Genomic DNA, 47,612 nt, shown 5'->3' with positions numbered 1-47,612 from the left:
GTTCCGCGGCGCTCCTCCCGACGCTTCGCGTCGGGAGACGGGAGCGAGTCGCTGCGCTCCCCGCCAGGGAGCCGCTGCGCGGCTCGCAGTGGGTCGAGGGCCGTTGCCGTCGATCGAGTCGCTTCGCTCCTCTGAATTCCGAATCTTGTTTCTCACCAATCGAATTCATCGCAACGTCTGAACCGGTACCCGACACCCGAACGAGGCTGGGGAGGAGGGGAAGGGTCACGAAAAACGCCCCGTCTCGCGTCCACTGCCTCGTCATCATCATGCTCCCAATCATACACCCCCGCCCACCAAACCGCAAAACAACCCGAAAACACGAAACACCGAAACACTCACCACCACAACAACATTCGACGTTGACGAAAACACCACCGTGCAAAACCCACGAAACCAACCCAACACCAATCGAATACCGAAACCTACTGACACACAACAACATTCAAAAACAGCCAAAACGAGCCCCCAACACCCCGGTGCCACTCCCCCACACCACCCAATCCGAACACCCCGCCGGCCCCCGCCGGCACCCAAAAACGCCGGCGCCCCACACACCCCCAACAACCACCCCAGGGACATGTCATCACCGCAGGTCAAACCCTAAAACCGCGACACCCAACCCACCCACACCAACCACACACACCCCTCGCCGACATCCACACACCCCACGCGAACCGGGGACGTGTCATCACCGCAGGTCAAAGGCGCAAAAACACCCAGACATGCGCCGAGGAATCACGGCACCGCCGTCAGTTGTCAACAATGAATGTAAAGCCACCCGGCGGCAACTCGTGCACGAGGACTTCATTGCCGACTCCGGTGACAATCGTCAGATAGAACCTGGGGTCACCGTCTACCTGGACGACCGAATTCATCGTCACCCCACGTTGGCGTGGTACTCGCCGGAAAACCACTTCCCCGCCCTGCACCTCCGCACCAGGATGAAGGGACCTTGCGGTGTCGAGGACAGCGGCGCGGACGACATCGAGGTCGACGAGGTCGTCATCAGCAGTGATCAGTGAAGGCTGAAAGTCACTCAGTGGGAACGGAAGGTGCAGCGGCGTCGGATCCGGCTGCGGCGGCAGCGGAGGTCGATCGGAAAAGTCGACATCCCACGCCAACACCCCCTCGGTCACCGACGGCACCAGATACGAGTGCTCGTCCCCGGACTCGACGCTTCGGCGAACCGAATCCACGTACTCGGTCAGGGAGCCGAACAGGGGACCGCCCTCGTCCGCTGCCTCCGCCGCGAAATAGCGGATGCATCCCTGCTGTTCGCCCTCGCGGGTGTCGACATAGAGAAAATCTCCGGCACCGTCCTCAGCGAACGGAATGTAGGCAGGGACAAACATCTCAGCCGTTTCCCCTGCATGCTGCGATCGAACCGTGGCGGGCCAATCCGGCCCGAGATAGTCGATCGGATGCAACATTTCACGACAGAGCTTGTGCCGTGTGACCACCTGTTCCAGTGACAACAGTTCGACCCCCGGCAGAATTTCACCGAGGAATTCATCGTCTTCCGAACGGAAAGCGTGTCCATCGTGCAGAGAGAAGAACTCGCGCAGCTCCTCCGGCCATGAAGCGGTCGCGCCTTCGGCGGCCTCCCGCTCCGCCAGAACCCGAGGCGCACGCACCGCCGCGGCCGTGACCGGTGCGCAGTCTCGAAGGACGTCCATATAGGCCTGCCATGCATCGGTCAGTGTCATGGTCCGAATCTATCGGCGAAGAAGCACCACCGTCATCGCACGCGACGAAAACCCGCCTCTATCCCCGATCGACCGGCATCGACCACGCGGGTTCAGACGGCGGTTGTCGCCGCCTCGAATAAAGCGCGGCACCCATCAACACCCACCCGACGACCGCGATCACCGACGCCGCACCATCGAACACCACCATCACCACGCGCTGGTCGTAGGACGGCGCATAGGTACACGAGGATCCGACAACCGGCAGCCACACCCTCGACGCACCCTCCAACGCCACAACGGAATCGGCTGCGCACAGCTCATACGAAGACCGCCCCACCCCCAGGAACGCGAAGGCACCGAATGCCCCCACCACCAGCACCAAGCCAACACCGAGCAGCACCCACCGACGCCACCGCGTCCCTCCCCCGCATGACATCACCCAGGCACCATAAACCGAGCAGCCACGCATGCCGATCATTCCGTCGAATGGGCCCAGACCCTCCCAGACCTCATCCACCACCAATAACCGCGAACCACCACAGAACCCGAAAAGGCCCCTCACCGGACGGTGAGGGGCCTTTCTGGACCACGCAAACTGGAAAGGTCCGGCCCGGTTGCTGCGGGCCGGACCTTTTCGATCAGACGGTCAAACCGATCGACACAACCCGGTACTCGCTCTTGCTCTCCGGACGGTGCGGCAGGTTCTCACCGGCGTTCTCTGCATTCCATTCAGCGGCTCGCTGCACGGCCCTCCGGATCGCGCGGCGTTCGGCCTGGTCGAAGCCTTCGGGCGCGGCGACGTTCACGGTGAAGACGTCGTCCTTGAACTCGACTCCCGCCGTGGCCTGAACCTCGACCTCGTACGCGTGCGAGTCGTACTCGGAAGGGTTGGGGCGGACCGCGAGAACGCGGTGCGCGCCGCTGTCTTCCAGCTTGCGGAGCGCGCGGCGCACGGCCTGATCGAAGCCTTCCGGCGCGGTGACGGCGACATTGAAGGGGGCGACTGCGGCAGCGGCCTGAATGTCGACAGCGTAGGTGTTCATATTTCCTCCTGGAGGTGATCGGATGGGTTTGGCTCGGCTATGCGTTTGCCCGTCAAGATGATTGGAGCTTCGCGAAGGCGGGTTGCTCTCCGCGGTCCTCATCGCCGAACACTCCGTAACTATACAATCAACTTTTGCATAGTTGCAAATCAGGATCTGCCCCGAGCTTCAGGCGAATGAGGGCGGACGGATCGCCAGACGCGGGACGTGTCGTTTCCGCAGGTCAGAGGTCCTAAAGCTCCGGGCGCCCGAGATGGTGACCGGCCCGGTTGCTGCGGGCCGGTCACCATCTCGAGGTGCTGCGGAGGGTTGCGCGTCAGCTCGGCGCGAAGGTTTCGGCGGTGGAATCGAACGCGTCGAGGACCGTCACCGAGATTTCGTTCCGTTCGACGCCGACGAATCCGTCCAGTGCCGCGAGAGCGTCGGCAAGGTCAGCGCGCTCCGGATCGAAGTCCGGGGTTACGTTCACCGTTGCCTGATGAGTGGATACCTCCACCCATTCGATTGTCACAGTTCGCATTACGCAACTACCCCCGTGCCGTTGGCGGCGTCGCGGGAGGCATCGAGCACAAGCAACCCCCCGAAGTCGGCGGTGTTGACCAGCGCGGCGACCTGATCCTCCGAGAGACTCCCAGTTTCGCCTTCCTGGTCACTGGAGGCGAACACCACCGTTCCCACATAAGGCTGCCAGCGGAGGCCGTAGGACCTGGCAATGCGGGTCGCGACGCGGTTGACCTCCGGGTTGTCCGTGAACAGCCCCTCGTCGTCGATCCACATATCAAGTCCGGGAGCCAATCGCACGACGTCGAAGTTGCGGCAGTCCAGCGCCTCACGGAACGCCTTGCCTACCCCCTGCCCGTCGGCCTGCAACTCGACGATCGTCGCCTGCCCATTCACGTCGATCTTGACTGCTGTCACCGTGTTCGTCATCTGAACCTCTTCTCTTCCACCAGATTCGGCGGGAATTTCCGGTGCGAGTTCACCGTTTCAACACGTCCGACTTTACAAAAGACTTTTGTAAAGTTCAAGCGGTAGTTGCGCTTCCCCTAACCTGCGATCGCGACGCCCAGACGCGGGACGTGTCGTCTTGCCTGGTCAAGGCATAAAAATGGCCCGACTCCGTGGAGACGGAGCCGGGCGGGTGGCGTTTTCGGCGATGGCCGACAATGACCGTGTGGACCGGCCCGGTTGCTGCGGGCCGGTCCACACTTGTTCATCTCGTCGAGTTCACCGCGTGAGCAATCGTCGGGACGTGTCGTCTTGCCTGTTCAGGGCCTGTTTTTACTGGCTCGGCTAGACCCAGGGTTCATGCTCGCGGCCTTCGATGTACTGACCGCCGGGCGGGTCGTCATAGGCCGCGATCAGCGCAGTTCGGACGTTGGGTGATGCGGCAGCCAGGTTCTCGTCGCGAGTGCTCTTCCAGCCGTTCCAATCGGCCCCTGCGCCTGCGTCGAGCGTGTACTCGGTGCCGATGATTGGTTCACCGTCGAGGAATGCATCGACGTCGGTCCCTCCGTCGGGATCGCGGACGACGACGAGTTCGAGCGTGGGAGCCGTGCGGGCGTCGTTCGCATCGGGAAGGCAACCGTCGGTCGTGAGCGCCAACTCTTCGCGGTAATACTTCGCGGCCCGGCGGTCGACTGCACCCCAGTCGACGCCGAGGTGGTCGGCGAGATGCCGCAGGTCACCGACGAGGTCGGAGATCGCAGACTCGAAATTGTCGTCCGGCGCAGCCTCCTCGACATACGGAATGAGGGCAGAAACCACGCTGAGAGCGCGCACAGCGCGCGATTCGATCGGGTCGGTCACATCGACCTCCGGACGCGGCAGATCGTCGCTGTCGGCGTTGACGTACGCGACGAGCTGGGCGGCGGTGCGGATTTCTGCAATCTGGGCAGCGAATGTCTTGGTCATTGGTTTTCCTTCGATCGAGGGTGAGTGGGCGAGCACGTCGGGGCCGTCCAGGTGACGGCCCCGACGTGTGCGGATCAGCTCTTGGTGACCGTGTAGCCGAGTGAGTCCGCGAGCATGTGCATCAGCTCTTCACCGTCCGGGAGATTGGCCATCGCCATACGACCCTTGATCGCTTCACATTCGTCAGACTTGCCGCAAAGGCAGTTGCCGTTCTCCAGATCCTCGTAATCCGAGCACAGCGACTCACCGAAGGATGACGGGTCGACGACCCACGTATCGGTGCCACTGAGGTCGCGCATCAGGTAGACCCGGACACCCTCTTCGATGTAGTGAGTTCCGCGCGCTTCGGCCTGCTCGGAGGGATGTACGAATGCCTGCTCGGTGACTGTCATGAGTGATTCCTTTCGTCGTTCCAACATCACTAACCTTACATACGACTTTTGCATAGTTCAACCCGCGAGACACGCCGGAACGGGAGCAATTCAGGCGCACCCCCGGCAGACGGAACAGCAAAAGGGCCCCACCGCTTGCGGTGGAGCCCTTGCGCTTTCGCCTAGATGTAGGCGATTTCCTCCGCACTCAACTTGCGGCCGGTGGAGCGTTCCACCAGCGCAACCTTGGCGGACACGAACTCGTCGTGATCGCCCTCCGTGACGGCCGTGAAGTAACGCGCCTGAGCTGCTTCGATGGTGTTTTCCATGTCCTTCTCCCTTCGTCGGTGTGACACAACTATACAAAAGACTATTGCAAAGTGTCAACCCGAAAGTAGTTCCCGGATCAGACGGAAGCCGAGAAAGCGCCGGCACTTTGGGCGCGGAGACAATTCCCACCTCAGGGACATGTCGTCTGCCCAGCTCACAGCATGTTTTGACCAAAGAATCCCGGTCCAGCCGTCATTGCGTGACGCAGGCCGGGCCTCTCGCTTTCAACCCCTATGTGCTCTTCGTGCTTTCGCGTGCTCGCGCCTGTACGACCGCCGCCCGGACCACCCAGGTGTCGCCCACGCGGGTAGCCGGGAGCTTGGCCGACTTGATGGATTTCAAGATGCTCTGACGACTCACGCCCAACTCTTCTGCGGCCTCGCTGACGGATACGAGCGGAGGCAGCTCGGCCGCTTCGGTGAGCCGGTCGAAGTCGGCGGCGGTCAGTACGCGCAGCGACAACAGCGTCGACGGGTACTGCTCGAGGATCGCCAACGCGGTCGTGTTGGCCTGGCGGACGGAGTCGGCGGGCAGCGTGAAAACTACTTCGGTGCGGCCGAGTTCAGAACGCCCCACTGCACCGCCGTAGTCGACAATGGGGTCGATCAACTGCTCGACGGTTTCCTCGTCAAACGGTACGTCGAGTTCGGCGACGACGTTGTACGGCTGTGCGGTCACTGGTCTTGATCCTTTCTGTTGCGGTGCGAGGTTTGATTGAATGAGTCCGGGTCGGGGATGCCTCTTACATCCCCGACCCTTTCTCATGCACCCACTAGCGTGGCGGCCACTGGAACCCGGTCTGGCGCTTGATCTGCGCCAGTGCGTTCTTCACGGCCCGACGGTCGCTAGCCGTCTTCGAGAACGTCGTAATCATCTGACCGTCTTTGTAGACCATCGGGTGACCCGCTTTCGTGGCGCGGATCTCGAATCCGGCCTTCTCGAGTGCCTTCAGGATCACCTTCGTGTCCTGGTCGATTCCTCTGAATCTCTGTGGCAATCTTCGCACCTCTCTATTTAATTGACAACCCAATCGTAACCGATGAGTTGTCAATTGACAATCCTTTTGATGTTGCAATCCTCCGAACTGCGGCTTTACGGAGGACCGGCGTCCGTAGATTGGCGCGCCAGCGTGCCCGGAACGCACAGCAGGGCTCCCCGACGAGGGGGGCCCTGCTGATTCGTTTCCGCGTTAGATGCGGTCGAGGACGCTTCGCGCGTACTCGCGCACTGCGGGCAGGTCCATATGGTCGCTGACACCTGCGGTGTATGCCGCCGCGATGGCCTCGGGGTCGGTCGGCTTCCCTGCGGCGGTCAGCTCGTCGACGAGACGGCAGTCGATACGCACGAGCGCATGAACGGCGTCGCCGATGTCGAAGGGCGACGCGAGTCCATTCCCGTCGTCGTCGCGCAGCTCGGCGGCGACAACAGGGAAAAGCTGAGCCGCCCCCGCCTGACCGAGCGGCCCGATCGCAGCAGAGTCGAAGTCCGCTTCCGCTTCGAGCTGTGCGGCCACGAATGCGGGGGTGATCTGCGCGGCGGCACACGTGGCGGGAGCGGCGTGGATCCACGGCGCGAATTCGGCAGGTACACGGGCGAGTACGCCGGAATCAATCGTGTCGGCACTCGCGGTGACGGGCGTTGCGAGAAGAGCAGCAACGCCGGTCACCGCTGCCACGAGCACGGCCCGCTTGGCGGCGTGGGTGAGGGTGAGCATGCAGTTCCTTTCGGGTAACGGACGACGGGACGGGACAGCTTCGCTGAATTCGGCTCTCGAACTCCACCGGGTGGTCTACCGGGGGAAGTTGTAGACCTGAACCCGAGCGGGAACGCCACCGATACCGCCGAAGCCCCATTCGCGTACGGCGTCCTGCACAGACACAGGAAGGTCGGCCTCGGCGGCACTGGCCGAGTAGCTGCGATCGAATTCGAGGGTGCAGAGCCCGAGCGCCGGGTTGTGGACGGCGGGATACAGGTACCAGGTGATGCCCTGCGGGGTGCCGATCCATCCCTTGACGTGCCTGGTCACGGCCGTGCCGTCGCTCTCGATCGTGGTCACCGGGGTTGCCCAGACCACCGAGACGAGGGCGTAGAGCGGTGCTGCGCTCGCTTCCCCCGCCGGAACGTCCGCACCGGCGAACGGCTGAATCAAACTACCCGGGCGCGGGTGCCCGGGCGAGCTGTAGACGTAGCCGACGACGAGCGCGTCGACACCGTCGACGACGGTGGTGAATCCTGTCCGCGTGTCGAGTGCAGTTCCGGTCATGGGTGACCTCCTGTGTGCGAGTGGATGGTTCGGATACGTCGAGTCAGGCTCAGGCTGCGACGGCGACAGGTGCCACCACGCGGGGGAAGACATCGAGCGCATCGACATCGCTCATCCGCCGCCCGCCTTCGAGGATCACGTCGAGGCGCATTCTGCGCTCATCGTCGATCGTGAAGTCGAGAACTTCGACGACGCCCTTTCGGATCGTTTCGCCGGTGATCATGGTGGTAATCAATTCTGCGACAGTTGTTTTAGCCATGTTGCTGCTCCTTGATCAGATGATTTCAACAAACAGAACTATACAAAACTGTATTGCATAGTTGCAAGTCCGGGAATGCCGCACCAACTGCCTCCGCCACCCCAGGGACGTGTCATCGACGCAGGTAGAGACATGTTTTCGAGGAATGCTCGGCGCAACGAAAAAGTCGAGCACCGAGGACTTGCCTCGATACTCGACATCACTGCTCAGCGAGGGCCGGCTACCGCAAGGGACGTGTCATCTGTGGAGTTCAGGGCATGTTTTCGCAACGCGAAGGACCGGTCAAGCGGCACCTGATTCGACGACACGCTGCCCGTCGACGACAGTGACAGGCTCACTCTTGCTGGTGCGCAGACCGCGAATCGCGTTGTACGCCAACCTATCGGTCCAGTCTCCGCCCACGCGGGACATGACGCTGACCGATTTCGCATTGACTCTGACCACCTCGTACCAGCTACCCCCGTGGCGTACGTGGTCACCCTTGACGACAACGTCGCGACTGTACGGAGTGACCTTCCCGTCGGCGATCTGCTGCTCGCGGACCGCCTTCCAATAGGTGATCTCGTCGGCGAGGTGGTCGATCTCGACGAGCAACTGTTCGCGATAGGCGCCGGTAGCGGCCCCGTGGGTCTCGACCTGCTTCTGCCCGGTCTGCTGGTTGGTGAACAGCGTCCTGGTGTAACCGTCGCGGCTGCGTTCGAGCTTGGCCATGTCAGCGACCAGCCGCTCGATCCTGCGGGCGACCGTGATCGGCCCGTAGCGGGCGTCGGTGGTCGTCGAGGCAGCGTCGGCACGGCCACGAGCTGCGGTGGCCTCACGCTCGGCTTCGACCGCCTTGCCGAACTTGTTCCATGCCTTCTCGATCGCGTTGCGGTGTCGCCGCTCGCTGTGGTGACCGATCTTGATCGGCTCCCCGCCCTCGGGGAGCGCCCGGTACGCGGCCCGCTCGGCGTTCCATGCAGTTTCGGCGTCACCGGCTCTGCGATCGGCTTTGGCGTCGAGGGCGGCTACACGGTCGGCCTGACGGGCGATCTTGTCGGCCTCGACCTCCGAAGTGGTCCGGTAGCTGGCGTCGATGTCGAGCTCGACGGTGAACCCGGCAACGCGCAGCGCGGTGGCGGTGGCCCTGATCTGGGCGAGCTTGGGTGCACGGTCGCGAGACTGCGGGACGTACCAGAAGCCGATGTTTCGGGACCAGCGCCAACGCTGGGCCTTCAACACGGCACCGGTGCCGTCACCTTTCGCGGTGCCGTCGATCAGCGTGCCGTCTGCGGGAGTGTGGGTGATGGTCAATACGGACATACGCGGTCCGTCCTTTCGGTCAGAGCTTGGGCAGAGGTGGCCCTGGAGTCAGCGCAGGAACCGCAGCGCCGAGCGGGCGATACGGGCACCTGGGACGGTGCGGGTGGCGACAGTGGCCGCGAGCTTGGCGGCGCGCTTGCCGTAGACGACACCGCGCGAGGGCCGTGCAGATCGCGCGCGTGCCGTGGGCCTGTTTGCGGGGCGGCGAGGCTGGACCGGGGCGGGGGCAGAGTCGGAGTCCAGTTCGCGTTCCCACTCGGCGAAGTGGTCGACCCGAGGTCGCCGCGCCTCGTCGCTGGGCTCGCGTTCCGGCTCAGCGGCCTCGCTGCGGGCCTCACGTCGATTCTGGCGGCACTCCCCGCCGTTAACCGGGTCGATGTACCGCAGCGGGGTGTGGACGACGAGGTTCTCCGCCAGGCGTGAACGCCAGCACCGCGCCTTGTAGGCGGCAAGGAAGTGACCGGCCAGCCAGAGCGCGACACCGGCGACGAGCACGACCAACCGGGGTCCGATCGGATCTCCGGCGACGATGAACACCAACGAGCTGACCACCATGAGTGCGCCACCGAAACGGGCAATCGGTGCGCCGATCTTCCAGACGAGGAGTACCGCTAGTGCAGCGATAGCAAAGAACATCAACATTCGATTCCCTTTCCAGTAACGCAACTTCCGAACACAACATTACAATAGCCATTTGCATTGTTGCAACTCCGTGAGCTGTCGAGCGATCCCGCCAATGGTTTCTACAAAGCAATGCAGGTATGTAAAGTCTCTGACATCAGAGAACAGGCACACCGACGACGGCAGTGCCCCGAGAACCGAAAGGCGAGAACATGGCAAACCCGAACCGCCTCACTGCCCAACAGTCCGTTGACCTACTCAAAGAACTCACCGGCGACGAGATCAAACCCATGACGTTCCACTCCTACGTCGCCCGTGGCCACGCACCGAAACCTGTGGAAAAGATCGGCAACACGCCGCTGTGGAAGCGCACCGAAATCGAGAAGTGGGCCGAGAACCGGCCAGGTCGCGGCGCGCGCACCGATCTGCGTAAAACTCGGCGACGCACGAAAGATGCCGACACCGAATGAATTTTTCCGGGTGACCGTGATGGAAATGACCTCTGACACCTCCGCTTGTCTTCGTGTCGAGGATCTTCCGCAGGTGAATTGGCCGGCGCCTTCCCCCTCCTACCCCATCTAGGAACTTACCTGCCGGGGACGTGTCATCTCCCCTGGTAATAGGGCTTTTTATAGTGCAACGCCCCCGCTCCGTAGTTCGGAGCGGGGGCGCTTTCGTTCGATCCCTGCGAGTGCTTGAGCCGGTCAGGTCAGTAGGCGCGGGGACGTGTCATTTTCGCTGGTCAGCGGCAGTCGACATGCACTGACAGATACACGCGTCCGCTGTGGGTGGCCTTCCAGTCGGCAGGTGCATCGGTGGTCGCTGCGATGTCGAGCTGGTCGGTCTCGGTCCAGTCGACGGATTGGAGGACGTCAAGGAACTTGTTGGTGGTGTCGATGTCCTCGCTGGGGAGATTCTGGTCGGTGTTCTCGATGGTGAGTGTCTGGGATCCGTGTTTTGCGTGGATCTTCCATCCATGAGGTGCTGTGATGTCGACGGCCAGGTCGTCGCCGCGTCCGGTGCAGCGTGCGGTGACGTCCTCGGGCTTGGGTGTGGTGATCTCGGTGTCGGAATGTTGCTCGCCCCAACCGATCACGATGCTGCCGAGGTCTGTGCTGGTGTCGGTGACGATGGTGCCGCTGGTCGAGGTGCTCACCGATGCGGCCTCGCGGGAATCGTCGCTTCCGCACGCGACCAGGACCACGGCGGCGGTGAGAGCGGCAGCTACGGCAGCGGTCTTGGTGAAGGTGTTGTGTGAGAGAGACATTCGGGGTTCCTTAGCGAGTCCGGTCATTTGAAGACGTCGACGAACCACTTGCCGTCGATCTTTTTGGTGGTGACGGTTTGGGTGATGCGCTCTGCGCCCTCTGGTCGTAGCTCGGACAGATCCACGAGGTAGACGTCTTCGGACAGGGCCTTGGCGCGCATGCAGTAGTTGGTGCCGACGGGTACGGAGTCGATGAACCCCTGAAGTTGGTCGGCCGGTACGACGGAGGAATTCGGTGTGGCCAGTGCGCGGGCAGCGCCTGCGTTGCGCTGGATGTAGTAGGCGTGGTTCCACGCTGCGATCACGCCCGCTCCGCTGTTCTGATCCCCACGGTCAGCGCGGCATTCGTCATCGACCTCGGAAGATACGGGAGTGGGCGTGGTGCTCGTCTCGGGCAGGTCCAGGATCGGCAGGGTGTCCGATTCCGACTCTGTGGTGGTGGACGCGGCTGCGGTGTTCTCGGGTTGGTCTCCGCCGCCGTTCAACATGGTTCCGGCGATCACTGCCACGACCGCGAGTCCGGCTACACCACCGATAACGGCTTTCTTGTTCCACCGTCGCGGGTCCTGCGGGCTTTCCGCCCCTGGAGCGATCTGGGGCGCAGCCAGGGGCTTCGGGGCCACCGAGCCGCCGGGCGAAGCTGCGTTTGCAGCTCCGCCCGGCCGAGCGGTGGTGGGCGTGCCACCGAGAAGGTCGACGACAGCGGGGTGCCGTTGGGGTCGCTTACTGAGCTTCATGGTGTGCGCCCACCTTTCAGGGGTCAGACAGCGGCCGGGGCTCCAGCGCCCTGGCCGAATGCGGTCGAGATCAGCTGTGCAGCGGTGCCTGCCGAACCGTCGAAGAACGTTTCGAGGGTGTTGTCGATCGCCTCGACGACCTGCTGGCCACCCGGCTGCTCGGCAGCCCAGTCACGGGCCTGCTGGTCGATGGACGGAGCGACCTCGACGACGTCACGAACTGCGGCGGCAGCACCCTGACCGACAGGGCCTGACTGCTCCCAGCTGGAGAGCGTGTCTTCGGTCGAGGTGGTGATCACGGGCTGGTCGACGTCGGGGAGGTGAACCTCGATCGGCTGGCCTTCGTCGTCACCGGCACCGAAGGCGGTGCCTGCGGCGAATCCGATGACGCCGCCGCCGATCGCGCCGGGCACGGCCGTCACGAGCCCGCCGATACCGGCGCCGATCGCGGTTCCGGCGACGCCTGTGGTGACCTCCGGCAGGATCGGGATCGGGAGCGGAATCACGCCGCCGAGTGCGGCACCCTGCAAGCCACCGATCGTTCCGCCGAGCAATGCGCCGGGCACACCGAGCGCAAGGGCGCCGGCACCTGCTCCCGCCACCGTGCCGGTGATCTGACCCGCAGCGACTCGGTCAGCGCGGGACGGCTCGACACCGACGGAGCGGTAGATCGTCGAGACACCGGAGCGGATCAGCTCGGAGGTGTTGTTGGTGCGCTCGAGGTCCTCGTCGGTGAGCCAGTTCGGCTGGTTGAAGTGGAAGTCACCGATCATCAGGGTCTTGGGAGGCGCGATGTACATCGGGGCCGGTTCGACCCACACCGGTGCGTGCAAGGTCGAAGGATCAATCGGGGGCACGTAGTTCTGCTGCGGGACGGACTGACCGTTGCCGTAGTCGTAACCCGGCTTGGGTACGTACGTGGGCTGCTGGACCGGCGGGGCCGTCCAGTAGATCGGTTCTGCCGGGGCCTCGGGGACCGTCTGAACGGGGGCCGGCGGCGGAGCCTGGGTCGACGTTCCGCCCTGAGTGCCGCCGCCTGTCGTGCCGCCCTGCGTCGGAGCTGCATTCGCCATCGGTGCGAACACAATCCCGGCTGACAGGGCTGCGGCGACAACCAACGCGCTCGTCGCCTGGCGCTGAACTTTGCGGTGTCGACCACCCGAATTCCGGCGGGCAGCTCGGTTACCGGTAGTGATGTCGTTGCTCATCGAGCATCGCCTTTCATCTGGGTTCGGCCTCAGAGGGCCGGGGATCTTCGTCGAACGGATCGAAGTAGGACGGGCACGCCCGGTGTGGGCGGTGCCAGCGCATCAGCCCACGGCACCCGCCATCAGGTCGACGGCCTTGGCCGCGAGCACGGTCAACGCGTCCCGTGTCTCGCGTCGCAACTGGCTCAGCGCGATGCGCTCGCCGGATGCGAACAACGGCTCGAACGGCATCCGGCACACCGCGACACCGAGCGCGGAGAACGCGTCGACGGCTTCCGTTTCGACCATCGGTGCGTCTCCCGGACCGTCAGTGATGACGACGATCGTGTGGGAGAGAACGTCCGGACGAACCGCCGCGATCGCCGAGAGCGTGCGCTGCGCCGCCACTGCCGCGTCGCGCCGCAGCGGGACGGGAACGACGACCACGTGCGATGCCCGGATCGCCCATTGCCAGCTCGCCGAGAGGCTGGAATTGCCGGTGTCGGCGACGAGCACATCGCGGTGCCGACCGAGAATCGAGCCGAGCGCTTCCGATTCCTCGTAGGTCAACGCTGCGTCGACGCCCGCCCTCCCGGCGATGATGTCCGACCCGCCGGGCTGGCGAGTCAGAAACCGCTTCACACGGGACGGCGGGACATCGGATGCGGCGGCATCGACAGCGCCCAGCAGGCTGACCACGTCCTGGTCCACGGACGGCGGGACAGCCACGCGATCAGCGAAGCTGCCACCGACCTCACCCAGGTCCAGGCAGGTGACAGTTGCGGGTCCGCGGTGCTCGGCCAACGCCTCCGCCAAACTGATCGACATCGGGGTCTTTCCGACGCCTCCCTTGAGGTTGGCGAAGGTGATCATCGCGCCCTCGGGGAGTGCGCGAGCGATCGTCGACTGGGCACCGCGCAACCGCATCTCGGGTGAGTCCGACTTCGGTACGAGCTTGAGTCCGAGAACGGCATTGAGACGACCCCGGACACCGAGCCGTGCGGGTTCACTTTCCGCCGCGTTGGTGCGCGGCGCGGACAGTTGCGACAGCGTCGGCAGAGGACCGGTCAGCGGTCCTGTAATCGGTTCTGCCGAACGCGCAGGCGCAGGGGCAGGGATCGGTCGCGGTTTCGGCTGAGCGGGCGCTGAGACGGGATGAGGGGCCGTCTCGTATGCGATCTGCTCAGCGGCTACGACGACCGGACCGACCGGCGGTGCAGAGTGGGTCTCCACCGCCGGTTCAATCGGGCTCTCAACGATCGGCAAGGGTGCGCTCGGCGCACGCTCTACCGCTTTGCCGTCCGGGCCCACCGTCAGGAACCTGGTGTCCTTACCGGTTTGGTAGACGACCTCGACGGCCGAGTTCTGTTCCTTCGCGATGTTGGACAGAAACTCGTGCACCACCGCAGAGAGCGTCTTGGCCTCGGTCGCTTCCAGCACCATCGGGTCGACATTGACGTCCGGAAGAGTTGCGCGGGCGGTGGACTTGGAGGTGATCTCGACATTTACGGTCAGCGTCGTCATCGTTAGCTGACTCCGAAGGCACTGGCGCCGGCCAATGCGTTGTCCATGTCCGTAACGACGGCGTCTGTCGCGTCCAGCTCGGCGAGCGCTTTGTCGCGGGCGCTGCCTTCGGGCAGAGCTTCGATGACGATGCGCTTCTTGGTCGAGGCTTCGCGGATCTCTGCGAGTCGTTCGCTGGTCAGCTCCTGCTCTTCGGTGAGCTTGGGAAGCCATGCCGGGGCCGAATCCTTGAAGTAGTCCCTCAGCATCTTGATGATCGGGTCGTTTGCGCCCTTGGCGACGAACGGTCCGCGCAATGCGGCGACGTCCTCGGAGGTCGGGGTGATCGACTGGGAGATACGGCGGGTCATTGGTGTTCCTTTCGGTGGGGTTGAAGCGGACAACTAGGGGGTCATACCGGCGCTGTTGCGGCGTCGGGTTCGGGGAGGACGACGACTCCTGTCGGGTCGAAGGTGATGCGGGTCTTCACGCGTCCGCTACCGACGGTCAGGACCGTCTTGGTGACGTCGCCCTTCGTGTTGCGGGAGACATCGACCGAGTCGACAGTGACGGGCACGAGTTCGCCGTTTTCGTCGTCGATGAGCACGGTCATTCCGGCTTCGACAGCAGATGCGGGAATGACGTCCGCGAAGTCGTCGTCCATCGGCTGTTCGGGTTTGGCGGCTGCGACGAACTCTGCGGCCGAATCCGGAGCTGGTGCAGCGCTGTTCTCGTCGTCGCCGGTACCGATCACGATCGGTTCGGGTGCGTTGCCGTGTTTGCGGGCTCGCTTGGCCAGCGCGCGTTCGGATTCGATGAACGCAGCCAACTCCGACGAGTAGCAGGTGAACTGTGGAGCTTCAGCGGGAGCGAGGCCCTCGATGATGTCCTTCTCGCTCGCGGCGAGCTGGTTCCATTTGTTGGGGTGACGGTCCACGTTCGGGGTCCACCACATCTGGGCATCGACGGGGTTGCCGTCGTCGCCGAGTGCGATGCCGCGACCCTTGACGGAGGCGTCCACTTCGCGGCCGACTGTGGAGTCTCCCCACATCATCAGTGCACCGTCTTGGGAGAGGTTGCCGAGGCTGATGCGGGTGCCGAAGTTGTCGCGGGCGTTACCGGACGCGCCGCCGAACAATGACGCGTCGGGGCGCTGCACGCCGAGCAGTAGGCGGATACCGGCGGAGCGGGCGAGGACGGCGAGGTCTGCCCATGCGCCGAGAGGGTCGAGGGTCTTGAGCTGTTCTTTGGTCTCGTCGTCGCCGGTCTTCATCAGTCGCTGCCACTTGCCGGAGAGGATGAAGAACTCGTCCAGGACCGCGATCATCAGCGGTAGTTGTGAGCCCTCGATCTTCATCTGGTGGATGTAGGCGTTGCGGGCCATCATCTCGGTGTGCAAGGCACGTACGAACATCGCTGCGCGGAGCGCGTCGTAGATGATCGCGCCGCAGCCGGGGTAACCCTCGAGCCCGTCGAGTTCGATCATCTTCGGATCGACACCGACGAAAGGGATGCCGCGCCGCGCCGCTTCGGTGAGCAGGGTGCGGATCACCGACGTCTTACCGCCACCGGTCGGGCCGACGATCAAGCAGTGCGGCTTGTTGGAGCTGGTGGATACGTCCCAGTACATGGTCCGATCGGCGATGCCGGTCGCATAGGGCAGGTGCCGCAGGTTCTCGTCGACCAGATCGAGCGGGTGATCGACGCGTGAGGGCATCGGTGCAACGAGCCGCATGGTCAGGTATCCCTTGTCCGGGTACCAATCGGTGGTCCAGTTGCGGCCCGACTCGTGCTGACCCGCGAGTGAGGCGAGAGCTTCCTCGACCTTGATCTGAAAGCCCTTGGCGCCAGCGTTCATCGACTTCTCGTAGGAGATGCGGTATCCGGTCTCTACGCCTTCCTGATCGCGTGCCGAAACGGTCACCTTCGGGTCCTTGAAGATCGAGGCGCTTTCGAGCGCCGACTGGAGAACCTTCTGGCGGTCCGAGCGTGTGTCCGGGGTGATCGTTTCCCGCCGGACGACGATGCGGTCCTGGTGCGCCTCGTGACGGACCTTGACCTCCCACTTCGCACTGCCGGGGAACGCCGCTTCGATCGCGCGGGACAGCTCCTCGAATTGCTTCGGCCGAATCACGGTGCCGCGATGCATTTTGATCGTTGCGCGGCGGATCACTCGTGTCCCCGGAGGGAAGCTGACGGTGGTCTTCTTCGGGAGGTTGCCGGTGCCCTGCCGCACGACCGATTCGAGCATCTGAGTCCACTTGTGTGTGCGGTATCTCAGAACATCGCAGACAACGAGTACAGCGGCGGCGACGACGAGCAGAACACGGTAGCCGTGAACCTTGCCCAGCACGTCGACGACCGTCTCGTTGCCGACTGCCGACATGATGCGCGGAGCGTAGAGAGCTACGCCCGCGACAACGGCGACGAACGGCGAGAACGGAGTGAAACGGCCGATGCGCGTCAGCTTGCCGTCTTCACCTACTTGATTGCCGTTGTTCGGATCACCAAAGACGTCACGGTATGTCGATACCAGCCAGTCCTTGAGGGGGTCCTGATTTCCGTTCACCGCCTGCGCCTTTCGCTCGTGTCGACGTTCTCGCAACGCCGTCCGGGTGGCGTCTGCGTGCACAGTGACAGAAACCCCCAACTTTTCTCAACGGGGTGTCCCCCCTTTCCTCCGCGCTTTCCGATCACACTCAGTTGCCGCCGCTACCAACGCGTTCGATGGCACGCCACGATGAGCGCTCGGCAGACCGCACGTGCGGCGCTGTCGTCGACGGTTGAACACGGTGGTCGCGCGGCGCTCCATCGGAGAGCGGTGGGCCGTGTTCGCGAGCGCTCGGAAGAGCGTTTACCTCGAAGCGTCTCGAACGCTTTGTTGAGCGGTGTTTTCCCACGCTCTTTCGACCGCTCATTTCAGCGCTCCAACGAGCGTGGCGAGCGCCTGAAATGTTCGGCGCTCCCAGCGGTACGGTGAGCGTCACCGAACCCGTATCGACCGATGAACGGTGAACGGTCCTCGGTGCGCGAGGTCGAGCGGTGCATATAGCGTTCGACATGGGCGTTGCGAAATGCGTTGGCGCTGAGCGTAATTCTGAAGTACACTCCCCCCCAAGGAACGCCGGGGGGGAGTGGCCCCGGAGGGGATGGGTCCGAGGAGCGCTTTTCCGAGCGCTCGAAATCGCCGCCGAATATCGGTTCTGAATCCGACGCTGTTTTCACCGCGCATCTGAGCGCGTTCCCGGCGTACCCCTTTCCCCCAGATGTCGACCACCTTCTTCTCACCGCCTTCGGCCACTGCCCCGACAACGCGATCACGAGACGCGCTGTCAGCGCGTCATATCGACCGCTTCGCTTCGGATTCCATCGGACCTGTGTGCGACGTCTCCCAACATCGGATAACAAACGCAAGCCCCGCACGACTGTGCGGGGCTTTTTCGCGTGCCTGAACACCGACCTGAATCTCTTTCGCGCACAGCGCGGTTGCTGAATCCCTAGTGAGATGCTGCACAGTCCCCGGTCAACCGCTACGCGTGCAACCCCACGGAGGACCGTTTCTGACCGCCGCAGCGCCGGAGAACGTCGTCGAATCGCCCCTCCAGTGGCAGACACCCCGTTGAGATCAAAACCGCAATCGACTTACGGTCGCGCGCATCCACATTCAGATGCACAGAACGAACTCAACAATGGAGTGTGCTCATGTCCCTCACGTTCACTGTTCTCGAACTGGCGACCAGTTCGCCCGGAACCGTCGATGTGCTCGCGCAACAAACCGATGTCAACACAAAAGGTGTGCGTTCGTGGATCGGCGACAACATCGTCTTCACGATCCTCGCGTTGATCGCCTGCGTCGTCCTGATGGGCGGTCTGCGAGGCAACCTCTCGAAGGTTTTCACCGTCGGTGGCCTCTCCCTCGTGGGCCTGGCGTTTCTCGGTATCGCCCAAAGCGAGAACGCCGCGACCGGCATCGGAAACTGGATCCTCGGCCTGTTCGGCATCGACGTCGTCTGACCCACCCACCCAACGAGCGAAGGAACGCCGACCGTGATCGACAACGACGATTTGCTTCACCGCGTAGATCAGCACTACCTCGGTCCGACCGGGCTCACCCTGCCGTTCCGAATTCGCTATGCAGCGCTCGGACTCGGAGCGGCCCTCATGGTGATCGTCTTCGTCATCGCGCGCGGCATCGTGCACATTCCGCTCGGCTTCAAATCCCTCGTGGTGGTGATCGGAATCGTCGTGGTGCTGACCGCGAAAGTGACCAAGGTCGTCAACGCGGATCGCCCGGTCCGATCCGTGGTTCGAGCGGCGTGGAACGACCTGAACGCACCGCGCCCACCGAAGGCCGGCCAAACCGTCACGCTTCGCCTCCCCGCCATCTCCAGCGCCTCTGGACGCAAGCACGCCGCTACACCAATCGAAGGTGAGTCCTCCCGATGACTTTGCAACCCGACAACGAAATCGCCGCACTGTTCGATCCGAACTTCGACGAGCCCGAACCGGCCATCGTCCCGCCGGGTGCTTTGCCTCCCTCGTGGGCGGCAGCAATGGCGGCAAATCGCACACCCAACGCGACTGCCGCGAACTCCGACACCTCGGCCATTGCACCGCCCCGGGAGTTGGCCTGGTCGCAGGCTCCCGACATTGGAATCACAACGCCCGCGCCCGTCTTTTCCCCCACACCGCCAGCAGAGCCGGCACCCGCTGGAAAGGGCAAACGACGCGGGAAGAAACGCACCAAGAAGACCGCAACCGACGGGGAATTCAGCCGGCAAACCGCTGCGGCGAAGAAGCGCGCCGACAAGGACCGCAAAACGGTGCGCCTGGAGCTGGTTGGGGTGGAAGGCAACGTCACCCGGACGCGCCGTCAATCGACTGCATGGTTCGTCCAGCCGCCCGGCCCGTGGAACATGCGTCCGGTCGGTAGGCAGAAGCGCTACATCCAGAACGAGGGCATGGTGTTGGCCAACCTCGCCGAGTCCGGCGTGACGGGGATGCATCGACGCCTCGTGCGCACGCCCTGGCCGGTGCGCCAGTGGGCGCAGAAGCATGATGCATGGGCCGAACCGATTCCGGACGTCCCCGGCGCGCTGTCGTGGGCGGACTACTTGCGTGGGCAGCAGCACGCGATGCTGTGGGGAAACCCCACGCAGAAGGGCCGCTACTGGGGCATCGAGTTGCCTCCGCGTTCTGCGATGGCGCAAGGGCTCGATTGGCTCGGCCACTGGCTTGTTCCGGTGATCGACGTGCCGCTTCTGGGGAAGATCGCTCAGCTCGTAGGTAAGTGGGCGCGTGATGCGTTCCTCAACGAGCAGAAAGCGATCGCCGATCACCTCGCGACCATCGAACGGCATCTATCCGGCCAAGGCGTCAACGCCAAGCCCGCGACACCGGCTGAGATGGACTACCTGCTGTTGCGATCGGCATCGCTCGGCCTGCCACTGGACGCGGACGGAATCATCGCCGGTGCGGGCAACTGGGAAGAATCCGACGTCGCGACGCTCGAAGACCTCACCAACCTCGCTCTCACTCCCGGTGACGGTTACACGACGGTGCGCGGTCAGGTCGGCGGTCGGGACTACACCGGATACGCGATCGTTCTCACCGTCGGGCGTATGGCACCGCTCCCCATCCCGGAAAAGATGCTGCCGTGGCAGGTGCTCGGCGACCCATCGGGTGAACCGCTGGAGTGGTCGGAGCGGATCAAGCTCAAGACCAAGAGCCAAACGGTGCGGGGACTTCGGCGGTTGACGTCGAAGATCGAAGCACAGTTCGACCACTACACAATCGAGCACGATCAGGTCCCGCCGCAGGAACTGGCCGAGCAGCACGCACGCGCGCAGCAGGTCATCTCCGACATCGAGGAAGATCACTCGGGCTTGTCGGTGCGCACCGAGGGTTGGTACCGGGTTCTCGTGGTCGGTTCGACACCGCAAGAGGCCAAGGAAAAGGTCTCGATGTTGCAGGAGATGTACGCGCCGCGTATCCGCCTCGAACAAGAGCACGGCCAGTACCAGCTCCTACGCGAGTTCATTCCGGGTGAGCCGCTGGCCAACATCGCCCACTGCCGGCGGATGAGCGTCGAAGCTCTCTCTGCCGGAATGGCCGCAGTCGGTGACCGCATCGGCGACCGTACTGGTGTCGTGGTCGGTCAGACTGCGTCGATCGCACCGCGGCCGGCGGTGTGGGATCTGTTCGCCGCGCACGAGAAGAAGCACAAGTCGGGCCTGACCCCGATCGTCGCAGTGCCCGGATCGGGTAAGACGTTCCTCGCAGGTGTCCTCGTCTACCAAGCGGTGCGCGCCGGTGCTTACGGCGTCGTGCTCGACCCTTCGGGCCCGCTCAAAAAGCTCGCCCAGTTGCCCGAGTTTCGAGGCATCGCGGAGGTCCAGGCACTCACCGGCCGCACCTCACGTCCTGGCTCGCTCAACCCGTACCGGGTGATCCTCGATCCGCGGCGCGATGACCCGGAGTACGACCCGCACAGCGTCGACTACCAAGACGACCCTGATCCGGTGGCCGCAGCCCAGGGGCAGTACGACGCCGATGTGCGGGCCGCGGCTGCCGAGCGAATTTCGGTGGCGGTATCGGTCCTGAAGATGATGCTCACCCCCGCCAGACTCGAACACGAGTGGACCGAAACGGTGCTCCAGACGGCAGCGAACATGGTCGGCGGCGAGCGGCACCACAACCTGCGCGAGGTTCTCGCTGCTATCGACCTCATCGGCCGCAATGACGACAACGTCGATCTGCGTTCGTGCGCGAAGAGCGTGCACCAGGACCTGGCCATGATGTCCGACCTGTCAGAGGCCCGCGTGTTGTTCCCGGAGGAGGGAACGGTCGGCGACGTGGACGATTTCGTCAACGACAAGATTCGCCTCACGGTGCTGACGATGCCTGGTCTGCAACTTCCGCCGCTGGGCTCGGATGCCTCGCAGTGGACTCCGCAACAGCGGATGGCTGGGCCGTTGATGCACATGGCTGCATGGCTTGCGAACCGTCTCGTCTACGAGCTGCCGCGTTACGAGCGCAAGGTGCTCTTCCTCGACGAGAACAAATATCTCGAACAGACCGGTGCCGGCCGCACGCTGAACCTGCGGATTGCGCGTGACAGCCGAAAGTTCAAGGTTCGTGCGCTGGTGTGCTCGCAGCTTCCCGACGACTACCTCGGAGTCGATGGCAGCGACGACAAATCAGCGCTGACCTACGAAGTCATCATCGGCGACCTCGGGGGCAACGCTCACGCCATCGAGGGCGCGCTGAAACTGCTGAACCTTCCGGCCGGAGAGGGCTACGAGGCGCTCTTGGCTGATCTCGGCGGCGGCGGCGAGGACACCCTCGACGAGGACACCAACACCGAGCACTTGGACCAGGCGCGCCGCTTCATCGTGAAGATGGCCGACGACATCGAACTGATCCGCTCGGACTGGACGCATTTCGTGCATATGTCGCACGTCTTCGAGGCCCTCGATTCTCGCGCCACTCGCACAGCGATGGGGACGGCGGTATGAGCCCGCTGAAGCGCCGGAGCGTGCAGTCCGGGAGGTCTACGGCATCGCGCCGTTCCGGGTGGCGTACGGGGCTTGTGGGGCGTGTTCTGGTGGTGTTGATACTCGCGTCCGTCTCCCTGATCGGATTCGGTGGTGGCATCGCGTCCGCCGGCGGTTTCGACTGCAAGGACGTTCCGTCACCGGAGTTTCCGAACGAGGTCCTCGAGACCACGTTCGATTCGACCAGCGCTGAACGTTCGTCCTCGGGTGGGACGGGTTACGAAACGTATGGGTGGGCTGGGCTCAAGTGGCACACCTACGACCTCGGTTGCGGTGAAGACCTGGTCCGCGCTCCCGGCGCTGTCGGCGACACCACGTTGGGCAACACCTTCCTGACGATCGGCAAGTCGATGGCAGCCGCCGCGTTCTGGCTCGACGACCAGACCAAGACCGGGCAGGCCGCTGAGGACGCCGGCGTCGAATCGGCATTGGGCAAGTTCGATCAGATCGTTTTCGCGATCACCGAAGGCATGCGGGGCATTTACGGGGAGTGGCTGGGAATCGCTCTGATTCTGGTTACCGCCATGATCCTGTGGAAGGCACTGCGCGCCGATGCTGCCGGCGTCACCAAAACTGTGGGTATCGCGGCTGCGGGGTTGGCTCTCGGCGCTCTGATGGTCGGCGCTCCCCAGAAGGCACTCGAGGTGGCAGACGACACCTTCGGTTCCTTGATCACCGAGACCCAGGATCAGATTTTCTCGGTGCAGTTCGGTGACTCGTCGGATGGCGGCACGCTGGCCGGAGGTAGCACCGATCCGCGAAACGTACTGATCGACAAGATTTTCCTCCCGGACTGGCGCAAGGGCTGGTTTGGCACGAACTACGACCCGGAAGACACCGCCAAGCTCGGGCCAGATCTACGAGACGCTCTGGCGTTCACCTACGAGCAGCAGCAAGAAGTGAAGGACGATCCGAAGGCACAGGAAAAACTCGCCGAGGAGAAAGCCGACAAGTTCGAGAACATCGTCGAGAAACTGGACTCGGACTATCAGCTTTCCTATCGCCAGTTCCAAGGTAAGGATTCCGGCCGCACGTCCACTGGCTTCATGGCCATGATCAAGATGAGCATGCCGGCGCTGCTGTGGATCGGCGCATCTCTCCTGAAACTAGTAGCGCTGCTGTCGATCCGGTTTGCAGTGTTGTTCTCCCCCGTGTGGATTCCCTTTGCGATCGCTGCCGCCGGATGGCTTGCCCGCATCCTGCGCATGCTCGGCACGGCCTACATGTGGGGCGTCGCCGGGTCCGTCATCGTCGCCCTGTACTTGATGGCTCTGGTCCAGCTGTACGTCAACGCCAACGGCTCGGTCGACGGGTCCTGGCGGTTGTGGTTCATGGTGATACTCACCGTCGTCTGCTGGGCAATCATGCGTCCGTTCAAACGCATGAGTCAGACGTTCTCGCAGAACAGCGCGAGCATGGTCAACCGCAAGGCCCGCAACGCGAAGAAGTCCCTCAAACACAAGGCATTCAACGCTGCGAGTTTCGCGGTCGGAGGGCCGACACAGGCCATCGCAGAGAAAGCCGCCGAACGCTTCGCCCGCCGCGGAGGACGTGGCGCCGAGGACGACTCGGGAGATGCAACGTCGACATCAGTGGCTCGACCGGAAGGCCGCGCGCTCAACAACCGTCGACAACAGGCACTGACGCAGTCCCGTGCAGACGCCCGGAAGGCGCAGGGCCTGGGCCGGGCAGGTCGTCTGGGTCAGGCGGCCAACACCGCAACAGAACGCGATGCACGAATCGCCGGGATTGCGGCTGTCGCCAGCCGCGACCTGGCGCGAGGCAACGGCGCCAAGGGAGGCGTGGACAGCAAAGACGCCGACCGCGCAGTCAGGGCCGGCGCGAGTGCGTGGCGAATCCTCGACCAGGACGAGGTCAACAGCCAGCTCCAAGAACGCAAGGCGCGCAAGGATCTTCTGACCGCCAGCGTCGGACAACGCTGGGACGGTGGTGACCGCTCAGCCATCGCACCGATGAAGGTCTACACACCGCCCGCCCGCGACAAGCATTCGACGAGCCAGACCGCCCCCTCAGCCCCCCGCAATCGGTCGACGAGTTCGGCACCGAGCGCGCGGGTCTGGAACGCTGCTGCGCCCGGCACGACCACACGAGAGACACCTACGAGAGACCGGTACATCTGATGTCTCAGTCGGGAACCAATCCTGTCCTCGCGCCGATCCGCCGGTGGGTGCTCTACTCCCGCACCAATCTGGCAATCGCCGTGATCGCCGCTATGGCGTTTCTGTTCGCCTTGGGCGCGGTGTTCGGAGAGAACCCACAACCTGCCACGGCAGCGCAGGAATCAAAGACCTCCACTGAACCTGTCGCGCAGGCGGATTCGATCAGCTACGACCTCTTTGAGGTGAGCGAATCTCTGGTGGCCGCCAAAAGCGCAACCTGGGTGGCAGCCAACGCGCCGGCAACCGCGATGGCGTACGCACGAGAGTTCGTCAACATCACCGCCTCGGATGCGAAGTGGACCAGCGCGATCGGGCGCTACACATCCACCAAGCCTGGTGAGTACGTCGTGGCTGCGCGGCCACGAACACCCGTTGTCATCACCGGCCCGACGGTCAGCACTCTCTCGGACGGTCCGGACGGTGCGCGTACCGCTGAGGTGACCGTTCCGACGCAAGCCGGAGATATGCGGATCTCACTCGCTGTCGACGAGACCAGCGGAGGCAAGCGGTGGGTGGTCGGATCCCCTCTTCCGACGCTGGACTTGTCCAAGGTCGAGAGAATCACCCCGGCGACGTCCACGGCCACGCCGAGCACATCGCCGTCGACGACACGACAGACCGAAACGACAGCGCCGCAACCGTCCTCGTCGTCGGTTCCTGCCACGTCCACGCCGACACCGACTCGCGATCTCGACGAGCCGGCGCCCACCACTGCCGATGCGCCGACCCCGGTGCCCGGTCCGATTCCGATCCCGGACCTCGACACCCCGATTCCGGGTGGACTGTGAAGACGAGCAGCCTTCAGCGGGCGATTCTGTTGGTCGGCGCTGCGTCCGTCGTCGTCGGTACCTCTGCATGTTCTGCGGGAGCGCCGGTCATTCCGCGCGATGCCTGCCGCAGCGCCACCTCGACGAGCAGTGACAGCGGTTCCCGATCGAGCAATGGCGACGGTGCGCCGGCCGTTGGCGGTGCAGAGTTGGCGGTGGCCGGGCCGATTCAGATGCCGGTCAAGCCCGGCACCGCTACCTTCACCTCGGGTTTCGGTGAGCGCTGGAACGCGCAGCACCGCGGGGTGGACTTGGCCGGCCCCGTCGGCACGCCGATCCTCGCTGCCCTCGATGGCAATGTCGTTGCAGCGGGATCGTCCGGGGAGGGGCCGGGCGTCGGGTTCGAGAACTGGGTGGTCATCGACTCGAATGTCGGCGGCAAGCCTGTGAGCACGGTCTATGGCCACATGTTCGCCGACGGTGTCCTCGTCAAGACGGGCCAGCACGTCAAGGCCGGCGATCACATCGCCAATATCGGAAACGCGGGCTCGTCGACAGGGCCTCACCTGCATTTCGAGTATTGGGAAGGCGGAAAGATGCAGGGCGGGACCGCCCTCGACCCCGTCAGTGTCCTTCCTGACATCGCTCGTCAGAGCAGCGACGGCGGTGCCCCGGTCGCCGATGTCGCGAGCAGCAGCAATGTGCAGATCATTTCGGCGCGATCCTCGGCCGATTGCGCTGGCTTCGGTGTGGCCGGCGGCGGCGAATTGGCGTTCAACATCGTGCCGGCCGAGTTCGAGCCCTGGCTTCGCAAGGCCGGGAGTGTGTGCGCGGAGATCGACTCTCCTCTGTTGGCTGCACAGCTCCAGCAGGAGAACGGATTCCGCCACGGAGCGAGCGCCCCTGTATCGCCCAGCGGGGCGATGGGGCCCGCTCAGTTCATGCCCGGTACGTGGGCGACGTGGGGCAAGGATCACGACGGAGACGGGAAGATCGACCCCAACTCGATCGGCGATGCGGTCATGTCGCAGGCAGAGTTCATGTGCGCACTTCACCAGGACGTGTCCGGGATCCCGGGCGACCCGATCGAGTTGACGCTCGCCGCGTACAACGCCGGCCCCGGCGCCGTTCAGCAGTTCAACGGAATCCCGCCGTACGCCGAGACCCAGAACTACGTCGCCAAGATCACCGCAGCTCGTGCGACTTTTACCAATCCGAATTCACGCGGCCGGTTCGTCCCCACGACGACGGGCGGAAATGCGCAGGTAGTCAGTGCGGCGCGGGAGTATCTCGGTACGCCGTACGTGTGGGGCGGCGGTGGCACTGGAGGACCGACGGGTGGTGGGTTCGACTGCTCCGGCCTGACGTCCTACGCGGTCTATGCGGCCAGCGCGGGCAAGGTCTCACTCCCCCGGACCTCGGAACAGCAATGGACGGTCGGCGTCGAGATCCCGATCGACCAGGCTCAGCCCGGGGACTTGGTCTTCGGAGGGTGGGAGGCGAGCGGTCCCGGTCACGTGGGAATCTACGCCGGTAACGGTCAGATGGTTCACGCTCCGACGACCGGTGATGTCGTGAAGGAAGCTCCCCTCCAGTCCGGAATGAAGGCCCGTCGCGTGATGTAGGGGGACGTGTCGTCTTCCCTGTTCAGGTGGCATTTTTGGTCGGCATCGAGAGGATTTCGCTGCCGCCGGCAGACCGTCACCGCTGAGTGCGTCCGCCTGAGCGCTTCAGCTTCGGCACTACCGGGTGGAGTGCTCTTCAAGCCGGACACCCCTTCGTGATTGAGGGGACGTGTCATTTACCCTGCTAAACGGCATATTTCATGAGGAAGAAGAGGCAGATGACAGTCCGAAAGCTCGTCGTGGCGGTGCTGGTGGTTGCCGTCGTCGGTCTCGTGGTCTATTCGTTCCTTTCCCGGACCAGTGACGGTGAAGCCATACCGACAACGGCGACACCGTCGACGACGTCGTCGGGCGCCGCGACCACCACGGTGCCTACCGATGTCGAGACCGTCGAACGGCCGGCTGCGGCTCATGTGGCGGAAGAAGTGGCGCGCCAGGGTCTGACTGTGGCCTTCACCTGGTACCCGTCCATTGATGCGACGCAGAACGACGCGTACGGACGCGCACGGTCCTGGCTGACGGCCAAGCTCGCCGATCGCATGATCATCGACGCCCACACCGAACGTGGCCCGAGCGTGCAGTGGGCGGAGTGGGGCCGGCAGGAAGCGAAGATCATTGCCGACGTCAGTGTCGAATGCTCCGGTTGCCCTGACGACACCGACACCAGCGTCCAGCGAGTGGCCACCGTCAAGCAGACCGCGATCGTGGGAACCAGCACCACTACGGTCGAACCTGACACCACGGTCTGGGTCACCCTCGTCAGAGAAGGCGACCGCTGGCTCATCGACGACATCCGCTACTGATTCACTGGAGGACCCTTGTACCGAAAGAGCGTCATCGCAGCGCTGATCACTGCTGGCCTCGCTGTCGGACTGACGGCGTGCGGTAGTGACGAGTCGCCCACTGCCACAACGTCGACCACCTCGACCAGCGCGCCGACCACCACGGTCTCACCGTTCGGCGCTGAGGCAATCAGCGATCTCGGCGCCAAGATCGAACGTGACAACGCGGAAGTCATCGTTGCGACGGTGGAGGGCCGCGGCGGATCACCCGATCAGGCCCGCGCCGCCCTTCTCGCGGGTGCAGCAGAAACCGGTTGGACCTCGGGGTTGTCGATGGCCGCACCGGCCACGGACATTCGAGACATCTTCGGTTGGCGCTTCCGGTACAACACCGGAGCTGACTCCGCCGATGCCGTCCGCGCTGCTACGAACACCTTCATGGACAACACTGCGTCCATCTCGATCTCCGCCAGTGATTCGGTCGCGTACGCGTTGGCCGTTCAGCATGCAGATCCGCGGGGCTACAACGAGAAAGAGCACTTCTACAAGAACGGGGAGACGTCGGCTTCCGAATACGCCGCGGCCCTTCCCAAGGCTCAAGCCGCGTATGCAGAGCTGCGAGACACCCAATAGGAAATCCACCTGAGGGGGACGTGTCGTCTTACCAGGTAGATGCACATTTTTTCGACGTCATTGAGAGCTGAACACAAAACGCCCGCCCCGAGTGCTCGGGGCGGGCGTTGGTGAACGTGACGAGTCAGGACAACGTGGCGTCGGCCAACTCCTGCGAGGTCTGCCGGGGTTCGTTCGTCGGGGTTTCCCGGCGCCTTCCCGATGTCGCCCCGAGATAGATTCCGCCCGCGAGGAGAAGTGCACCCGTCACGCCACCGAGGATCGGACCGTACACGGTTCCCCATTGGATGAGGCGCTTGTACTTGGATGTGAATGCGACCTGCTCAGTGAGGGTTTGGGGGTCGAAGTTCGGGACTACGTCGATGATGGTGATCGCCTGCGGATCGTTGACGTCGGTGCCCAGGTACTGGCGGTAGTGCTGCTCGACCTGGACCACACCTCCGGTGACCGGCTCGACCCACAGGTCACGGGTGATGCCGTAGAAGCGCTTCAACGTCACCGGCGCGGTACCTTCGCGTCCCAGGTCGGATGCAGGTAGGGAAACCGTTCCACTGATCAGGGTCGGTTCGATCTCCTGATGGAATCGGTAGACGGGCAGACCTTCGAGCTCTGCCTCTTCGACGAAATCCATGTCGCGGGTTTCGCGCAGTGTGGTGTCGAAGTAGGGATAGGACTGTTTCTGGGTGTCGAAGGGGAACTTGAACTGGTAGCCCTCGTGTTCGACCGGGTCTGCGGGCTTGTCCGCCGAACCCTGGATGGAGCCGACCGGCTCGTCGACGGCGGTTGCGGTGCGCCGATCGACAGTGACCAGGTCGACGCTCGCGTTGACGATCGCGGCCTGACCTGACCGGTCGTCGCGCGTCATCTGCACCGCGGATTGCAATGTCACGACGTCGGCGTTCGAGGGCTCTTGAACGGTGACGAGTTGGTTGACGGTGATCGGCACAGCCGGGTCGATGACCAGCTTTCCCTTGGCAAGGGCGCCGGCGTCGAGCAACTCGGCGGTTCCGGTCGAGACGGTGGCTGCCTCGATACTCAGCGGGATCTTCACGAGCTGGTTCGCAACGTAGGTCGGTGTGAGGGCACTGGCCGTCAGCAAGAAAGCACCTGCCGCTATGGCTGCACACGCTGTACCTCGGCGGGATGGACGCAAGCTAATCGACATTGCGTAGACCCTAGTGCGTCAAACGAACTACGCGGTATGGCGTCTTCCGGCGACGAACAGCCGAGCATCCGAGGGGTTCACCCCAACTACGAAATTCACAAACCGACCACTACCGTTACGTAGTCGGGGACAGATTGCCTGACCGTTAGGAGGCTCGTGAAGTGACAGATAACTCAACGGTGGCTCGCGCGGTCGACCGTCTGTTCCGCATCGCCGAAGGTGACGAACTGAGGTCGTTGACCGGCCTGGCCGAAGCACTCGCACGCGACCGCGGTCGCCCTCTGGTCATCAGCGAAGGCCCCGATCTGCCCGCCCGTGTTTTCGGCCAATGGTGCAGACATTCCGACCATGATGAAGTGAAATATGCCAGCTGGGTCCACGCTCGCGAGCGAACGATCGCCCACGAGCTGGGCCACATCGCTCTTGGACACATCGGAAGGCCCGCGATCGACGTCGCGATCGAAGCCCTCCCCCCAGAAAGTCATGACCTCGCAATGTTGATGCTTCAGCGCGACTGCGATGACACGAGGTCTCAGGAGGAAGCCGATGCCGAAGCCTTCGGAAATCTTCTTCTGCGCCGACTGAAAAGTGGCCGGCACATTAATCGCAGCCCAGGAATCCGTTCGCGTCTCGACGAGGCGTTCGGTTGATCACTGCACTCGCCGCTCTGCTCTTGGCCGTCGTCGCGGCAACACGGCTCCACCGATGGTGGTTTCGGCGGTCACTGACCCTGATAGGCGCCTTCATCGGCCTTATGTGCATGTCGATCCACATGCTTCTCAACACCCGATCCGTGGAACTGTTCGTCGCCGACGCATTCGGCGACAGCGCTCCCGCTGCCATCAAGATGCTGATGGTCTGCGGAATCTGTGTTGGTAGTGCGATCGGCTTCACTGATGTGACAAGCAAAGCCGGACACCGCAAAACGCTTGTTCGGTGGCACGTCACGGTCTCGGTGATCACCACAGCTCTGGCGTACATCTTCTTCTTCAGCCAGCCGTGGCCGGCGGGCGTCGACGCACTCACCTTCGACAACGAGTACGCATACCTTCCCGGCTTCGCCGAAGGATTGATCTTCGGGATGGCCTACCCGTTCCTCGTTGCGCTGATGATCACCGTCGTCGCCATCAGTCAGGCCGATCGGAGAACTGTCACCGGACGAGCCTTGCTCCTGGTCACTCCGGGTGCGGCGATTCTCACGGCCTACGCCGCGGTGCGGATCGGATACCTCGTCGCCGCGCGATACGGATTCATCGAGCCGACACCCACACCATTCGCCATCGCTCGGCTGCTTGCCGTGTCCGGCGTCTTGTTCCTCGGCACCGGAATGGCTGGCGCGCTGATATTGAACTGGCTCGGAGCCAAGCGCCCACTCGAACAGTTCACGCCTTTGCGTACGGAGATGCTGAGGCGATGGCCCGGCGCCGAGCGCGGCTCACCCGCAGGCAGCAGCGCTGGCGAACGAACCGACGACAAGGCTGCCGAAGTCCTCGATGCACTGAGCCTGGAGGTCGAACACAGCGCACTGCCGGCCGGCACTCACCTCCCGCCGGAGGTCGCAGCATCGGCAATCGCGGACTGGCTCGTCAACGGACGTGTCGCCGACGGACTCGGATACAACAGTTTCTTTCCCGACGCCGAGACGACTGATACTGACTGGGCGGCGACACTAGGCCGCGCATATCAAATTGCGATTGATGACGAACGAAAGACGGGCGCAGGACAATGACAGACATCTCCACCCAAGAACCTCGCACCACGGCCGACAAAGCCGCGCGCGCAATTACTGAGGTCGGGGCGCCGTGGGTTCTCAACATTGTCGCCTCGCTGATCATCGGCGTGGCTGTCGGTGCACCTGGCTGGGGAGTGTTCGTGGCGATCTTCGGCGGTGTCGTTCCGATGGTGTTCATCCTCGTAGGGATGCGCCGGGCCAAGATCAGCGATCATCACGTCACCAGAATCAACGAACGCCACATGTTGATTGCATCGCTGCTGGTCGTCACCGGAGGTGCGCTGGTCGTCCAAATCGTCGCTGGTGCACCAATCGAGATGATTGCGTTCCTCGCCTCGGGCCTGGCCGCGTTGGCCGTCGCAGCCGTGATCACGAGCGTTTTTCATTGGAAAGTCAGTGGCCATGCCGGTGCCTCAGCTGCGATTGCAGTGGTCCTTGCTCTGTCGGTCTCGCCGTGGTGGTACTTGGCGCTGGCACTCACACCGGTGATCGGATGGTCTCGGATTCACCTTGGGGACCATACAAAGAGTCAGGTCGTTGCAGGAGCTATCGCAGGGGCAATCGCAGCAGGACTTACGTACATCGCGATCGTTTAGTCGTCGTCTTCACTGTCTCGACTGGCCAGCCTGCGGAACGGGTCGTACGTGCGGGCAGCGACGTACCCGTCAGTCGAATCACGCAGACCTTGAATAAACGAAATCTGGTCTTTGACCGCTTCGTACGTTTCTTCGTCACCGAAATAGTCCATCGGCACCCGAAACACTCCACAGATGTCTCGAACGACGTCCAGCCCAGGCGAGGTTCGCTTGCCGCTGAGCAGCTGCGACATGTACCCGGTGGTCATCTTGCTGCCGCCGAAACGGAGCATGTCGACGATTTCGGTCTGCGTGTACGGTCCGCGACTTCTCGGGTGAACATTCTCGAACAGGTAACGGAGCCGGTCAGCAAAAGTGCTGCTCATTACGCCGCCCAACCTTTCAGTCTCGGTGCCTCGCCGACTTGACGAAACCATTAAGCCATCCCCACACCCATCTATCCTCGCAATCGCATAAAACGTTAGCAACTTGCGATTGAAAGCTGCCGGACTTACGCTTGCCAACGTCAGGGCGGGGATTTCGGCGAGAGAGGCGGGCAGTGGGACGGCTAACGGAGGGAGCGACGCACTTACGCCGGGGTTCCCGGCGGACGGCTCCGAACCCGCTCGAAGCTCGCTCGAAGCTCGGTTTCCGGGATCTCCAAAGCCTCGGCGAGCTTCTCCGCGAAGTGGTCGGTAAGGCGGGAATCACCGCGCTCGATCGCACCGACCATAGACGTGCTGATACCTGCTCGCGCACCCAATTCGGGCTGCGTCAGACCCCGAATCACGCGCCAATCACCGGGGTAGCGATCCTCCGGCTTGATGTCGACGAGGTCGGAAACCGTCGTACCCAGAACACCAACGACACGCATCAAGACGTCGATCTGAGGGGACTGACTGCCGGATTCCCATTTGTGGATGGTCTGCAAGGACACATCGGCGAGGCGGGCGAGTTCGGGGCGCGTCAGGCCCCGAGTCTGGCGGAGTTTGACCAGGCGCGAGGGCTGGAAGCCACGCAGCACACGTCGACTCACGCTCACCCTTTTCATCGCACCGCCTACAGATTCACTAGACACCATGCACTCCCGGGATTAGCATTCGCACATAACTTAACAATGTCGTCTAGGTTTAGACGTGATGATCTCACGGCAACCAAGCCGAAATGTGCAACTGGGGGGAAAGGGAATGAACTGATGTGATCGGCCCCCTGACTGTTAGCCGCAGTCAGGGGACCGTCCAGCCGCCAACTGTTTAGCCACAGTCGGATCAGCCAGCGGGACTGAAGGGTTAGCCCCCCGACAATCCCATGCAGATATGTGAGGACCTGCAATGAACACGTTAGATGGCGCTAGGGCCGTTCGCCTAGCTGATGCCCAATTCCATGCCCCACGAGCAGAAATCGAAGGCTCCGGCCGCGCTGCCGGTGGCCATCCCCGCGAGATTCTTGCCACACATCGCCCGAACGCCGACCACACCTCGTGCACGGCCTGCGACTTCACCTACACCCAGGCACTTCCTCTCTGCCCGTCCGTCGCCGACGCACTCCGCGAGCTGTCCATCGGCGATACACGGCCGCACGCCAAGACATCCGCCCTCGCCCGCTACTCGACCACGAAGCTGCGGGCGATCGCCGCCACGCACACCGGCGAAGGACGCTGCACACGATGCGGTTTCGTCTATTCAGCTCAGATGCGTCGCTGCCCGACATTGCGCAACATCGCCACAGAACTGGAAAGCCGTGGCAGTGCGCCGATGACTCAAACGCGGGCAGATCAAGGATTATGCGCAGGAAAAGGGACGGGCTGGACAGTCAACGGCAATCAGTCCGCCCCGTGGAAGCGAGCAATGGCCGCATGCTCGGTCTGCCCGCTACTCGCCCAGTGCACCGCTGACCTCGAGAACAGGCTCGCTGCCGGCGAAACGGTCCGCGAGCAGATTCAGGCTGCCCGACTCTTCACCGTCGATGGGCGAGAGGTTCTGCCTGAAAAGGTCGAGGAGTTCGCTGTTGCGCGAGGCCGCACGAAACGATCCAAGAAGCCCAGAAGTACACGCCGAGCGTGCGTGAAGCCGAAGGCAGCGATCCTGACTGCTGCCCCCGCCCCTGTGCCCGCACCGGCCCGACCTGCCGTGCAGCTCGCGTTGTTCGAGGCAGCATGACGAACTACTCCCCCTCCGCACTGTTGGAGGCATACGCACAGGGCCTCCTCGAGCCCCCGGCCAGCGATGCTCACGTAGCGGCACACCGGTGGTCCTGGTTCGCCGACCTCTACGCCGACCCGACATGGGGTCTGGCGACCGCGATACCCGACTTCCCCCCTATCGCAGCAGATCAGGCAGCGAACGCCTGCCGCGCGATGGCTACGCAAACAGCGACGGCCGAGCAGTGGTCCGCCATCGAAACCCTCTCCGTTGCTGGGCTCGCCTCGGCGCACTCGCGAGCCCTGGAGTTGGTGTGGACCGCACTCGCCGACACCTGTGTCGATGCCCGCGACCACCTCGCGGGACGCGAATTCGGAGGGCTTGAGGTCATCCTCGCCGCCCTCGAAGCGATCCTCGAATGCCATCCCGAAGAGGATGCAGCGACCTACGTCCACCAGGCCGGCACCGCATGGGCACGCCAGCTCGAATCACGTGATCGGAAGGCAGCATGAGCCACCAGATTGCATCGGACCTCGAAGGGCGCACCTGGGCAATCCTCAGTGTCGGTGACGGCCTGAAAGCCCGACTACTCACCGGAACAGCACCCCTCGCCGTGATGGAACTCGACGAGCTGGTCAACACGTACGGTCCGTTGATCCTCTCCCCCGCTCACGCGGAGCACGGATTCCTACCGGTCCTCGACACCGCCGATCTCGTCGCCTCCGATCCGGAAACTGCATCGGTCGAGCAGATCCGCGTCGTCGCGTCAGTTCTGCGCGGGATCCTCGATCGCCACGCGAATGCACCTGTAGGCGCTCGATGACGTCTCTGATTCTCGCGACTGTCATGGGCCTGGTCGGGCTGGCAGGAATGACCCTCTCACTGCGAGGTGCCCAGTGAACAGCCGCATATACACCATCCACGGACAGGGGCCTGAGCTGCCCCGATGGCGAAATTCGCTCCCGCGTGGCTCACCGATGACAGAGCTTGCACGTGCTGTGATGTGGGGTGGCTATACCCATCTTCAGAAAGGCACCACACAGCAGCGAGTGCACACCGTGAAAGACCTCGATACCTAACTCCATAGACGCAGTACAACCCCAGAAACGACGAAACCCCCTTGCGGGGGTTTGTGAACCAAGTTCGTCGAGTTAAGCGAGAGCCTGGCCGGGCTCCGGTCGTAACTGGTGAAGAAGAAGTGTGGAGCTTCAACTTCGGTACTGCATTTCCCCGAAGGGACAAAACCGTGCAGGTCTTGTCTCAGGGTAGCTCACACCCTGAACCAGGTACAACAGTTATCAAAAGTGATTCGTTCGGCGCGTCGCACACCGACAGCGCCGTCGAAAGCACTGCTCATTCGGCGATAAACGACGTCGACGCCGAATGGGCCGAGACGGTCCGCATCGCAAAAGAACGCGTCGAACAGCTCGAAAAGTTCAACGCCGAGAGCGGCCAGCGAGGCACCTCGTGGGCCCTCCCCGTCGAGCCTTCCGAACAGTCCCGCGTTCCCATCTGGTCCGGCCGCACCGAATGGCTGCGTCAACTCCGGCACCAGGTCACAGAAACCGAACACGGCCGCGCTGCACTTGCCGCGAACCGCATCGCTGTCGACACCCTCATGGCATGCGCCAACGCACACGCCCGTTTCGCAGAAACCCGCACCGGCCGCGGAGTTACCGCGTCGAAAGCCGTGATCGCCGAGCATGCAGGGGCATCCAACAGCACAATCATGCGGTCACGCCGCGTACTCAAAGCCCTCGCAATGGGCGTCGAACATGCCAGAGGACGAACCCTGTCGACGTCGGAGTACATGGCCGCGGAAGCACATCACGGAGGCCGTCAGCACAAGGCTGCGTCGACCTGGTCGCTCTCCTCACCGAAGTCCGTAGTGATGGCCACTCCCCCGCTCGAACGCCCTCGCCGCGGCCGGCGCACTCGCACCGTTGTTCGCGCAGCAGCAATTTGCCCGAGCAACATCACCCCGCGCGAGCGCACCAAGGCCACTGCCAGCCGAAGCTCGATACGAACCCACCGTGACCCCCTATCTTCAAGTGCTCTTGTTAGTTCTTTTTCTTCCGTAGGAAGTTCTCACCAACGCGCACGCGCGAGGAAAACCATCTCCACCAACACCCACCGACCAATCGAATTGCAGCGAGCTGCCGCAGCGCTTGCAGCCCACGCACCGGTTTTCAACATTTCGAGCCACATCGGAGTCATCGCAGACGGAATACATGCGGCCGGCATCGACCCCACCCGCTGGACCGGGCGAGACATCGCCCAGGCCCTCTCACGGCACACCGCCGACAACGGCCAGATATGGCCCACAGCCAGCGAAATCACATCCCCGGCAGCGTTCCTGCGGTTCAAACTCTCGCAACTCGATTGGACTGGGCCCTCGCCTAGCGAGAAGCGCGCTCAGGCTGACGAGTTCCGCCGCAGGGAAATTGCCGAACTCCAGGCCGAACTGGCACGTCGAGACGCTGCACAAGCCTCATCGGCGACCCGAGCAGCCGCCCGGGCATCCTTCGCACAACATTTGGCCGCAGTACGGACGTCACGATCGAGTTGAGCATTCAGGCGAGGCACTTCAATTAATTTTGTAGTACAGATTCGTGATTTTGTAGTACAATACTGGTATGGGTTTCACATGGGGCAAGAGCGCCGACAGGCATGAAATTGATCCGGAAGACGGGATACATGCCATGTTGAACGCCATCCACGAGGAAACCCTGGAACCTCGAGGACCCAACCCCATTCCCCCGAAGTTGTACATCGGCCCACCTAGGCAGATGGGGGGACCATTGCTCGAAGTGATGGTCTGGGTGGAAGAACCAGACACTGTTTACGTCTTCCACGCGATGGAGGCCAGGCAGAAGATCCTCGATCGCATGAAAAAGTGACACCTGATGCGTACCACCCAGCTAGACAGCACAAGCAACCCAGACGCGACCCAGAACACCCATCACCGCATTCGCGGGAGGCATACGACATGAACACCGACAAGAAAATCGACTACGACAACATCGACTACGACGCTGTTTCCGCGTGGGCAGAAAACGACATGGAAATACTGCCCGTCAACCCCGAAACCACCAAGAGTGGCGCCGAGGCCGCGAAATCCGGACGCGAAGTCCTTGCGCGGGCCGGAGTTGGCCGACCATCTCTCGCTGGTAAGGGCAAGGCCGGCACTTCCCCGGTACGTCAGTTCAGGCTCTCTCCTAAGCTGAGTGCAAATGTTGACGCGTTGGCGAAGGTGCAACACCGCAGGCCGAGCGATCTCATGCGAGAAGCGGTCGAGGTTTACGTGCGCGACCATTCAACGTCCCCATAACCGGGGTTCTGCCCAATAGCTGAAGACGAGGACGCCGCTGGGCTCGTGCCGGCGGCGTCCTTGGCTATCTGCATCATCCGAAACCTGTCGAGTGCGGCTGACACGCGCTAAATTCGGGAAATGCACGCACAGGTTCGGCAATCTGGAGCATGGCTCCCCTTTAGCCGTGCGGCCGGTGAAGCTCCTGATCAGCAGGCCGCCGACAATCTGGAACATTGGATGGCCGAACGCACAAACTTTACGAAGCGCGTTGGTCTCTTCCCGGACGCTCACACCCTGGACCAGGCGGACGCCAACACTCTCCGACTAGCCGGCCCTCAAAGATTCCTGACCAGGACATATGCCGGTGGTCGTGCGCAAGGGCCAGTTGTGGCGGTTCATCCCACTGTCGATGGTCTAGCTCAGGTCAGCCGCTACGCGATCGACGGAGTTCTTGTGGTCATCGAATTCGGATTCACCCCGGAGCTCGTGGGTTGGGCAACGGCGGTGCAGGCATACAACGCACGAACCGACGCCGAAACACCTCCACTGAGCGCCGATCTACATGCCCAATTCACCTCGATGTTGATGTGGGAAACGGAAATCGGCCAGGGCGCCGCCCGTGGTGCAGGACGTGGGCGCGTCCAAGGCCCCTTGAGAATCATGAAATCAGAAGGGCTGAGCGAGGAATTCGTCATCGGGTACTCGCTCGCACTTGGCTTGAGTAGTCACTACTTCCCTAAGCTCAGCGCGCATTACAGAGCTGCGGACTGAGCGCCTAGTTGCTGGCGCGGCGCCAGAGTGCGCAGCCACACGCGGTGAATTTTGTCGCGACAGGGGTGTAGCCAACTCATCCGAGCTACTCCCCCACCATGACTTTTGCGGGGCAGAGCTGTGTCGCCAATCCTCGATTCGGCCGCGATCACTGGCCTGGAGTAATGAAACCGCAGGTCATGGCCGCTAATCTGCTATAGCCTCATGGCTCATAACCATATGTACCAGCAGTTAATGCAAGCTAAGATGAGTTGCCATTAACTGATATGAGCATAAATATGGTGCAGGTAGAAAATATAAGCTAATATAAGTACCCATATGGGAATGAGAGGAGGGGCTATGACGATTACCGCGATCGCCAACCTCAAAGGCGGGGTCGGGAAGACGACCGTCGCCAACGGTATGGCGCATGCCGCAGCAGCGACCGGCAAATCATGCCTGCTGGTCGATGCCGACATGCAGGGCAACTCGACGAAGCATCTGACGGGATACTCGGCATCATCGCCGGCGCCACATTCGTTGGCGGATGTGCTGGACCGCAACATCGACCTGCCGACCCGTGACGCGATCATCACTGCGCGTCGTGAGCAAATAGACGTATTGCCTAGCGGGTTCGGTGAGCTGCAAGCAGTCAGTGATCAACTCGGCACCAAACCTGGCGGGGAGATGGCTTTCGCTCGGGCTCTCAAGCAGGTTTCCGGCGACTACGACAACATTCTGATCGACTGCCGCCCAGCGATCGACCTCGTTTCACGGAGTGCTCTCTACGCTGCCGACAATGTTCTGATCGTCGTTCAACCTGAGCAGGACGCACTCGACGGGCTCGACGCGATTCGCGACGCCCTCGAAGACATCGCCAAGTACATGGACAAGGTGCTTCCGATAGCAGGGATCGTCGTCAACAGGGTTGACGGTCGCCGTGGTGACCATGCAAAGACCCTCGACTACCTCAAGGGGTACGCAGCTGAAGACGGGATCGAATTGCTTGGCGACCCGATTCCTCAGCTCGCAGACATTTCCAAGCTCACAACCGTCGGTATGGGGTTCGATCAGCATCCCAAGGCGCCGGCCTGGGCACGCAACCTCCACACAACATTCATCGACATTCTGGAGAAGGTGACTACCTGATGAGTGGCATTCCTGAGCCTGCACGGCCCGCGCCCCGCCGTTCTCGCAATACATTCGAGCAGGCTGCGCAATCGTTGAAGGGTGAGGCTGCGACGCCTGCATTGCAGTCCGACGCAACGCAGAAGCCTGTTGCGCAACAAACGACCCCGGCGTCGAAGAAGCGGAAGGCGGCCACGACGGACATCCTGCTGTCTCTCACCGAGGACCTGAAAGACCGGATGGTTGCCACGCTTGAATACACGCGCCCGCGTACTGGCATCACCAGTCAGCAGCAGTTCATTCGTACCGCGATCGACCAGCTGTGCACTCGCCTGGAAACGGAGTTCAACGATGGTCAGGCGTTCCCTCCGCCCGCGCAGGGAATCAACTTATAGCCCATATGGGCTATAAGAGAAGATATGGGCTGTCGATGCGTCTGCAACGCCGCCACCAGCGCTGTTGCACGATTGAATCAGCAGTCCGCCAGATGCAACGAGGCCCCGCCGGCTGGAATCCGGCAGGGCCTCTGCGACCGGGAACCCGTGGAAGACATCTCACGGGGTGTAGGAGTCAAGCCGCGATCGGGAGGGGAGGTGGAAATGCGTGCAGTTCGTCGAAGAATTCGCGGGTGGTAAGGCAGTGGTGGAGTTGGCCGAGGAATCGGTTGAACAGGTGTCGTTGGGCTTGGTGGTTCCAGTCTCCGCCGGCGCGGCGAGCGTCGAAATGTCGTCGGGCGCCGGGGGACGCTTGCAGGGCGCTGAACGCCCAGATCGTTCCCGCTGCTGCCAGTCGCCGGTTCTTGACGTGCCGGTGCAGGACGAAGGTTTTCTTCCCGCTGGCACGGGTGATCGGGGCAGCACCGGCGTAGGCCTTGAGGCCGCGCGCGGTCGCGAACCTGTTTCGGTCGTCACCGATCTCGGCGAGCACGCGAGCACCTGCGAGCGGCCCCAGACCGGGAAAGCTGGTGATGATCTTCGCATCCGGGTGCTCGGAGAAGAGCACGCTCACGTGCGCGGCGAGGGTCTCGGCGGCTGTGCAGGCGGCGTCGAACTGCCGCAACAGGGTCATCAGGCTGATTCCCATCGCTGCTTCGATCTGCGGTGGCTGGCGAAGCGCCGGGGCGCGCATGATGGCCCGCAGTCGTTCGACGTCTCGGTCGAGGAATCGGGAACGTCCGGCTCTTTTGAGTGCTGCTTTGAGTTGGGGCCGGGTCAGGGCGGCAGCTGCGGTCGGAGTCGGAGCTGCAGCGAGCACGCTTCGGGCATCAGGGCGGGTCAGCCCGTCTTCGAGCGACTGAAACGCGGTCAACGCTGCCGGGAAATATTCCTTGAGCAGCGAGCGGATCTCGTTGCCGAAGCGTTGCCGAGACCAGACGGCGTCCTGCTGGGCGCGGGCGAGAACCCGAATGGCCAGAGCGCTGTCGGTATCCGCCGGCAGTGGGCGGTGCGCGACGGCGTCGGTGCGCACGATATTCGCCAGCATGACCGCGTCGGCGGAATCGGATTTCGATCCGGAGACCGAATGCCGGGACCGGTACCGGGAGGCCGCGAGCGGATTGATCGGGTAGATCACCCGGCCACTCGCGCGCAGTCCGGCAACCCACAGGCCGTGATCGGTTTCGATCCCGACTGGGATCGGATCTTCGGCGGTGTCGCCGGCTTCGGCGAATGCCTCGAGCAACCGGGCGAACCCGGCAGCGTCGTTGTCGACTCGTCCCCGGCTCACGACTTCGCCCAGGTCGTTGAGGATCGCGAAGTCGTGATGGTTTTCGGCCCAATCGATTCCGCAGTACAGTCCCACCGCGCCTCCCAATGTCGATGTGCAGGTTGCGAACCCGTGTGGTGCACGCGGCGACCTAATTGCAGGACTCGACGGTCCGTCATCTCACCAGCCGTTCGTGACACCAGCGCACCGCAGGGCGCTCGATCTGCCGAAGAGCTCACGGCTCGGGAACACAGAAGAAGAGATCATCCCTGCGGCGGGCTCGTACCACGACATTTCACCACGCCGAATGGTGCACTGCCCGGCGCTGCCTCTCTTCCAGAAGGCGTCGCATGCGCCGGGAAAACCCTGGAGTCCGCCTGGCAGTGCACCCGCAGAAACAGCAGACCAGCGTGAGCGTTGTTGCCCGTCGGTCCGTGCTTCTACACACCAATTAGGAAGACCCGATCATGACCGACTTTAATCTCCGCGCCGCACGTATCCAGCTTGGTGCGTTGCTCGTTGCGCTTGTCGTTGCGATTCTCATTGCGCTGGGCATCACCACCGGCGCATTCGTGTTGTCTTTTGCCGTGCAACGGGACCTCGCGCGGCAGGCGTTGATACCTGAGCATCTGACGTGGATCTTCCCCGCGATCGTGGACAGTGCAATCTTCGGCGCAACGATCGCAATCGTCATCCTGAGCAAGCTCAAGGTGAGCCGGTGGGACAAGCGGTTCTACATCGCGCTTGCTGTCGGTGTCGTCGCGATCAGCATCCTCGGCAACGCCTATCACGCGTTTCACGCCGCCGTTGCGGCGCAAGCAACAGTCGACAGCGGGGGAGTGCTCGGGTTCGTTCCGCTGGCCCCGGCCGTTGCAGCAGCCATTGCGATCATTCCGCCCGTGCTGGTCCTCGCCTTCACCCACGGCGTCGGGATTCTGATCAAGGCGATCGGCGCCGCACATTCGCAATACTCCGAACTCGTCCGATCGGGTGACCACACACTTCCTGTCCACGAGGATCTCGATACTGCGGTGTACGTGCGTGCTGCCTCCGAGGTGGCGCCGATCGAGACCGCCGTCGACGTTGCTCCTACGGAAGGCGTTGCATCCGATCCCGTCGAAATCGCCACGGAACCCGCTGTTGCACCGGTTGTTGCTGCTGTTGCGCCGACCGACGCAATGCCGATTGCGCCTGAGTCTGCCGCGGCGGAGTTCGTCAGCGAACCAGTGCAGGCAGAACCTCAGACGGTTGAACAGCTCCTCGCATTCATCGAGCACTCTGACCTCGACCCGATGGTGAAAGCGACAGCGACGCTCAAGATCAACAACCCGGATCTGACCTTCGCCGAACTGGCCGAGAGAACCAACGTTCGAGCTGCAAGCACCGCAATGCGCCGATACAACCGAGCAGAAGACGCCGCAATTGCGGCCGGTTTCACCATCCCGCCGCTGCCGACCCTCGACGAGGTCGCCCGTGAGGCGTTGGAAAGTGAGCGCAACGACGGCGACCAGCGGGTCGATCTCGAAGCCCAGTTGGTGCACAGCTGATGAGCCGCAAAGAGAATCCGAAACCCGACGTTGCGGACCAGATCGCGCTCTTCGACGTCACCGCCTCGGCAGAAGCAACGCCCGAGATCGAAGGTGCGGACGTTGCAGGTGCCGAGTCGACAACGGACGTCATTGCAGACGCTGAGGCAACAACGGCATCTGAGAACGAAGGCGCCGCAACGACTGTGGACCCTGTTGCAGCAACACCCTCGCTGGAAGAATCCGAAGCAACGAACTCGGCAACACCGGCGGCTGCGGTGTTGCCGGCCGCGAGTGGCGATGCGGACGGGCACGCAATCATCGTGACCGCCGCCGGCTCCTACACGCCTTCCGGTGAGAAGCTGACCGGCCCGGTGGATTCGGTGGAAAAGCTCGACAAGCTGATTCGTTGGGCCACCCTCACACCCTTGGGTGCGCCCGCGCAGGTGTGGGTCGTCGGAATCGACGCGTGCGAGATGTTCGGCTGGATCATCGACCCGGGCGATGAAGACGACGTCGACGACATGGAAGTTCTTCGCACCCGAGCTGCCGAAGAACTCACCGGGGTACTCCAGGCCACGTTGACACCGATGCTCACCGCCGGGTGGGAATTGCGCGGCGATCCCGGCCACGTCGTGCATCTCTCGCGCACGACCGGCACCTTCACCTCGATGGTCGACATCTTCATCGAGCCGTACGTGTGGACCTACTGGAACAAAGATTTCGGCTGGAACAACCGCGTCGGCGACATGGGCATCCTCGGATCTCCCACCGCCGGAACGTACCTCCCGGACGATGACCTACCGGCAGCCCGCGAACTCGGACGACGACTGTCGTGGTGCGCCCGTTACCTCGGTGTCCTGCCCGGTCCCACCCCCGCGCGCACAGGTGCTGCGGTCCTCGACAAGATCAAGCGTGAACGCACCCGCAGCGGCAAGGGCATCGCGGTCACGACCGGTGGCCCCATCCCGCCGCTGAACGGGGAACCCCGCGGTGACCTCGAGCCCGAGGTCGGCTGGACACGCGTCTGCGATGCCGAGGACCTCACCGAGGCAACGCAGCTGGTCTCGATCGACCAGCGAGCTGCGTATCTCGCATCCGCCGGCATGCTCGAATTCGGCTACGGGAAACCGCGCCATTTGACCGGTGAGAGTGCAGTCAGCGCAGCAGCATCGGGTGCAAAAGGTGCACCGTTCGGGCTGTGGCGCATCACCCTGCCTGCGGGGAACATGCTCGCGCTGCCCGCGAAACTTCCACTCCCGCACCCGCACATGCTCGCTGATCAGCCTGTGCAGACCTGGGTCACCTCCGTGAGCCTGGACGCGTTGCAAGCCTCTGTCGCCGACGGAGGCATCGGCGCCGAACTCGACGATCTCGACATCGTCGAAGCCTGGGTCTACCCCGAGCAGGGGCGCGCTCTCGACAAGTGGGCCAAGATCCTGCGCGAGGGCCGCAAGGTCGCCGCCACGACCGGTGACGTTGCGATGAAGCGGTTCCTCGGTGCCTGCTACAAGGGCTACATCGGGCGAATGGTGAACCCTGACATGTGGACTGCGAAACAGATGCAACATCACCACCAGCCGCTCTGGCGGGCGTCGATCATTGCGCATTGCCGCTGGCGTGGCCGCAGGGTCGCAATGCGCATTGCGCGTGAAACCGGTCGATGGCCGGTGCGCACGGTGACGGACTCCTGGGTATACCTGCTCGCCGACGGTGAAGACGTCGCAGACGACAGTGACGCGCTCGGCAAAATGTCCGTGGAGAAACGTACTGTCCTCACCGAAGCGTTGATCGAGACGTTCACCAGCGCTGGCGACACACACGAGATGAATCTCGCCATCAAGGGCGCATTCACACCAGGCGAGGAAGGGGAGTAGCGATGGCGTTGCATCTCCCGAAACCTCGATCGAAGAAGCCCGTGCAACAGGCAGTCGGGCTCGACGGGCTGAAAGTGTCCGTCTCCAATGCCGCGACCAGCGGAGTCGAGAAGTCCAAAACCGTCAAGACCGGGGGACTGGCAGGACTGACAAGCAAGGTCTCGGTCGCTCAGGTGCGCAAAGAGATCGGCAACGACGGCCTGCGCCAGGCAGCAATCGACGCCGGCCGTAAACCACCCTCGGATCGCACGTTGCGTCGGTGGGCGCAACAGGGCCGCGTCCCGCACGCGGACGTTGCCGAGCGGGCACAACGCCGCGCGGCGATCGAGCGCCTCGGCGGAATCGGGGAGGTGGCCAAGAAGATCGGCCGCTCACCCTCTGCCGTGTCCCGGTACCGGTCAGGGGAGACGAACGATCTGCGCGCCGATGCGAAGAAGAAACTCAAGAAGGTCAAAGCCGACGACGTCATGAAGCGCGCCGGAGTCCTGCGCCCGGACGGCACCCCGAAGAAGGCGACGATCCGCGTCAAAGGCGGAGTCTCGGTACGCAACGGGTCGGAAGAGGGCTACGACTACCGCGTCCGCACACTCGACTTCGCGAACTCCGATGTCCCGTTCACCGCTGAAGAGTCACGCGAACTCGCCGCGGCCCTCGCCAACGACGATCACGCACGGGTCGTCGCACTGCTGGAGCGTCACGCGACGTTGGATTATCCCGAGAACAAGGGATTCGACCAGTACAGCGATGAATTCGGGTTCCACTTCGACTCGATCGAGTCCGTCCACATCGACTGGCACTAACCTCGGTGCACCCGTTTTCGGGGTTCACAACGCAGCGAACCCATTCAGTTCGCAATGAATGTCAAACACTATTCGCGGCACTGACACCGCTGGTCAGTGCCTATTTAAGGTAGCGGAAACGCCGTGACACCCCGTTGAGATGAAACGCCGAAATAGGTGAACGTAGGCACCTGTGTCCGTTTCGGCAATCGAGGTGCCAATGCCCGCAAGACGTTCGAGATCCCGCCGTACCGTCGCACTGATCGTCACTGCGACCGTCGCCGGCGGAACAATCGCGCTCACTGTCCCTGCGATTGCCAACGCAGCGCCGGCGAACTGCGCGGCGACGTTCAACCTGTTCATCCCTGGGACCTGGGAGACCAGCGATACCGCCGATCCCGATCAGCCCGTGGGCATGCTCAAACCCGTTGCCGACGCACTCAAGAGCGAACACGGTAAGCAAGCGGAGATTTACACGTTGCCGTACATGGCCCGAGCCTTCGACAACGGTCATACCTACGCAGACAGCAAAGCCGACGCGATCGCGAAGTCAAAGCAAGTCCTCTCGGAGATCAAGAACTCCTGCCCGAACACGAAATTCACCATCATCGGTTACTCGCAGGGCGCGGACGCAGCCGGTGACCTCGCATCCGAGATCGGAAACGGCAAAGGCCCCGTCGACGCGAGCCAAGTCCTTGCCGTCGGTCTACTCGCCGATCCTGGCGCGGGCACAAAGGGTTCTGCGGTTGTCGGCCCCCGCACCTCGGGCCAAGGCATCGCTGATCCGAGACCACAGGGTATGGGTGCTCTGTCCGGCCGGGTCGCCTCGATCTGCGATCCCGGAGACTTGTACTGCTCGATCGAGAAGGGCTCCAGCCCGTTGCTCGGATCGCTCGGCTCGATCCTGAGTAAAAGTCCGAGCGGTGTCGACAGCAGCGGGACGGCCGGCGGGAACAGTCAGCTCGCTTCCGCGTTGACGTCGGACTTCTCCGGTGCGGACTTGCCTGCGTTGGGAACGAACGTCTCCGCGCTTGGCCAGCAACTCTCCGAGCCGACCGTGGACATCAAGAAGGTGGCCTCGACCGCTACGTCCATCGCGAAAACGCTCGCCCCACTCACTGACCTGCTCGATTCGGGAGCTGCAAACCCGTCGGCGAACGGACAGCTCGCGGCAGCGCCGGCCGGTACCGCCGAGCACAACGCGTCGGAAGTCCTCACCAAAGCCGGACAGTCAGACCTCACGACTGCCCTCGACACGGCAACGAAGCTCGCCAACACCGCAAACAAGCTCACCGGTGGAGATTCTCTGAGCCTGCCGTCGACCTCGGCAGAGGTGCAGACCTTGTCCAAGGCCGCGGACACCCTCGGCGTCCAGGTGGCTCCCGTCGCGTCGACGCCGACCGACGCACTCAGCTCAGCAACCAGCGTGCTGTCAGTGCTCAAGCCGACCGTGGTAGTCAACCAGGTCCTCAACGTGGCCACCGGCGTCACCTCGCTCGACATGCCAGGCATCCTGAACAACCTGACTCTGCTGCCCCAAAAGGTCGCCGCACTCGACGCACGAGGCGCCCACGACATCGCCGGCCAGCTCAACAATCAATTCTCTCCACTGGTCAAGATGGCCGCCGCTGTTGATCTGAAATGGGTTTCGCAGGTGCTCTCGGTCATCCCCGACCCCTCGGGCAGTACCCAGATCGCAGCCCTGGTCGCGTCAATCCTCGCCAACGTCGATGTCATCAAGCTGGCGAACATCGTCGGACAGATCCAGGAAATCGCTTGGGCCGCTGTCGAAAAGCTCCTCCCACCGCCCGGACAGATGCCCGACCCGCTCGGTGCAGCCGCAGCGATGACCGGCCTCGTTCCGGTCGGCCTGGATCTGGCATCAGTGGCCATGAACATGTTCTCCGGCAAAGCCACCAAGACAGCACCGGCTCTGCTGGGCAAACAGACGAACACGGTCTCGACGAACATCACCACCCAAGCCGAGAACCTGGACCTGCCACAACTATCGAATTCCCTGGTCAAGCTGTCGCAGTCGCAGGGTGCAGAAGACCTCGTCTCGCTGGTCGGTGAAGGTCTCAGTGCCGCGAACTTCTTCACCTCCGGAGCCCACACCAATTACAACGCCCTCGTCGTCGACAACGCCGGCCGCAACGCCATTCAGTGGCTCTCGGACTGGCTCAACCTTCAGATCGGACGTGCCGCATGAGCCATCGAGCCCACAACCCTTCTGCACGCTGGACCTCATGCGAGAAGTGCGGCCACCGCGGCTATCACACCCGGGGAGATGCGAAGACTGTCCGCAAACAACACCACGGAGACAAAGGAATGTCCGTCTTCGCGTGCCCGCACACCGAAGGCATGTTCCATGTCGGACACCGCCCGAACGCGTTGAGCCACGGCAACATCGACCGCCGCCGGTTGCGAGTGCAAGCCCGGCAATCCGTCGCAGCAATAGGGGAGGGGCAATGGTGAGCGCACGTACGACCTCCGCCGCCCACCTGTCCCGGCGCGAACCAGAGGAGAAACGATGAAACGAAAGATCGCTACATCCATCGCCGCAGCCGGGCTGCTCATCACCGCCATTTCCGGATTCACTGCAACCAGAGGGCTTGCCCCCTCCAGCCCTGCTCCCACCGCCGCGTCGTCGTCTTCCCTGGCCACGCAACCAGACGGCGCGATCCCCGGTCTCGACGATCTGATCGGAACACTGACCGTCATAGACAAACTGCCGAACGTGACCGGCTACGAACGAGAATGCACCAAGGGAAAAGCCCCGTTGACTGAACTAAATGCTGAACGGTGCAGGTCTGAAGGGGTGGGGTCGATGTGGGTCGGTAGCTTGCGGACATGAGCGAAGGGGAAAGTCCGAGAGATCTGTCGGGGCTGGT

General features: G+C 63.1%; 53 protein-coding genes. 26 read left to right on the top strand and 27 right to left on the bottom strand.

The window, feature by feature from the left end; all coding sequences use genetic code 11:
* Positions 1–181 (top strand): hypothetical protein (locus tag ASU23_RS34435; protein WP_216637110.1); only part of this gene is annotated, 181 nt, incomplete at its 5' end.
* 571 nt (positions 182–752) lie between these two features.
* Here ASU23_RS34435 and ASU23_RS02885 read toward each other — a convergent pair.
* The 15 genes from ASU23_RS02885 to ASU23_RS02825 all read right to left on the bottom strand — a co-directional run bounded on the left by ASU23_RS02885 (position 753) and on the right by ASU23_RS02825 (position 9,809).
* Positions 753–1,709: an SMI1/KNR4 family protein gene (locus ASU23_RS02885; RefSeq protein ID WP_058037175.1), complete on the bottom strand. Its 957-nt coding sequence runs from the start codon at positions 1,707–1,709 to the stop codon at positions 753–755.
* Positions 1,710–1,767: 58 nt separating this feature from the next.
* On the bottom strand, positions 1,768–2,208 hold the full coding sequence (locus tag ASU23_RS02880) for a hypothetical protein (protein WP_156423071.1): 441 nt from the start codon (positions 2,206–2,208) through the stop codon (positions 1,768–1,770).
* 121 nt (positions 2,209–2,329) lie between these two features.
* Complete coding sequence (locus tag ASU23_RS02875; RefSeq protein ID WP_058037173.1) at positions 2,330–2,734, bottom strand: hypothetical protein; 405 nt, start codon at positions 2,732–2,734, stop codon at positions 2,330–2,332.
* A 316-nt stretch (positions 2,735–3,050) separates the two neighbouring features.
* Complete coding sequence (locus ASU23_RS02870) at positions 3,051–3,254, bottom strand: hypothetical protein (protein ID WP_082661298.1); 204 nt, start codon at positions 3,252–3,254, stop codon at positions 3,051–3,053.
* On the bottom strand, positions 3,254–3,664 hold the full coding sequence (locus tag ASU23_RS02865; RefSeq protein ID WP_058037171.1) for a DUF3846 domain-containing protein: 411 nt from the start codon (positions 3,662–3,664) through the stop codon (positions 3,254–3,256). Before ASU23_RS02865 ends, ASU23_RS02870 begins: the two co-directional genes overlap by 1 nt.
* A gap of 363 nt (positions 3,665–4,027) precedes the next feature.
* Positions 4,028–4,648, bottom strand: a complete 621-nt coding sequence (locus tag ASU23_RS34650) for a hypothetical protein (RefSeq protein ID WP_253741161.1) — start codon at positions 4,646–4,648, stop codon at positions 4,028–4,030.
* Between the two features lie 74 nt (positions 4,649–4,722).
* The gene (locus ASU23_RS02855) at positions 4,723–5,040 is read right to left on the bottom strand and encodes a hypothetical protein (RefSeq protein ID WP_156423070.1); all 318 of its coding nucleotides are present in this window, start codon (positions 5,038–5,040) and stop codon (positions 4,723–4,725) included.
* 161 nt (positions 5,041–5,201) lie between these two features.
* Positions 5,202–5,348 carry a hypothetical protein gene (locus tag ASU23_RS33800; protein ID WP_156423069.1) on the bottom strand — a complete coding sequence of 49 codons (147 nt, stop codon included), beginning with the start codon at positions 5,346–5,348 and terminating at the stop codon, positions 5,202–5,204.
* A gap of 232 nt (positions 5,349–5,580) precedes the next feature.
* On the bottom strand, positions 5,581–6,027 hold the full coding sequence (locus tag ASU23_RS02850; protein WP_058037169.1) for a helix-turn-helix domain-containing protein: 447 nt from the start codon (positions 6,025–6,027) through the stop codon (positions 5,581–5,583).
* 94 nt (positions 6,028–6,121) lie between these two features.
* Positions 6,122–6,307, bottom strand: coding sequence for a hypothetical protein (locus tag ASU23_RS02845; RefSeq protein ID WP_076949232.1), 186 nt, complete (start codon positions 6,305–6,307; stop codon positions 6,122–6,124).
* A gap of 231 nt (positions 6,308–6,538) precedes the next feature.
* A complete protein-coding gene (locus ASU23_RS02840; protein WP_058037167.1) occupies positions 6,539–7,063 on the bottom strand; it encodes a lytic transglycosylase domain-containing protein in 525 nt (174 codons plus the stop codon).
* A gap of 75 nt (positions 7,064–7,138) precedes the next feature.
* The gene (locus ASU23_RS02835) at positions 7,139–7,612 is read right to left on the bottom strand and encodes a hypothetical protein (protein WP_058037166.1); all 474 of its coding nucleotides are present in this window, start codon (positions 7,610–7,612) and stop codon (positions 7,139–7,141) included.
* A 49-nt stretch (positions 7,613–7,661) separates the two neighbouring features.
* Positions 7,662–7,871, bottom strand: coding sequence for a hypothetical protein (locus ASU23_RS33795; RefSeq protein ID WP_156423067.1), 210 nt, complete (start codon positions 7,869–7,871; stop codon positions 7,662–7,664).
* Between the two features lie 282 nt (positions 7,872–8,153).
* Positions 8,154–9,173: a DUF3560 domain-containing protein gene (locus tag ASU23_RS02830; protein ID WP_058037165.1), complete on the bottom strand. Its 1,020-nt coding sequence runs from the start codon at positions 9,171–9,173 to the stop codon at positions 8,154–8,156.
* A gap of 48 nt (positions 9,174–9,221) precedes the next feature.
* The gene (locus ASU23_RS02825; protein ID WP_253741159.1) at positions 9,222–9,809 is read right to left on the bottom strand and encodes a hypothetical protein; all 588 of its coding nucleotides are present in this window, start codon (positions 9,807–9,809) and stop codon (positions 9,222–9,224) included.
* Positions 9,810–10,006: 197 nt separating this feature from the next.
* Between ASU23_RS02825 and ASU23_RS02820 the strand changes: the two genes are divergently transcribed.
* Complete coding sequence (locus ASU23_RS02820; RefSeq protein WP_058037163.1) at positions 10,007–10,264, top strand: AlpA family transcriptional regulator; 258 nt, start codon at positions 10,007–10,009, stop codon at positions 10,262–10,264.
* 272 nt (positions 10,265–10,536) lie between these two features.
* On the opposite strand, the gene ASU23_RS02815 is transcribed toward ASU23_RS02820, so the two are convergent.
* From ASU23_RS02815 to ASU23_RS02790, 6 genes are all read right to left on the bottom strand, one after another.
* Complete coding sequence (locus ASU23_RS02815; RefSeq protein WP_058037180.1) at positions 10,537–11,061, bottom strand: hypothetical protein; 525 nt, start codon at positions 11,059–11,061, stop codon at positions 10,537–10,539.
* A gap of 23 nt (positions 11,062–11,084) precedes the next feature.
* A complete protein-coding gene (locus ASU23_RS02810; RefSeq protein ID WP_156423066.1) occupies positions 11,085–11,798 on the bottom strand; it encodes a hypothetical protein in 714 nt (237 codons plus the stop codon).
* Between the two features lie 23 nt (positions 11,799–11,821).
* Positions 11,822–13,006, bottom strand: coding sequence for a hypothetical protein (locus ASU23_RS02805; protein ID WP_058037162.1), 1,185 nt, complete (start codon positions 13,004–13,006; stop codon positions 11,822–11,824).
* A gap of 102 nt (positions 13,007–13,108) precedes the next feature.
* On the bottom strand, positions 13,109–14,509 hold the full coding sequence (locus tag ASU23_RS02800) for a hypothetical protein (RefSeq protein ID WP_058037161.1): 1,401 nt from the start codon (positions 14,507–14,509) through the stop codon (positions 13,109–13,111).
* A 2-nt stretch (positions 14,510–14,511) separates the two neighbouring features.
* Positions 14,512–14,859 (bottom strand): hypothetical protein, encoded by a 348-nt coding sequence (locus ASU23_RS02795; RefSeq protein ID WP_058037160.1) that lies wholly within the window; start codon positions 14,857–14,859, stop codon positions 14,512–14,514.
* Positions 14,860–14,900: 41 nt separating this feature from the next.
* Entirely contained in the window at positions 14,901–17,057 is a 2,157-nt protein-coding gene (locus tag ASU23_RS02790) for an FtsK/SpoIIIE domain-containing protein (RefSeq protein ID WP_058037159.1), read from the bottom strand.
* Between the two features lie 1,133 nt (positions 17,058–18,190).
* Here ASU23_RS02790 and ASU23_RS02785 point away from each other — a divergent pair.
* The 8 genes from ASU23_RS02785 to ASU23_RS02750 all read left to right on the top strand — a co-directional run bounded on the left by ASU23_RS02785 (position 18,191) and on the right by ASU23_RS02750 (position 28,031).
* Positions 18,191–18,502: a hypothetical protein gene (locus tag ASU23_RS02785; protein WP_058037158.1), complete on the top strand. Its 312-nt coding sequence runs from the start codon at positions 18,191–18,193 to the stop codon at positions 18,500–18,502.
* A 33-nt stretch (positions 18,503–18,535) separates the two neighbouring features.
* Complete coding sequence (locus ASU23_RS02780) at positions 18,536–18,934, top strand: hypothetical protein (RefSeq protein ID WP_058037157.1); 399 nt, start codon at positions 18,536–18,538, stop codon at positions 18,932–18,934.
* Positions 18,931–22,005 (top strand): ATP-binding protein, encoded by a 3,075-nt coding sequence (locus tag ASU23_RS02775; RefSeq protein ID WP_058037156.1) that lies wholly within the window; start codon positions 18,931–18,933, stop codon positions 22,003–22,005. The genes ASU23_RS02780 and ASU23_RS02775 overlap by 4 nt, the downstream gene beginning before the upstream one ends.
* A complete protein-coding gene (locus ASU23_RS02770; RefSeq protein WP_082661297.1) occupies positions 22,002–24,185 on the top strand; it encodes a hypothetical protein in 2,184 nt (727 codons plus the stop codon). The genes ASU23_RS02775 and ASU23_RS02770 overlap by 4 nt, the downstream gene beginning before the upstream one ends.
* On the top strand, positions 24,185–25,012 hold the full coding sequence (locus ASU23_RS02765) for a hypothetical protein (protein WP_058037155.1): 828 nt from the start codon (positions 24,185–24,187) through the stop codon (positions 25,010–25,012). Before ASU23_RS02770 ends, ASU23_RS02765 begins: the two co-directional genes overlap by 1 nt.
* Positions 25,009–26,616 (top strand): peptidoglycan DD-metalloendopeptidase family protein, encoded by a 1,608-nt coding sequence (locus ASU23_RS02760; protein ID WP_058037154.1) that lies wholly within the window; start codon positions 25,009–25,011, stop codon positions 26,614–26,616. The genes ASU23_RS02765 and ASU23_RS02760 overlap by 4 nt, the downstream gene beginning before the upstream one ends.
* A 218-nt stretch (positions 26,617–26,834) precedes the next feature.
* A complete protein-coding gene (locus ASU23_RS02755; RefSeq protein WP_058037153.1) occupies positions 26,835–27,419 on the top strand; it encodes a hypothetical protein in 585 nt (194 codons plus the stop codon).
* Between the two features lie 15 nt (positions 27,420–27,434).
* Positions 27,435–28,031 carry a hypothetical protein gene (locus ASU23_RS02750; RefSeq protein WP_058037152.1) on the top strand — a complete coding sequence of 199 codons (597 nt, stop codon included), beginning with the start codon at positions 27,435–27,437 and terminating at the stop codon, positions 28,029–28,031.
* Positions 28,032–28,155: 124 nt separating this feature from the next.
* Here the strand turns inward: ASU23_RS02750 and ASU23_RS02745 are convergent, their stop codons facing one another.
* A complete protein-coding gene (locus tag ASU23_RS02745; RefSeq protein WP_082661296.1) occupies positions 28,156–29,196 on the bottom strand; it encodes a DUF3068 domain-containing protein in 1,041 nt (346 codons plus the stop codon).
* A gap of 173 nt (positions 29,197–29,369) precedes the next feature.
* On the bottom strand, positions 29,370–29,795 hold the full coding sequence (locus ASU23_RS33790; RefSeq protein WP_058037150.1) for a hypothetical protein: 426 nt from the start codon (positions 29,793–29,795) through the stop codon (positions 29,370–29,372).
* Positions 29,796–29,842: 47 nt separating this feature from the next.
* Between ASU23_RS33790 and ASU23_RS02735 the strand changes: the two genes are divergently transcribed.
* Positions 29,843–30,925 carry a hypothetical protein gene (locus ASU23_RS02735; protein WP_058037149.1) on the top strand — a complete coding sequence of 361 codons (1,083 nt, stop codon included), beginning with the start codon at positions 29,843–29,845 and terminating at the stop codon, positions 30,923–30,925.
* The gene (locus tag ASU23_RS02730; protein WP_058037148.1) at positions 30,922–31,524 is read left to right on the top strand and encodes a phosphatase PAP2 family protein; all 603 of its coding nucleotides are present in this window, start codon (positions 30,922–30,924) and stop codon (positions 31,522–31,524) included. The genes ASU23_RS02735 and ASU23_RS02730 overlap by 4 nt, the downstream gene beginning before the upstream one ends.
* On the opposite strand, the gene ASU23_RS02725 is transcribed toward ASU23_RS02730, so the two are convergent.
* Positions 31,521–31,889: a helix-turn-helix domain-containing protein gene (locus ASU23_RS02725; RefSeq protein ID WP_058037147.1), complete on the bottom strand. Its 369-nt coding sequence runs from the start codon at positions 31,887–31,889 to the stop codon at positions 31,521–31,523. The genes ASU23_RS02730 and ASU23_RS02725 overlap by 4 nt on opposite strands.
* 203 nt (positions 31,890–32,092) lie before the next feature.
* The gene (locus ASU23_RS02720; protein ID WP_253741157.1) at positions 32,093–32,539 is read right to left on the bottom strand and encodes a helix-turn-helix transcriptional regulator; all 447 of its coding nucleotides are present in this window, start codon (positions 32,537–32,539) and stop codon (positions 32,093–32,095) included.
* A 295-nt stretch (positions 32,540–32,834) separates the two neighbouring features.
* Between ASU23_RS02720 and ASU23_RS33105 the strand changes: the two genes are divergently transcribed.
* From ASU23_RS33105 to ASU23_RS34155, 9 genes are all read left to right on the top strand, one after another.
* Positions 32,835–33,662 (top strand): hypothetical protein, encoded by an 828-nt coding sequence (locus tag ASU23_RS33105; protein WP_253741155.1) that lies wholly within the window; start codon positions 32,835–32,837, stop codon positions 33,660–33,662.
* Positions 33,659–34,156 carry a hypothetical protein gene (locus ASU23_RS02710; protein ID WP_058037146.1) on the top strand — a complete coding sequence of 166 codons (498 nt, stop codon included), beginning with the start codon at positions 33,659–33,661 and terminating at the stop codon, positions 34,154–34,156. The genes ASU23_RS33105 and ASU23_RS02710 overlap by 4 nt, the downstream gene beginning before the upstream one ends.
* On the top strand, positions 34,153–34,467 hold the full coding sequence (locus tag ASU23_RS02705; protein ID WP_058037145.1) for a hypothetical protein: 315 nt from the start codon (positions 34,153–34,155) through the stop codon (positions 34,465–34,467). Before ASU23_RS02710 ends, ASU23_RS02705 begins: the two co-directional genes overlap by 4 nt.
* A gap of 423 nt (positions 34,468–34,890) precedes the next feature.
* Positions 34,891–36,213: a Rep protein gene (locus ASU23_RS02700; protein ID WP_156423065.1), complete on the top strand. Its 1,323-nt coding sequence runs from the start codon at positions 34,891–34,893 to the stop codon at positions 36,211–36,213.
* A gap of 67 nt (positions 36,214–36,280) precedes the next feature.
* Positions 36,281–36,544 (top strand): hypothetical protein, encoded by a 264-nt coding sequence (locus tag ASU23_RS02695; protein WP_058037143.1) that lies wholly within the window; start codon positions 36,281–36,283, stop codon positions 36,542–36,544.
* An 89-nt stretch (positions 36,545–36,633) separates the two neighbouring features.
* A complete protein-coding gene (locus ASU23_RS02690) occupies positions 36,634–36,975 on the top strand; it encodes a CopG family ribbon-helix-helix protein (protein ID WP_058037142.1) in 342 nt (113 codons plus the stop codon).
* Between the two features lie 219 nt (positions 36,976–37,194).
* On the top strand, positions 37,195–37,728 hold the full coding sequence (locus tag ASU23_RS02685) for a hypothetical protein (protein WP_156423064.1): 534 nt from the start codon (positions 37,195–37,197) through the stop codon (positions 37,726–37,728).
* Between the two features lie 339 nt (positions 37,729–38,067).
* Positions 38,068–38,856, top strand: a complete 789-nt coding sequence (locus ASU23_RS02680; protein ID WP_058037140.1) for a ParA family protein — start codon at positions 38,068–38,070, stop codon at positions 38,854–38,856.
* A complete protein-coding gene (locus tag ASU23_RS34155) occupies positions 38,856–39,230 on the top strand; it encodes a hypothetical protein (RefSeq protein WP_172826994.1) in 375 nt (124 codons plus the stop codon). The genes ASU23_RS02680 and ASU23_RS34155 overlap by 1 nt, the downstream gene beginning before the upstream one ends.
* A 175-nt stretch (positions 39,231–39,405) precedes the next feature.
* Here the strand turns inward: ASU23_RS34155 and ASU23_RS02670 are convergent, their stop codons facing one another.
* Entirely contained in the window at positions 39,406–40,635 is a 1,230-nt protein-coding gene (locus tag ASU23_RS02670) for an IS110 family transposase (protein ID WP_044480144.1), read from the bottom strand.
* A gap of 371 nt (positions 40,636–41,006) precedes the next feature.
* On the opposite strand from ASU23_RS02670, the gene ASU23_RS02665 reads away from it, so the two are divergent.
* The 4 genes from ASU23_RS02665 (at position 41,007) to ASU23_RS02650 (ending at position 46,930) form a co-directional block, all read left to right on the top strand.
* Positions 41,007–42,086 carry a DUF2637 domain-containing protein gene (locus tag ASU23_RS02665; RefSeq protein ID WP_082661294.1) on the top strand — a complete coding sequence of 360 codons (1,080 nt, stop codon included), beginning with the start codon at positions 41,007–41,009 and terminating at the stop codon, positions 42,084–42,086.
* Entirely contained in the window at positions 42,086–43,942 is a 1,857-nt protein-coding gene (locus tag ASU23_RS02660; RefSeq protein WP_058037139.1) for a hypothetical protein, read from the top strand. The genes ASU23_RS02665 and ASU23_RS02660 overlap by 1 nt, the downstream gene beginning before the upstream one ends.
* A gap of 2 nt (positions 43,943–43,944) precedes the next feature.
* On the top strand, positions 43,945–44,742 hold the full coding sequence (locus ASU23_RS02655) for a hypothetical protein (RefSeq protein ID WP_058037138.1): 798 nt from the start codon (positions 43,945–43,947) through the stop codon (positions 44,740–44,742).
* A 199-nt stretch (positions 44,743–44,941) separates the two neighbouring features.
* Complete coding sequence (locus ASU23_RS02650) at positions 44,942–46,930, top strand: cutinase family protein (protein WP_058037137.1); 1,989 nt, start codon at positions 44,942–44,944, stop codon at positions 46,928–46,930.
* Between the two features lie 35 nt (positions 46,931–46,965).
* On the opposite strand, the gene ASU23_RS33785 is transcribed toward ASU23_RS02650, so the two are convergent.
* Positions 46,966–47,202, bottom strand: a complete 237-nt coding sequence (locus ASU23_RS33785; RefSeq protein ID WP_156423063.1) for a hypothetical protein — start codon at positions 47,200–47,202, stop codon at positions 46,966–46,968.
* Positions 47,203–47,251: 49 nt separating this feature from the next.
* Here ASU23_RS33785 and ASU23_RS02645 point away from each other — a divergent pair, with 49 nt between their 5' ends.
* The gene (locus ASU23_RS02645; RefSeq protein WP_058037136.1) at positions 47,252–47,575 is read left to right on the top strand and encodes a hypothetical protein; all 324 of its coding nucleotides are present in this window, start codon (positions 47,252–47,254) and stop codon (positions 47,573–47,575) included.
* Positions 47,576–47,612: the final 37 nt, after the last annotated feature.

Origin of the sequence: Rhodococcus sp. KB6, from assembly GCF_001445685.1 — a bacterium.
Classification (GTDB): domain Bacteria; phylum Actinomycetota; class Actinomycetes; order Mycobacteriales; family Mycobacteriaceae; genus Rhodococcus_F; species Rhodococcus_F qingshengii.
The sequence above is the reverse complement of the archived record's forward strand: the minus strand, read 5'-3'. Positions and strand labels throughout refer to the sequence as shown.

Bases quoted from the DNA above. Each gene is read 5' to 3' on its own strand.
- ASU23_RS02705 (WP_058037145.1), top strand. From the start codon at position 34,153: ATGAGCCACCAGATTGCATCGGACCTCGAAGGGCGCACCTGGGCAATC.
- ASU23_RS02785 (WP_058037158.1), top strand. From the start codon at position 18,191: ATGTCCCTCACGTTCACTGTTCTCGAACTGGCGACCAGTTCGCCCGGA.
- ASU23_RS02810 (WP_156423066.1), bottom strand. From the start codon at position 11,798: ATGAAGCTCAGTAAGCGACCCCAACGGCACCCCGCTGTCGTCGACCTT.
- ASU23_RS02885 (WP_058037175.1), bottom strand. From the start codon at position 1,709: ATGACACTGACCGATGCATGGCAGGCCTATATGGACGTCCTTCGAGAC.
- ASU23_RS02805 (WP_058037162.1), bottom strand. From the start codon at position 13,006: ATGAGCAACGACATCACTACCGGTAACCGAGCTGCCCGCCGGAATTCG.
- ASU23_RS02855 (WP_156423070.1), bottom strand. From the start codon at position 5,040: ATGACAGTCACCGAGCAGGCATTCGTACATCCCTCCGAGCAGGCCGAA.
- ASU23_RS33105 (WP_253741155.1), top strand. From the start codon at position 32,835: ATGAACACGTTAGATGGCGCTAGGGCCGTTCGCCTAGCTGATGCCCAA.
- ASU23_RS33800 (WP_156423069.1), bottom strand. From the start codon at position 5,348: ATGGAAAACACCATCGAAGCAGCTCAGGCGCGTTACTTCACGGCCGTC.
- ASU23_RS02770 (WP_082661297.1), top strand. From the start codon at position 22,002: ATGAGCCCGCTGAAGCGCCGGAGCGTGCAGTCCGGGAGGTCTACGGCA.
- ASU23_RS02730 (WP_058037148.1), top strand. From the start codon at position 30,922: ATGACAGACATCTCCACCCAAGAACCTCGCACCACGGCCGACAAAGCC.
- ASU23_RS02825 (WP_253741159.1), bottom strand. From the start codon at position 9,809: ATGTTCTTTGCTATCGCTGCACTAGCGGTACTCCTCGTCTGGAAGATC.
- ASU23_RS02775 (WP_058037156.1), top strand. From the start codon at position 18,931: ATGACTTTGCAACCCGACAACGAAATCGCCGCACTGTTCGATCCGAAC.
- ASU23_RS02870 (WP_082661298.1), bottom strand. From the start codon at position 3,254: ATGCGAACTGTGACAATCGAATGGGTGGAGGTATCCACTCATCAGGCA.
- ASU23_RS02655 (WP_058037138.1), top strand. From the start codon at position 43,945: ATGGCGTTGCATCTCCCGAAACCTCGATCGAAGAAGCCCGTGCAACAG.
- ASU23_RS34155 (WP_172826994.1), top strand. From the start codon at position 38,856: ATGAGTGGCATTCCTGAGCCTGCACGGCCCGCGCCCCGCCGTTCTCGC.
- ASU23_RS02665 (WP_082661294.1), top strand. From the start codon at position 41,007: ATGACCGACTTTAATCTCCGCGCCGCACGTATCCAGCTTGGTGCGTTG.
- ASU23_RS02690 (WP_058037142.1), top strand. From the start codon at position 36,634: ATGAACACCGACAAGAAAATCGACTACGACAACATCGACTACGACGCT.
- ASU23_RS02875 (WP_058037173.1), bottom strand. From the start codon at position 2,734: ATGAACACCTACGCTGTCGACATTCAGGCCGCTGCCGCAGTCGCCCCC.
- ASU23_RS02745 (WP_082661296.1), bottom strand. From the start codon at position 29,196: ATGTCGATTAGCTTGCGTCCATCCCGCCGAGGTACAGCGTGTGCAGCC.
- ASU23_RS02645 (WP_058037136.1), top strand. From the start codon at position 47,252: ATGAAACGAAAGATCGCTACATCCATCGCCGCAGCCGGGCTGCTCATC.
- ASU23_RS02680 (WP_058037140.1), top strand. From the start codon at position 38,068: ATGACGATTACCGCGATCGCCAACCTCAAAGGCGGGGTCGGGAAGACG.
- ASU23_RS02710 (WP_058037146.1), top strand. From the start codon at position 33,659: ATGACGAACTACTCCCCCTCCGCACTGTTGGAGGCATACGCACAGGGC.
- ASU23_RS02865 (WP_058037171.1), bottom strand. From the start codon at position 3,664: ATGACGAACACGGTGACAGCAGTCAAGATCGACGTGAATGGGCAGGCG.
- ASU23_RS02650 (WP_058037137.1), top strand. From the start codon at position 44,942: ATGCCCGCAAGACGTTCGAGATCCCGCCGTACCGTCGCACTGATCGTC.
- ASU23_RS02830 (WP_058037165.1), bottom strand. From the start codon at position 9,173: ATGTCCGTATTGACCATCACCCACACTCCCGCAGACGGCACGCTGATC.
- ASU23_RS34650 (WP_253741161.1), bottom strand. From the start codon at position 4,648: ATGACCAAGACATTCGCTGCCCAGATTGCAGAAATCCGCACCGCCGCC.
- ASU23_RS33795 (WP_156423067.1), bottom strand. From the start codon at position 7,871: ATGGCTAAAACAACTGTCGCAGAATTGATTACCACCATGATCACCGGC.
- ASU23_RS02800 (WP_058037161.1), bottom strand. From the start codon at position 14,509: ATGACGACGCTGACCGTAAATGTCGAGATCACCTCCAAGTCCACCGCC.
- ASU23_RS02835 (WP_058037166.1), bottom strand. From the start codon at position 7,612: ATGACCGGAACTGCACTCGACACGCGGACAGGATTCACCACCGTCGTC.
- ASU23_RS02685 (WP_156423064.1), top strand. From the start codon at position 37,195: ATGGCCGAACGCACAAACTTTACGAAGCGCGTTGGTCTCTTCCCGGAC.
- ASU23_RS02660 (WP_058037139.1), top strand. From the start codon at position 42,086: ATGAGCCGCAAAGAGAATCCGAAACCCGACGTTGCGGACCAGATCGCG.
- ASU23_RS02755 (WP_058037153.1), top strand. From the start codon at position 26,835: ATGACAGTCCGAAAGCTCGTCGTGGCGGTGCTGGTGGTTGCCGTCGTC.
- ASU23_RS02815 (WP_058037180.1), bottom strand. From the start codon at position 11,061: ATGTCTCTCTCACACAACACCTTCACCAAGACCGCTGCCGTAGCTGCC.
- ASU23_RS02820 (WP_058037163.1), top strand. From the start codon at position 10,007: ATGGCAAACCCGAACCGCCTCACTGCCCAACAGTCCGTTGACCTACTC.
- ASU23_RS02795 (WP_058037160.1), bottom strand. From the start codon at position 14,859: ATGACCCGCCGTATCTCCCAGTCGATCACCCCGACCTCCGAGGACGTC.
- ASU23_RS02725 (WP_058037147.1), bottom strand. From the start codon at position 31,889: ATGAGCAGCACTTTTGCTGACCGGCTCCGTTACCTGTTCGAGAATGTT.
- ASU23_RS02840 (WP_058037167.1), bottom strand. From the start codon at position 7,063: ATGCTCACCCTCACCCACGCCGCCAAGCGGGCCGTGCTCGTGGCAGCG.
- ASU23_RS02765 (WP_058037155.1), top strand. From the start codon at position 24,185: ATGTCTCAGTCGGGAACCAATCCTGTCCTCGCGCCGATCCGCCGGTGG.
- ASU23_RS02695 (WP_058037143.1), top strand. From the start codon at position 36,281: ATGGGTTTCACATGGGGCAAGAGCGCCGACAGGCATGAAATTGATCCG.